At 31.3% G+C, this 57,671-nt stretch carries 51 protein-coding genes (2 of these 51 cut by a window edge); 9 read left to right on the top strand and 42 right to left on the bottom strand.

Annotated elements, in window-relative coordinates:
* Together GQR97_RS06295 and GQR97_RS06290 are read right to left on the bottom strand one after the other, a co-directional pair.
* On the bottom strand, positions 1-1,027 hold the 5' portion of the coding sequence (locus GQR97_RS06295) for a DUF5687 family protein (protein WP_158846569.1). The gene continues 446 nt to the left of window position 1, outside the view; the window shows 1,027 of its 1,473 coding nt (coding positions 1-1,027); the start codon lies at positions 1,025-1,027; the stop codon falls past the left edge of the window.
* Positions 1,028-1,035: 8 nt separating this feature from the next.
* Positions 1,036-1,443, bottom strand: coding sequence for a DUF2059 domain-containing protein (locus GQR97_RS06290; protein ID WP_158846567.1), 408 nt, complete (start codon positions 1,441-1,443; stop codon positions 1,036-1,038).
* A 138-nt stretch (positions 1,444-1,581) separates the two neighbouring features.
* Between GQR97_RS06290 and GQR97_RS06285 the strand changes: the two genes are divergently transcribed.
* Positions 1,582-2,640 carry a ferredoxin--NADP reductase gene (locus GQR97_RS06285; RefSeq protein ID WP_158846565.1) on the top strand — a complete coding sequence of 353 codons (1,059 nt, stop codon included), beginning with the start codon at positions 1,582-1,584 and terminating at the stop codon, positions 2,638-2,640.
* Between the two features lie 13 nt (positions 2,641-2,653).
* Positions 2,654-3,142 carry an AAA family ATPase gene (locus tag GQR97_RS06280; protein WP_158846563.1) on the top strand — a complete coding sequence of 163 codons (489 nt, stop codon included), beginning with the start codon at positions 2,654-2,656 and terminating at the stop codon, positions 3,140-3,142.
* Between the two features lie 41 nt (positions 3,143-3,183).
* Here the strand turns inward: GQR97_RS06280 and GQR97_RS06275 are convergent, their stop codons facing one another.
* Positions 3,184-4,203: a glycosyltransferase family 9 protein gene (locus GQR97_RS06275; protein WP_233267613.1), complete on the bottom strand. Its 1,020-nt coding sequence runs from the start codon at positions 4,201-4,203 to the stop codon at positions 3,184-3,186.
* Between the two features lie 68 nt (positions 4,204-4,271).
* Positions 4,272-4,877, bottom strand: coding sequence for a DUF4254 domain-containing protein (locus GQR97_RS06270; RefSeq protein WP_158846561.1), 606 nt, complete (start codon positions 4,875-4,877; stop codon positions 4,272-4,274).
* Positions 4,878-4,949: 72 nt separating this feature from the next.
* Between GQR97_RS06270 and upp the strand changes: the two genes are divergently transcribed.
* Positions 4,950-5,609 (top strand): uracil phosphoribosyltransferase, encoded by a 660-nt coding sequence (upp, locus tag GQR97_RS06265; protein WP_158846559.1) that lies wholly within the window; start codon positions 4,950-4,952, stop codon positions 5,607-5,609.
* Here the strand turns inward: upp and GQR97_RS06260 are convergent.
* Entirely contained in the window at positions 5,598-6,545 is a 948-nt protein-coding gene (locus GQR97_RS06260) for a DUF6427 family protein (RefSeq protein WP_158846557.1), read from the bottom strand. The genes upp and GQR97_RS06260 overlap by 12 nt on opposite strands.
* Before the next feature lie 46 nt (positions 6,546-6,591).
* Between GQR97_RS06260 and GQR97_RS06255 the strand changes: the two genes are divergently transcribed.
* Positions 6,592-6,819 (top strand): DUF6341 family protein, encoded by a 228-nt coding sequence (locus tag GQR97_RS06255; protein ID WP_158846555.1) that lies wholly within the window; start codon positions 6,592-6,594, stop codon positions 6,817-6,819.
* On the opposite strand, the gene purD is transcribed toward GQR97_RS06255, so the two are convergent.
* The gene (purD, locus tag GQR97_RS06250; RefSeq protein ID WP_158846553.1) at positions 6,814-8,085 is read right to left on the bottom strand and encodes a phosphoribosylamine--glycine ligase; all 1,272 of its coding nucleotides are present in this window, start codon (positions 8,083-8,085) and stop codon (positions 6,814-6,816) included. The genes GQR97_RS06255 and purD overlap by 6 nt on opposite strands.
* A gap of 154 nt (positions 8,086-8,239) precedes the next feature.
* On the opposite strand from purD, the gene GQR97_RS06245 reads away from it, so the two are divergent.
* Complete coding sequence (locus tag GQR97_RS06245; protein ID WP_158846551.1) at positions 8,240-9,550, top strand: phenylacetate--CoA ligase family protein; 1,311 nt, start codon at positions 8,240-8,242, stop codon at positions 9,548-9,550.
* On the opposite strand, the gene GQR97_RS06240 is transcribed toward GQR97_RS06245, so the two are convergent.
* The 25 genes from GQR97_RS06240 to GQR97_RS06125 form a co-directional block, all read right to left on the bottom strand.
* Positions 9,531-10,313, bottom strand: a complete 783-nt coding sequence (locus GQR97_RS06240; protein ID WP_233267612.1) for a glycosyltransferase family 2 protein — start codon at positions 10,311-10,313, stop codon at positions 9,531-9,533. The genes GQR97_RS06245 and GQR97_RS06240 overlap by 20 nt on opposite strands.
* A gap of 192 nt (positions 10,314-10,505) precedes the next feature.
* Positions 10,506-11,492, bottom strand: a complete 987-nt coding sequence (locus tag GQR97_RS06235; RefSeq protein WP_158846549.1) for a UDP-glucuronic acid decarboxylase family protein — start codon at positions 11,490-11,492, stop codon at positions 10,506-10,508.
* A gap of 138 nt (positions 11,493-11,630) precedes the next feature.
* The gene (locus GQR97_RS06230) at positions 11,631-12,983 is read right to left on the bottom strand and encodes an exopolysaccharide biosynthesis polyprenyl glycosylphosphotransferase (RefSeq protein ID WP_158846547.1); all 1,353 of its coding nucleotides are present in this window, start codon (positions 12,981-12,983) and stop codon (positions 11,631-11,633) included.
* 551 nt (positions 12,984-13,534) lie between these two features.
* A complete protein-coding gene (locus GQR97_RS06225; RefSeq protein WP_158846539.1) occupies positions 13,535-14,653 on the bottom strand; it encodes a glycosyltransferase in 1,119 nt (372 codons plus the stop codon).
* A complete protein-coding gene (locus tag GQR97_RS06220) occupies positions 14,653-15,408 on the bottom strand; it encodes an NAD-dependent epimerase/dehydratase family protein (RefSeq protein ID WP_158846537.1) in 756 nt (251 codons plus the stop codon). The genes GQR97_RS06225 and GQR97_RS06220 overlap by 1 nt, the downstream gene beginning before the upstream one ends.
* Before the next feature lie 123 nt (positions 15,409-15,531).
* Positions 15,532-16,710 carry an O-antigen ligase family protein gene (locus GQR97_RS06215; RefSeq protein WP_158846535.1) on the bottom strand — a complete coding sequence of 393 codons (1,179 nt, stop codon included), beginning with the start codon at positions 16,708-16,710 and terminating at the stop codon, positions 15,532-15,534.
* Positions 16,711-16,716: 6 nt separating this feature from the next.
* Positions 16,717-17,817 carry a glycosyltransferase family 4 protein gene (locus GQR97_RS06210; RefSeq protein ID WP_158846533.1) on the bottom strand — a complete coding sequence of 367 codons (1,101 nt, stop codon included), beginning with the start codon at positions 17,815-17,817 and terminating at the stop codon, positions 16,717-16,719.
* Positions 17,810-18,982: a hypothetical protein gene (locus GQR97_RS06205; RefSeq protein ID WP_158846531.1), complete on the bottom strand. Its 1,173-nt coding sequence runs from the start codon at positions 18,980-18,982 to the stop codon at positions 17,810-17,812. The genes GQR97_RS06210 and GQR97_RS06205 overlap by 8 nt, the downstream gene beginning before the upstream one ends.
* The gene (locus GQR97_RS06200; protein ID WP_158846529.1) at positions 18,969-20,012 is read right to left on the bottom strand and encodes a polysialyltransferase family glycosyltransferase; all 1,044 of its coding nucleotides are present in this window, start codon (positions 20,010-20,012) and stop codon (positions 18,969-18,971) included. Before GQR97_RS06200 ends, GQR97_RS06205 begins: the two co-directional genes overlap by 14 nt.
* The gene (locus GQR97_RS06195; RefSeq protein WP_158846527.1) at positions 20,009-21,271 is read right to left on the bottom strand and encodes a lipopolysaccharide biosynthesis protein; all 1,263 of its coding nucleotides are present in this window, start codon (positions 21,269-21,271) and stop codon (positions 20,009-20,011) included. The genes GQR97_RS06200 and GQR97_RS06195 overlap by 4 nt, the downstream gene beginning before the upstream one ends.
* A 153-nt stretch (positions 21,272-21,424) precedes the next feature.
* Positions 21,425-22,441 (bottom strand): pseudaminic acid synthase, encoded by a 1,017-nt coding sequence (pseI, locus tag GQR97_RS06190; protein ID WP_158846525.1) that lies wholly within the window; start codon positions 22,439-22,441, stop codon positions 21,425-21,427.
* Positions 22,428-23,903 carry a UDP-2,4-diacetamido-2,4,6-trideoxy-beta-L-altropyranose hydrolase gene (gene pseG / locus GQR97_RS06185; protein WP_158846523.1) on the bottom strand — a complete coding sequence of 492 codons (1,476 nt, stop codon included), beginning with the start codon at positions 23,901-23,903 and terminating at the stop codon, positions 22,428-22,430. Before pseG ends, pseI begins: the two co-directional genes overlap by 14 nt.
* Positions 23,904-23,930: 27 nt before the next feature.
* Entirely contained in the window at positions 23,931-24,584 is a 654-nt protein-coding gene (gene pseF, locus GQR97_RS06180; protein ID WP_233267611.1) for a pseudaminic acid cytidylyltransferase, read from the bottom strand.
* The gene (pseC, locus tag GQR97_RS06175) at positions 24,577-25,722 is read right to left on the bottom strand and encodes a UDP-4-amino-4,6-dideoxy-N-acetyl-beta-L-altrosamine transaminase (protein ID WP_158846520.1); all 1,146 of its coding nucleotides are present in this window, start codon (positions 25,720-25,722) and stop codon (positions 24,577-24,579) included. The genes pseF and pseC overlap by 8 nt, the downstream gene beginning before the upstream one ends.
* Positions 25,723-26,742 (bottom strand): UDP-N-acetylglucosamine 4,6-dehydratase (inverting), encoded by a 1,020-nt coding sequence (gene pseB, locus GQR97_RS06170; RefSeq protein WP_158846518.1) that lies wholly within the window; start codon positions 26,740-26,742, stop codon positions 25,723-25,725. It lies immediately after the preceding gene.
* A 438-nt stretch (positions 26,743-27,180) separates the two neighbouring features.
* Positions 27,181-27,279: a sugar nucleotide-binding protein gene (locus GQR97_RS19960; RefSeq protein ID WP_158846516.1), complete on the bottom strand. Its 99-nt coding sequence runs from the start codon at positions 27,277-27,279 to the stop codon at positions 27,181-27,183.
* A gap of 6 nt (positions 27,280-27,285) precedes the next feature.
* Positions 27,286-27,420 (bottom strand): hypothetical protein, encoded by a 135-nt coding sequence (locus tag GQR97_RS19860; protein WP_262885932.1) that lies wholly within the window; start codon positions 27,418-27,420, stop codon positions 27,286-27,288.
* A gap of 147 nt (positions 27,421-27,567) precedes the next feature.
* Entirely contained in the window at positions 27,568-28,113 is a 546-nt protein-coding gene (gene rfbC, locus GQR97_RS06160; RefSeq protein ID WP_158846514.1) for a dTDP-4-dehydrorhamnose 3,5-epimerase, read from the bottom strand.
* On the bottom strand, positions 28,113-28,979 hold the full coding sequence (gene rfbA / locus GQR97_RS06155) for a glucose-1-phosphate thymidylyltransferase RfbA (protein WP_158846512.1): 867 nt from the start codon (positions 28,977-28,979) through the stop codon (positions 28,113-28,115). The genes rfbC and rfbA overlap by 1 nt, the downstream gene beginning before the upstream one ends.
* A gap of 12 nt (positions 28,980-28,991) precedes the next feature.
* A complete protein-coding gene (gene rfbB / locus GQR97_RS06150) occupies positions 28,992-30,035 on the bottom strand; it encodes a dTDP-glucose 4,6-dehydratase (RefSeq protein WP_158846510.1) in 1,044 nt (347 codons plus the stop codon).
* A 10-nt stretch (positions 30,036-30,045) separates the two neighbouring features.
* A complete protein-coding gene (locus GQR97_RS06145) occupies positions 30,046-31,113 on the bottom strand; it encodes a hypothetical protein (RefSeq protein ID WP_158846508.1) in 1,068 nt (355 codons plus the stop codon).
* 4 nt (positions 31,114-31,117) lie between these two features.
* Complete coding sequence (locus GQR97_RS06140) at positions 31,118-32,809, bottom strand: DUF6909 family protein (protein WP_158846506.1); 1,692 nt, start codon at positions 32,807-32,809, stop codon at positions 31,118-31,120.
* A gap of 46 nt (positions 32,810-32,855) precedes the next feature.
* Positions 32,856-34,340 (bottom strand): GH3 auxin-responsive promoter family protein, encoded by a 1,485-nt coding sequence (locus GQR97_RS06135; protein ID WP_158846504.1) that lies wholly within the window; start codon positions 34,338-34,340, stop codon positions 32,856-32,858.
* Positions 34,341-34,342: 2 nt separating this feature from the next.
* On the bottom strand, positions 34,343-35,188 hold the full coding sequence (locus GQR97_RS06130) for an alpha/beta hydrolase family protein (protein ID WP_158846502.1): 846 nt from the start codon (positions 35,186-35,188) through the stop codon (positions 34,343-34,345).
* 52 nt (positions 35,189-35,240) lie between these two features.
* Complete coding sequence (locus tag GQR97_RS06125) at positions 35,241-36,110, bottom strand: M23 family metallopeptidase (RefSeq protein ID WP_158846500.1); 870 nt, start codon at positions 36,108-36,110, stop codon at positions 35,241-35,243.
* A gap of 141 nt (positions 36,111-36,251) precedes the next feature.
* Here GQR97_RS06125 and GQR97_RS06120 point away from each other — a divergent pair, with 141 nt between their 5' ends.
* On the top strand, positions 36,252-36,440 hold the full coding sequence (locus GQR97_RS06120) for a twin-arginine translocase TatA/TatE family subunit (RefSeq protein WP_158846498.1): 189 nt from the start codon (positions 36,252-36,254) through the stop codon (positions 36,438-36,440).
* Between the two features lie 72 nt (positions 36,441-36,512).
* Here GQR97_RS06120 and GQR97_RS06115 read toward each other — a convergent pair whose 3' ends face one another.
* The 3 genes from GQR97_RS06115 to GQR97_RS06105 form a co-directional block, all read right to left on the bottom strand.
* Positions 36,513-37,520 (bottom strand): DUF4837 family protein, encoded by a 1,008-nt coding sequence (locus GQR97_RS06115; protein ID WP_158846496.1) that lies wholly within the window; start codon positions 37,518-37,520, stop codon positions 36,513-36,515.
* Between the two features lie 25 nt (positions 37,521-37,545).
* On the bottom strand, positions 37,546-39,132 hold the full coding sequence (locus tag GQR97_RS06110) for a lytic transglycosylase domain-containing protein (protein ID WP_158846494.1): 1,587 nt from the start codon (positions 39,130-39,132) through the stop codon (positions 37,546-37,548).
* Positions 39,133-39,211: 79 nt separating this feature from the next.
* A complete protein-coding gene (locus tag GQR97_RS06105; RefSeq protein ID WP_158846492.1) occupies positions 39,212-40,399 on the bottom strand; it encodes a phosphoglycerate kinase in 1,188 nt (395 codons plus the stop codon).
* Positions 40,400-40,604: 205 nt separating this feature from the next.
* Here GQR97_RS06105 and GQR97_RS06100 point away from each other — a divergent pair, with 205 nt between their 5' ends.
* A complete protein-coding gene (locus GQR97_RS06100) occupies positions 40,605-41,759 on the top strand; it encodes an ATP-binding protein (RefSeq protein ID WP_158846490.1) in 1,155 nt (384 codons plus the stop codon).
* A gap of 87 nt (positions 41,760-41,846) precedes the next feature.
* Here GQR97_RS06100 and GQR97_RS06095 read toward each other — a convergent pair whose 3' ends face one another.
* From GQR97_RS06095 to GQR97_RS06075, 5 genes are all read right to left on the bottom strand, one after another.
* On the bottom strand, positions 41,847-42,377 hold the full coding sequence (locus tag GQR97_RS06095) for an OmpH family outer membrane protein (RefSeq protein ID WP_158846488.1): 531 nt from the start codon (positions 42,375-42,377) through the stop codon (positions 41,847-41,849).
* A 356-nt stretch (positions 42,378-42,733) separates the two neighbouring features.
* On the bottom strand, positions 42,734-43,594 hold the full coding sequence (locus GQR97_RS06090; RefSeq protein ID WP_158846486.1) for a class I SAM-dependent methyltransferase: 861 nt from the start codon (positions 43,592-43,594) through the stop codon (positions 42,734-42,736).
* Between the two features lie 946 nt (positions 43,595-44,540).
* Positions 44,541-46,412 (bottom strand): tRNA uridine-5-carboxymethylaminomethyl(34) synthesis enzyme MnmG, encoded by a 1,872-nt coding sequence (gene mnmG, locus GQR97_RS06085; RefSeq protein ID WP_158846484.1) that lies wholly within the window; start codon positions 46,410-46,412, stop codon positions 44,541-44,543.
* A gap of 86 nt (positions 46,413-46,498) precedes the next feature.
* On the bottom strand, positions 46,499-46,909 hold the full coding sequence (ybeY, locus tag GQR97_RS06080) for an rRNA maturation RNase YbeY (protein WP_158846482.1): 411 nt from the start codon (positions 46,907-46,909) through the stop codon (positions 46,499-46,501).
* Positions 46,902-50,330 (bottom strand): DUF4175 family protein, encoded by a 3,429-nt coding sequence (locus GQR97_RS06075; protein WP_158846480.1) that lies wholly within the window; start codon positions 50,328-50,330, stop codon positions 46,902-46,904. Before GQR97_RS06075 ends, ybeY begins: the two co-directional genes overlap by 8 nt.
* Positions 50,331-50,521: 191 nt before the next feature.
* Here GQR97_RS06075 and gltX point away from each other — a divergent pair, with 191 nt between their 5' ends.
* The gene (gene gltX, locus GQR97_RS06070) at positions 50,522-52,033 is read left to right on the top strand and encodes a glutamate--tRNA ligase (protein WP_158846478.1); all 1,512 of its coding nucleotides are present in this window, start codon (positions 50,522-50,524) and stop codon (positions 52,031-52,033) included.
* Between the two features lie 144 nt (positions 52,034-52,177).
* Here gltX and GQR97_RS06065 read toward each other — a convergent pair whose 3' ends face one another.
* Positions 52,178-55,294: a BspA family leucine-rich repeat surface protein gene (locus GQR97_RS06065; RefSeq protein ID WP_158846476.1), complete on the bottom strand. Its 3,117-nt coding sequence runs from the start codon at positions 55,292-55,294 to the stop codon at positions 52,178-52,180.
* A 481-nt stretch (positions 55,295-55,775) separates the two neighbouring features.
* Positions 55,776-56,285, bottom strand: coding sequence for a hypothetical protein (locus GQR97_RS06060; protein WP_158846474.1), 510 nt, complete (start codon positions 56,283-56,285; stop codon positions 55,776-55,778).
* A 542-nt stretch (positions 56,286-56,827) separates the two neighbouring features.
* Between GQR97_RS06060 and GQR97_RS06055 the strand changes: the two genes are divergently transcribed.
* Positions 56,828-57,466 (top strand): class I SAM-dependent methyltransferase, encoded by a 639-nt coding sequence (locus GQR97_RS06055; RefSeq protein WP_158846472.1) that lies wholly within the window; start codon positions 56,828-56,830, stop codon positions 57,464-57,466.
* Positions 57,467-57,520: 54 nt separating this feature from the next.
* Here GQR97_RS06055 and GQR97_RS06050 read toward each other — a convergent pair whose 3' ends face one another.
* A protein-coding gene (locus tag GQR97_RS06050) for a glycoside hydrolase family protein (RefSeq protein WP_158846470.1) crosses the window boundary here: on the bottom strand, positions 57,521-57,671 show its final stretch. It continues 965 nt past the right edge of the window; 151 of the gene's 1,116 nt are visible here — the last part of the coding sequence; its start codon lies beyond the right edge, outside the window; the stop codon is at positions 57,521-57,523.

The raw sequence follows: 57,671 nt of genomic DNA, 5'->3' as shown, positions 1-57,671 counted from the left end.
CTTTGTATCTAATATTCTGACTCATAATTAACGGGTAATATGCACTATCCCAACTTGGAACAAACTGTCCGAAATTGAACAAAAAGCCACCAGAAACAAAAATACCAGCAAAAATTTTCCAAAAAGGACCATTGTAAGCTTCTATTGAATTTGTAAAAAATAGAAGTCCGTAAAAAATAAATAAACCACTCATTAATAAAGTCGTTCTAGAACGTTTATTTCTTTTTAATAACCGAATATCATTCTTTAAAAAAGTTGATAGACTTCCAAAACGATTCAACCATGCAAAATCTTCAGTTTTTACAATTTTCACCTTTTTCGCTAAACCAGCATCGAGATATAAATTTCTTCTAAAATAACTAAACGCTGTTTTATATAATATACCTAAACCCAAAATTGGAATTAAAGCAAAATAAGGAGCGTTATAAAATGCTTGAAATATCGGTTCTGTAAAACTCGCTATATCAAATACATTAAAATATTTTAGTCCACCAAGAATAACAAAAAGACTAAGAATAGAATAAAAAACAGAATCTTTACTATTTACAAAAACATTAATAAAATTATTGCAATAAATTAATGCTAAAATTGCCACATGCCACCCTAAAACATTGATAAATGGATGTCCTTCAATAACCAAGATCACGGAAAACGGGACAAAAAAGAAGGCGTGTAAAATATTAAAAAAAGATAGAATAGTTTTGTTCAAAGCAAAACCTACAACTTTACTCTTTTTAATAGGTAAATAAAGCAATGGCCTGATATTAACGATTGGCATTTTTTGGAGAAAATAGCGAAATACTAAATCGAAAACTAAATAAAAAAGCAACAGATTATTAATGGTTGTTAATGGATCTAAATGCAATTGTTTTTCAATTAAATAATAAGCGCCAACACCTAAACCAAGAAAAGTAACGAGCATCCATAGTGCACTAAATCCCAATAGGATTTTAAAAACCAGATTCATTTTAAATGAAGCCGACCTAAAAAATGCTTTCCATTCTAAACTTAAAAATAGTTTAATCATGGTGCGTCTTAATTATATTTTGCTGCGATTCCCTGTACTTCTATCCCCCAAGATTGTCCAAAAGCCATGGCGCGTTGTGTTAGTTTTAATTGCTTAGTCGCTAACTTTTTACCTAAATCGGTGTGGTAAAATTTAACCAATTCCTGAATTTCACCTTGCGTGAATTCACTCATATATAAATCAGCCATTTTATCGTATAGACCAACTAAAGTTCCGTTTGCTTCTGTAGTGTAAGCTTCCTTATTTTCATCAGAAACCATCATACCTAATTGCGCGATAGCATTCTCGAAGGCGCTAGCGGCCCCAGTAATTTTAATAAACTCAACAGTTTCATTTTTAAATTCTGAAGAATCTTGTGCGTTAGATTTTGTAGCGAAAGCCACCATAAATAGACAAACGAGTAGTACTTTTTTCATTTTAATCGAAATTTAATAGGTTATACTTAATTGAATTATGATTGTTAGTAAGAAATTTAAGTGATTTGTTACAAAGTAAGTTAAAAAATTTTCGGCAAAAACTTAAAGCTTCACTATTTTTGTTAAAAATTAATACACATGTCATCATTCCATAAACTATCTGTTAAGACCATAACTAGAGAAACCGAAAAATCTATTAGCATTGCTTTTAATTTACCGGACAATTTAAAAGAAACTTTTTCTTTTTCGGCGGGACAATATATTACCCTAAAAACCGAAATTAATGGTAACGAAATACGTCGTGATTATTCACTATGCGTTTCGCCAAAAAGCGGTGAACTTAAAGTTGCCGTAAAAGAAGTGAAAGATGGCACCTTTTCGGCTTATGCCAACAATACTTTAAAAGTTGGAGATACTCTAGATGTTGCACCACCAAAAGGTCGTTTTACTTTTACACCCAACGATAGCAAAACCAAAAATATTGCCGCTTTTGTTGCTGGTAGTGGTATTACACCTGTTTTAAGTATTATAAAATGTGCTTTAGAAGAAGAAACACATAGTAATGTTATTTTAGTTTATGGTAACAAAACTAAAGAAGACACTATGTTTTTTGATGAAATTTTAGAACTTCAACATGCTCATAAAGATCGTTTTTCTGTACAATTTGTTTTTAGTCAGCAAGATCAAGACGATGCCATTTTTGGTAGAATCGAAAAAAGCACGGTTAATTATGTTATAAAAAACAAACATAAACATATTGAAGTAGATGCCTTTTACCTTTGTGGCCCAGAGGCTATGATACATATGGTGAAAGATGTTTTAACAGGACATGATATTGATGAAAACCGCATTCATTTTGAACTTTTTAAAGCATCAAAACCTGCTGAAATTAACGAAGACAGTGCTACTCCTAACGGAAAAACTAAAATTACAGTTACCGTTGACGATGAAAGCACAACTTTTGAAATGTCGCAAAAACAAACTATTCTTGAAGCTGCTTTAGATGAAGATTTAGATGCGCCTTACTCCTGCCAAGGCGGTATTTGCAGTAGTTGTTTAGCCCGTATTACTGAAGGAGAAGCCACTATGCGCCAAAACAATATTTTAACCGAAAGTGAAGTTGCCGAAGGTTTAATTTTAACCTGCCAGGCACACCCAACAACAGAAACTATTACGGTAGATTTTGATGATGTTTAAAAAATAAGTTTTAATGATTCACTTAATTGTTGGGAATACGGGTTCTGGGAAAACAACCTATGCAAATAGTTTAAAAGAAAAATCTAAAGCTGTTCTTTTTTCTATTGATACATGGAATAAAAATTTGTTTCTTCCGGATAAAAAACCAACAGATAGTTTAGACTGGTTTCTTGAGCGTATTGAACGCTCTGAAACCATAATTTTGGATTTAATCCATCAACTAGAAAAAGCTGCAACTGATTCTATTTTAGATTTAGGACTATCAAAATTTAAACATCGCGAAAAATTCAGAACGTTTTCTTCTGAAAACGGCTATAAACTCACTACACATTTTCTAGATATCTCTAAAGAAATACGCTACGAAAGAGTTTTAAAAAGAAATATTGAAAAAGGTGATACTTTTGAATTTGAAGTTAGTAAAACCGATTTTGATTTTATGGAAACTTGGTTTGAAAAACCTGGTGATATTGAAATGACTAACGGAATTATAATTAAAAAATAAAACCTCAACATTAGAGGCGTTGTCTTGAAACAAAAAATGGTTTAAATACTACCTTTTACTTTTGAAATAATAGTTTCCGGACTAATACTTCCTGCTGCATCTTTATAGTTTTCGGGATATTTATTACCAAAAATAGAAGTTGGAATTTCAGGGAATAGATCTCTATTGGCAACCAAAGCGTAATCTTTAGGTTGATTAAATGGTGCGAAACCAGCAAACGGATGCGTTACACCCCAAATAGTTATTGTTTTTACGCCCATCATAGCTGCCATGTGCGCATTTCCCGAATCCATGGCTAACATACCATCCAAATTAGAAATAAGGTCCAATTCCTCGTTTAAACTAAGTTTTCCTGCGGCACTCACAACGTTTTCAAATGTATTTTCTATATCATTTAAAGCCTCCACTTCCTTTTTTCCACCACCAAATAATACAATTTGATAATCTTTTGAAAGTGCATCAATAACTTTTTTCATTAAAGTTAAAGGATACATTTTACCTTCGTGAGCTGCAAAAGGTGCAATACCAATAATTTTTTTAAAACTGTGCCCAATAAGCGTTTGAAGCTTAGAACTTAAAACTACTCTTTCTGGAAATGTGGGGTTAGAAATATCAATTGGAAAACCTAACTTACCAAAAACATCAGCATAACGTTGATGTGTAGTTTTTAATTGCTGAAATTTTTTACCAGAAACCAATGCTTTCTTTTCTGCTCGCCCCTTATCAATTTGAACTGTTCGTTTTCCGAAGAAAAATAATTTCAAAATATTACTTCGCAATACATTGTGTAAATCGGCAATAACATCAATTTTAAAGACCTTTAATTCTTTTGAAAGTTTCCAAAGACCAAAAACGCCTTTATGCCTACCTTTTAGATCGGCAGGAAAAACGGTTACTTGAGGTAAATCTCTAAAAAATGGAGTAAAAAATTCTCTGGTTAGCACTGTGATTTTTACATCTGGATACTTACCAACTAAACCACGTATAACGGACACCACCATAGCTACGTCTCCCATTGCTGATAAACGGATAACTAAAATATGTTGTTTTGGTTTAGGCATTAAATTTCAACACTAAAAAAAACGGATTGAACCAAAAAAAAGCACAATCCGTTTTATAATTCTATAAATTATTTTTGCCCTCTTAAAACAGGGTTCAATTCATCATCATTATACATTTTCATCTGCTTGTACACTTTCATGTATTTATCACCTTTTTCAATATCGGTTAAAAGCGTATCGATAGCAGTAGATAAGTCTACACGTTGTTCTAACAAAATATCAAGCTTTGTTTGGCAAGCTGTTCTATGAGTATCGGAAGCATCTGTACGCGTTGCTTCTTCATTCATATGGTATACTTTTAGCGCCAAAATTGATAAACGATCTACACCCCAAGCTGGGCTCTCTGTATTAATTGTAGCACCATCTTTAACCTTAACATCTTTATATTTTTCAAGAAAATAGCTGTCGATATATTCTACCATATCTGTTCTATCTTGGTTAGATGCATCAATCTTACGTTTTAAAGTTAACGCTGCAACCGGGTCTATTTGTGGATCACGAATAATATCTTCATAATGCCATTGCACGGTATCAATCCAACATTTTCTATATAATAAATGTTCTAGTAAATCACTTTCCGCGTAAGCGTTTGTAAAAGGTTGATCGACTGTATTAATAATGTGGTATTTGGCAATAACGTCCTGAAAAATTTTATTAGCTTTAGTTGTAAACATATTGTATAAATTTTAAAGTACAAATATACTTGATATTTACTTAACTTTACTGATAGAAATTCGAACAACATTATGCATATTCATCATTTATCTGAACAAAACTCTGTGTTAAACACGTTTCTCGCTGAAATGAGAGATATTGAAATTCAAAAAGACAGCATGCGCTTCCGTAGAAATATAGAACGTATCGGTGAAATTTTGGGTTATGAAATGAGTAAAAACTTCAACTTTAAATCTTCCACAATTAAAACACCCTTAGGAGATTGTGTTATTAATGAGTTGGATAACAATATAGTTTTATGCTCTATTTTGCGAGCTGGTGTGCCTTTGCATAATGGCTTACTAAACTATTTTGATACTGCAGAAAATGCTTTTATTTCTGCATACCGTCACCATAAACATGAGCCTGAAAGTTTTGAGATTATAGTTGAATATTTAGCTTGTCCGGATTTAGAAAATAAAACACTAATTCTAGCAGATCCCATGTTAGCCACGGGACAATCTATGCTTGCAACTTTTGAAGCCTTAAAACCTTTTGGGACGCCAAAAGAAGTTCATTTAGCTTGCATAATTGGAGCACAAGAAGGTGTAGATTTTATTGAAAAACATTTTGATAAAAATACAAATTTGTGGATCGCTGCTATTGATAAAAAACTGAATGATAAAGGTTATATTATTCCCGGACTTGGTGATGCTGGAGATTTAGCTTTTGGCCAAAAACTACAACAATAACAGTGCAAAAGGGAGAATAAATAATATAGCAAGAAAGGTTTCTTTAAACCAATTCTCTTCAATAATCTCAATATAATTGGCTATAACTATTGCCAAAGGTGCAAATACAAATAAAAACTCACTACCATCTTTTATTGGCGATAACACTACTATGGCAGAGCCTATTATCGCAGAAAGCAAAATAGACTTAAATGATACTCGAAATGCTTTTTTCTTCTCTTTAATACTCTTTATATAATAAAAGGAAGACCAAATACCGAAGGATAAAAGGATGGTTATTGCAATAATATAGGAGGCGGAATTGTAACTGTTAAAGTTAAAACTAACTTCTGGAAGGCTTTTAAATGTATCAAAAAAACTATCATAATAAACAATAGAAACAGCCGAAGTGATAACAAATACGGCACCAACTCCTGTAAAAGGAATAAACCAATGGTTTACTTTTATATCGTTATATAGGGCCAACGACACTAAAATTAGTATGAAAAACAAAATGGCCCAAAAGTAAAAAAGTGCCGCAATAGCAAACCAAAATGCTGCATCAAACAACTTTTTATTCATCTGGATTTGAGAACGTAAACTTATAACACGCCGTAAGCCCAACAATACAAAAAAGTTAGAAAATAAAATATTTATATTGCTCGTAGTTTGCGTTAAGCTGAATAAAAACAGACTAAATAACAAGATTTCGTAGTTACTTTTTCCGCTTAAACTATTTTTACTAACTATAAAATTAACAAGTAAAATAGAGGCATAACAAACGCAAAATAGCCCGAATTCTTCCAATACCAAAAGCGTTGTAACCTCTTCGGTTGGCAAACCTATCCGCCCCACAATAAATGCCAATAGCGTAATAAAAAATACGATAATGAAATTTATTGGCTTAGATTTACTAAAAATACTTGTAATCATTAACTGTTTTTGTATTTTTGCCATGTAAATATACTAACAATCTAACCAAGTTAGAAATAATATACCACACATGAAAGATTTCTTTTACGCAATACAAGATTTATTTGTTAATGTTCTTTTAACTCCTATGGATGCTTTAAGAGCTTTAGAACTTGAAAATTGGTTTGCAGCAAGTACTATTTCTTGGATTTTTGTAATCATTGGCTTTGCAGCAATGGTTTACTGGATGTTACAATTAAAAAGTTTCAACGATAATAACGAAGAAAACAAAAGCATTTCTGCTCATTCTTACTTATAAATCGAATCCAATATCTTTACGATAATTCATCTTATCAAAATTTAGTTTATCTATGTTTTGGTAAGATTTTTTTATGGCCTCTTGGTACGTATTTCCATAAGATGTTATTGCCATAACTCGGCCTCCAGAGGTTACAATTTTTCCATCTTGTAGTTGTGCACCTGCATGAAAAGCTATAGAATCTTCAATAGTATCTACTCCTGTAATTTCTTTACCTTTCTCATAAGCTTCTGGATACCCACCAGATACTAACATTATGGTTGTTGCAGCGCGTTCGTCGATTTCAATATTAATTTTATCTAAAGTACCGTTTGCCATAGCTTGAAGAATTTCAACAAAATCATTTTTCAATCTTGGTAAAACCACTTCGGTTTCTGGATCTCCCATGCGCACGTTATACTCAATAACTTTTGGGTCGTCTCCAACTTTAATTAAACCGATAAACACAAAGCCTACATAAGGTAAATTATCTTTCTTAAAACCACTAATTGTTGGTTTTACAATACGTTCTTCAATTTTGCTTAAAAATTCATCTGTCGCAAAAGGCACTGGAGAAACAGCTCCCATACCACCTGTATTTAAACCGGTATCACCTTCGCCAATACGTTTGTAATCTTTTGCTGTTGGTAAAATTTTATAATTTTCTCCATCGGTTAAAACAAAACAGCTTAATTCTATGCCGTCAAGGAATTCTTCAATAACCACTTTGTTACTAGCTTCTCCAAATTTAGCATCAACCAACATACTTTTTAGTTCAGCTTTAGCTTCATCTAAATCATTAAGAATAACAACACCTTTACCAGCTGCTAACCCATCGGCTTTTAATACGTAAGGCGCGTTTAAAGTTTCTAAAAAAGCATAACCTTTTTCTACAGTTTCTTTTGTAAAACTCTCATAAGCTGCGGTTGGAATATTGTGACGGTATAAAAATTCTTTTGCAAATTCTTTACTGCCTTCTAACTCAGCTGCCACTTTTTGCGGCCCAATAACAGAGACATGCTTGATAGTATCATCATTCAAGAAAAAATCGTGAACACCTTGCACTAAAGGATCTTCTGGACCAACAACAACCATATCGATTTGTTTGTCTAACACCAATTCTTTAATAGCATCAAAATCGGTAACACCAATATTTACATTGGTTGCCACGTTTGCAGTTCCCGAATTTCCAGGAGCAACAAAAAGCTGATTACATAAAGGACTTTGAGCAATTTTCCAAGCAAATGTATGTTCTCTTCCGCCTGAACCAAGAATTAAAATATTCATTATTTTTCGATGTTTTTATACTTCCGTTTACACGGAAATAACAAATTGTTGATTATTATTTTTCGTAATTACGAAAGACAAAAATAAAACTAATGCCACGAAAACACGAATATTTTTTATTTACTTTACAAAAACTATTATACTCTATTTTATTTTGAAATTATTCAACTTGTCTTTAAAATTAAAAGGCTTCCCGATAAAGGAAGCTAAGGCCTTTTTGAAAACAATCCAAAGTAAACAAAAATTAGATTTTGAAAGTTATATTGAAACCTCAAAACGTGATATTCTAGCTCATCATTTAAAACATAATCCGTTTTATAAACAGTTTGTAAAAAACGTAGATTTAAGCGATTGGAATAGCATTCCTGTAATGACAAAACGTGATTTACAGCAACCTCTAGAACAAAGACTTTCTGAAGGATTTACTGCCAAAACTGTTTTTATTAATAAAACTTCTGGATCATCGGGTACACCCTTTATTTTTGCGAAAGATAAATTTTGCCATGCCTTAATTTGGGCAAATTTTATGGATAGATACAGTTGCTTTAATTTAGATTTGAATCACTCTAAACAAGCCCGTTTCTATGGAATTCCTTTAGGTAAAAAAGACTATTATAAAGAACGTTTTAAAGATGCATTAAGTAATCGGTTTCGCTTTTCCGTTTTCGATTTAAGTGATTCTCAATTAGAAAAAAATATTGAGAAATTCAGCAAAACTAAGTTCGATTATATTAACGGTTACACAAGTTCTATTGTTCAATTTGCAAAATATTTAGAACAACATAATATTGTTTTAAAAACGATTTGTCCATCCTTAAAAGCTTGTATTACAACTTCAGAAATGCTTTTTCGCGAAGATAAAAACCTTTTAGAAGCACAACTAGGTATCCCTGTTATTAATGAATATGGAGCTGCCGAATTAGGCTTAATTGCTTTCCAAAACAAAACTGACCAATGGGTAGTTAATACTGAAGATTTATTTGTTGAAATTTTAGATAAAAATAATAACGTATTACCTTACGGCGAAGAAGGGTGTATTGTTATTACGTCGCTTTACAATAAAGCGCATCCCCTTATCCGATACGATTTAGGCGATATTGGAACTCTATCTAAAAAAAGCACGTTACAAAAACCTATTCTAGAAAAATTAGTAGGACGAACTAGTGATTTGGTGATGCTACCCAGCGGAAAAAAAGCGGCCGGATTAACTTTTTATTACGTTACAAAAACCATTATAGAGAATGATGGCAATGTAAAAGAGTTTATTATTGAGCAACTAAAGTTGGACACCTTCAAGATTAGCTATGTTAGTAATAAGCTTTTAACTGAGGAAAATTTAGAACACATAAAAAAAGCGATTTCAAAATATCTAGAACCTCATTTAATTGTTGTGTTTGAACGTAAAGAAAAACTTGAGCGCTCTAAAAGTGGTAAACTAAAGCAATTTAAGTCTTATTTACCTTAATGGTTTGCTTCGACTTTACAAAAAAGTGCTCATTTAAAAATACAAACATCGAAAAAATTGACTTTACCGTAGAAAACCTCAATCCTTTTTTATAAACCCAATAATTATGCTTTACCAAACTTAACTTATTTGAAGACATTGAATTTTCGTGAATACGATAGTAAGCCAATGATTCTTGAATGCCTCTGGCGGGTTTTCCTGACTTTTTAATTGCAGCTAACCATATGAGCCAATCTTGCCGTTTTCTTAGATTAGACGTTGTTATTTCACCTAAAACACGAGCATTATACATACCCGTTAAATTACCAATGTAATTACTCTTTAAAAGTTTGGTGTAGCTAAGTATTTCTAAAGCTTTAACTCGTTTGTTTAATTTGTCTCCTTTTTCGTTTATTAAATCATAGCTACAAAAACACACATCACAATTTTCTTTTTCGATAAAAGTAATTTGAGTTTTAAGTTTTTCTGGCCTCCAAAGGTCGTCAGCATCTAAAAAAGTAATATAATCACCCTTTGCAGCTTGAATACCTTTGTTTCTAGAAATCGCGGCGCCAGAATTAACTTGGTTTTTAATAAGTTTTATATTGGAATGCGCTTGCAAGAAAGGTTGAATTATTTTTAAAGTATTGTCGTTAGAACAATCATCAATTAATAACAACTCCCAATTTTTATAAGTTTGATTTATAACACTGCCTATAGTTTCTGAAATAAAGACTTCAGAATTAAACATGGGTGTTATTATGGAGACTGAAGGGGTTATCATTGAATTGTTTTAACACACATTATTATCTCTTATTAATATAATTTTAATCGTCATAATAATGATCAATTCTAAACATAAAAAACATCATCTTTTATAAGATTGATATCAGGTTCCACTTAGATTCGACCCTAATGATTATAAACAATAAATGCTTATCGTTATAAATATTTAAGAAGAAAAAATATAAATTTACTATTTATTTATATAGCCAGTAAAATCTTTATGCTCACTTTTATATAGCTCCTCTTCTGTTAAGCTTTTAAAATAATCAAAAGTTATTTTCATTCCTTCGGCTCTTTGTACCTTAGGCTCCCAACCCAAAAGCTTTTTCGCTAATGAAATATCTGGTTGTCTTTGCATTGGGTCATTAACAGGTAAATCTTTATAAATTACTTTTTGCATTGTTCCTGTTAATTTAATAATTTCTTCTGCGAAATCCTTTATCGTTATTTCGAATGGGTTACCAATATTTACGGGTTCTACATAATCACTTAACAATAACCTGTAAATACCTTCAATTTGGTCGTCTACATAACAGAATGATCTTGTTTGCGATCCATCACCAAAAACAGTTAAATCTTCACCTCTTAAAGCTTGCCCCATAAAAGCCGGAATTACTCTTCCGTCGTTAAGTCTCATTCTAGGTCCATAAGTATTAAATATTCTTACTATTCTAGTCTCTACACCATGGAACCTATGGTATGCCATGGTAATCGATTCTTGAAAACGTTTGGCTTCATCATAAACACCACGAGGCCCTATTGTATTAACGTTCCCATAATAATCCTCTGTTTGAGGGTGAACTAACGGATCTCCATAAACTTCGGAAGTAGACGCTATAAGCATTCTCGCATTTTTAGCTTTCGCTACACCTAACAAGTTATGTGTACCTAACGAACCTACTTTTAAAGTCTGAATTGGGATCTTTAAATAGTCTATTGGGCTTGCTGGCGAAGCGAAATGAAGAATATAATCTAACTCACCCTCTATTTCGATGTACTCTGTAACATCGTGGTTAATAAATTCAAAATTGGAATTGTCAGATAAATGATTAATGTTTTTGGAATCTCCCGTAATGAAATTATCCATACCATAAACTTTAAAATTCTCTTTAAGAAAACGATCGCACAAATGAGAACCTAAAAACCCTGCTGCTCCGGTTATTAATATTGTATTCATGTTTATATAGTTAAAAAACTTTTAATTTTCTCAATACTCAGAAATTTCAGTGTTAATAATATACTATCAAAAACACCTAATTTGGTTACTTGCTTTATGTGAATTGAAATAACTTAATCAATTTTCATTTAAATTGTTTTAATAAGCTTTATCTTCTCCTTGAAAAACATTCACAATCGTTTGTAAAATAATATTAATATCTAATAAAAACGACCAGTTTTCAATATAAAAAATATCATATTTTGTTCTGTTAATAATATCGAAATCGGTTTCTACTTCGCCTCTACAACCACTTACTTGAGCTAAACCAGTAATACCTGGTTTAACATTATGCCGGACCATATATTTATTCGCCTTTTTCGAATAAACTTCAGATAAAGATGTCATGTGAGGTCTAGGTCCTACTACAGACATATGCCCTAAAAGCACATTATAAAACTGTGGTAATTCATCTATACTTGTCTTTCTAATAAATCTGCCAATCTTAGTTACACGCATATCGTTTTTTTTAACATGTAAATCATCTGTTATTTTATTAACAGCCATAGACCTAAACTTTAGACATCCAAATTCATGACCATCTAAGCCATGTCTTTTTTGTTTAAAAAATATTGGTCCTTTAGACTCTAACCTTATTAATAAAGCAATTAAAGGTGTTAACCATGATAATAAAAAAACTGTAGCAATTGATGAAACAATTACATCTAAAGCTCGCTTAACAAAAGCATTTAATGGTTCGTGGACTGCAATTTTTCTTAAAGATAAAATTGGAGTAAAATCGTAATATTCATATTGCAATCTTTTTGAAAAAATATCTTTATTATCAGGTATAAACTTCAACGTTCTTAAATTGTTATCTGCAAAGTTTATAAGTAAATTCATTTCCTTATTACTTAATTCTGAAACCGAAACAAATATTTCGTCAATATTGTTTTCTACAACATATTTAAAACATTTTTTTAACGAAAAATCTTTATCATTAGAACAAAATTGAGCTCTAAATCTTAGACCAAAATCTGGTTGATTTTTAAAGGTTTGTATAAGTTGTCTTATTTTGGTGTTTTCTCCAATAACAATAACATCTCTTTGATTTCCTTGTAAAACAGAACGGAATTTTTTAAAAAAATAAAAAGTTATAAACTTAAACAAGAAAATTAAAATTATTGTAAATAAAAGGTATTTAGCTAAAGCAACTCTGCCTATGTGCGGTTGTTTAAAAAACCCCATGTAAGCATACAAAATAAATGTAAAAAAAACAAGTTGATTAACTAGTAATCTAGTAACCTGAATAATTCGTGTATGCCTATATACTTCATAAAAATTATTCCTTACAGCTATAATTACCCATGAAACGGATATATAGCAAACAAATAAATAATGATTGCTTAAATTAATTGGAAACAAAAAAACCGCACCATTTAGAATTATTAAATCAATCAATCTAATAACTGGTTTTATTAATTTAGAATAACGTCCTTGTTTATAACTCATTTAATTTTCTTTATTAAGAATGAAATCTTTCTAATGTCCAAATATTCTAAAATAAAAATGAAATACCAAAAAATTAGTTAACATTAAAAAACTTTCAAAAACGTTCTTTTTTAAAAACAACCTAAAAAAGTTAAAATTCTCCTTGATTAGCAAGAATTTATTCTTACCTAAAGAGCTGTTTGATGTTCTATAAAAAGCCAAGGGTTATTTAATACCTGTAGCCTTTTCTGTTTTATCTAAAATATTAAACCAAAATCTCCAATCTTGTCTTTTTATATACATTTGACATATAGATTTCACCAATCATAATTTTAAATGATTTATATAAATCATTGTCTACTTTTATTAGGTTTCTATTGTCCTCGAGTAAACATGTGTTTAAATAATCAAGATTCTAAAATTTGAGATTCATAAACCAAGTTTAAAGCGCTTTCGTTTAAATCGTTATCGGTCACTTTTTATTTGGACATTGGCTTAGTGACTGCCCACATATTAGGGCCAAAAGCATAACATATATTTTTGATATTCATAATATGAATTATTTAAAACTGCTATTTATTTTTCAGAAAAAAATCTATTTGAAACTGCATTTTTTCTAAAAAAATCTTTTCAGAAAATCTTTTAGCATGATTTCTTATCCAAACTGAATTAAATCCATTCTCAAGTTTTTCAAAACGCCCAATAGCCCCTTCTAACGAATTAACTTCTTGATTCTCAAAAAACACCCCAGAAGACTCCTCTACCTTCAATAAATTTTCAACAACTGTTTCTAACGCCCCCCCTTTATTATAAGCTATTACAGGAATACCATAGGACATAATTTCTAGTGGTATCATTCCAAAATCTTCTTCTCCTGGAAATAATAAAGCTTTAGACCTAGAAAGAATACCTTCTATCTCCTCCCATGGTAATTCACCTTTAAATTCTATATTGCTTTTTGCTCTCTTTTTTTGTTTTTCCATTTCAGACCCTCTTCCAATAACTATAAGTTTTTTTCCATTTATATTAAAAGTGTCTACTAATAAATCTATTCTTTTATAAGGTGTAATAGCTCCAAAGCTTAAATAAACATCCCTATTTTCATTAATAACTAATGGTTTATCAAAGAGATTGTCTGCAATAGGAGGATATACAACTTCTGCTTCACGATTATAAAAATGGTTTACACGTTTAGCCACGTTTTCAGAATTTGCTATGTACAAATCAACTCCATCAATAGTTGTTTTATCCCATTCTCTTAGTCTATTAAAAAAAAATGATAATATAGGCCTTAGCATTTTATTTACAGATAGTAAATACTTGTCGGTAAAGCCCCAACAATACCTCATAGGAGAATGAATATAACAAATATGAGGTATTCCATTTTTATTTAAAATTCCCTTAGCTGGTCCAGATTCTGAAGAAATAATCAAATCGTAATCATCCTTTAATTTCAAGGATTTAATACCAATAGGATATAATGGGAAAATTTTTTGGTATCTTTTTTTTAGAAACGGGATGTTTAAATTTGAAGTGTACACTTTATGGTTTTTAAGATAATCTCCATAAATTTCTTTATCGTAAAAAAGCGTATAAATATCTGCACCTGGAAATAAACTTAAAATAGATTCGATAACTTTCTCACCACCTCTTCTAGTTATAAACCAATAATGTATAATAGCTACTTTCATTATTTAAAAACATCTAGTGGAATAGAATTCCAATTCTCTAAAGCTCTTTTAAAACCAAAACCTTCATCTATTAAATATTGCAGTTTAGTATTAGTAGGAAAACCTGCTTTTCTAACCCTCACAAGATGGATATCTGAGGTTTTACCTATTAATTTGAACAAAATTTGAACAAAAAATGTAATTACAGCCAATATGGAAACTGGTAATTTTAATGTTGGTTTTTTAATATTCAAATATTCTTTAGCAATAAGTACCATTTTGCTCAGGGGTTCTACTGGATTTTCCGCATAATTATACAATATAAACCTCTCCAATTTATTAATAGTAACTAACATGCTTTCCACTAAACCATAAACGCATCTACAACCTTTAATTACATTACCACCATTAGGAAGAATAAATGTTCCTTTTTTAAGGGCTTTAATCATTCTATAAACACTACCAAGGTCTTTGGGTCCAAAGATAACACTTGGTCTTACTATAACCAATCGTCTTGTTGTATTCTCAGCCATCAATTCTTTATGGATTTTTTCGGCAAACCCTTTCGATATGCCATAAGCGGTTTCGGGGTATAATGTTGATGATCCTGTTCTTTGCTTTAAAGACCAACTGTAAGGCGCAATACTACTTGTGAAAAATATGTTTTTAATATTAAAATCTCTAGCAAATTTATTTGTATTTTCTGCCAGTAATTTTTTTAAAAGATGAATTCCGATATATCCGGCTCCTCCAAAAATCATTACTGTTTTATTCATGGTTATTTTTAATTTCAACAAAGTTATGATATTGTTTTATTAATTTAAGAACAATTACCACATAAACGAAAAAGATCTTATATTATGTTAATTTTTAGATACTTATCTTCAAAAAAAAAAACGTTAAACATTATTTCGATATGAGTATACCTTTTTTTCTGTAAGATTACTATAAAACAGCAAACTAGTGATAAATGCAAATAGCATTATTCCCCTTTGCCTATAAAGCAATGCTTCTGTTAATTCTGCTAGGCTAAAAAAGATAATAAAAATCAATAGCGTCCTTGGGCGCTGTACAATCGCTTTTTTTAAAATTTCAAACTTCAAATATAAATAAGTAACTAAACCGAATAAACCAGTGGACACAAAAAACTCTAAATACTGGTTGTGTGTATTGGCTATTACTCCATTTGGTAAAAACTTAGATAACTCAACTTGATAGTTTACTAAGCCTAACCCTAAAATGATATTTTCTTTTACAGCAATAAAAGCGGCTTCCAAATAATAATATCTTTGATATACTCCAAAACCTTTTTCAAAAACACGCATTGTTTTCTCATTTAACATTGGAAAATTATAACAAGCGTATCCTATAAAAAAAACAATACACGTTAACAAGATAACAGCTTTTTTTGTTGACTTAAAAAACGATTTTAAGAGTAGCACAAACAATAGCAGAGCCAAAAAAAGAGATGTTCTTCCGGTAAAATAAAGCATAAACACTAATAATAAACAAAACATATAAATGTATTTTTTTTGCCTAAATGCCTTATGGTAACAAATAATACAACCTGTTAATAAATAAAAACTAAGATAAGGTGTATGAAACTCAAAAACCCTTGATATATATACCTGACCTACTAGAATAGTTTTCTCTAAAGTTAATAAATGTTCGCGGGTTTCCGTTAACCAATAATTAATAGAAACATAACCTATTGAAAACACACAAAACATGATAAGTGAGCCTAGGAAAAAATCTAAGATCCTATTTAACTCTTTTGAGTTTAACTGTACATTAAAAAAAAGAATTGGAAAAAAAAGAATTGGAACTATTCTAAGTAGTTTTTCTAATACTTTACTATCAAAACCAAAATATAACATGTTAGCAATAAACATCATAATTAAGCTTGAAAAAACCAAATGACTTTTTTCAAATTTAATTTCTTTCAACATAAAGCTTTCTGTTAAAAAGGCTGTTATACTAATTGCTAAAGCTATGCTTGCAAAAATATACGGCATAAACAAGCACACCACAAATAAAAGTAATGACTGCTTTGTTATATAATATTTTTCGTTGTTCAATTTAATTTAATTTAAAATCATAGATTTAATAAGTAATATGTGCTCATCAACCGCTTTTTCCCAAGAAAAATCATCTAACCTTTTATATCCTTTTTCTATGAGTTTCTCTGATTCTATCTCTGAATCTAGCAGATAAATAATTTTATTTACTAAATCACCTGAATCACTAGGGTCGAAATAAATAGAAGCATCTGATGCGACTTCTTTAAAAGGAGGAATATTTGAAACAATAGTAGGTACGTTATTCGAATAAGCTTCCAAAATAGGCAAGCCAAACCCTTCATAAAGAGATGGAAACACAAATATTGATGATGTTTGATAGTGGCTCTCTAGTTCTTCATTTGAGACATAACCCGTAAGTTCAATGTTTTTATTTGCTTTAATTTTATCTATGATATTATTGGATACTGGATTAATAAATCCAGTAATTTTTCCAATAATAACTAATTTTAACTTTCTTTTCAAACTTAAAGCTTCAAAAGCATCTAACAATACACCTAAGTTTTTATGTGGTTTTAGATTACCAACAAAAAGTATTTTCGGAGCGTCTTGTGTTTCTTTTTTATATTTTGATATTGAAGATTTTTTAAAGCCATTATAAACAATTTCAACTTTTTTCGATACGTTTTCACCTAAATAAACTTCAATTTCATCCTTAGAAAATTTTGAGACAGTAATTATCTTTTCTGATAAAAATCCTGCCATTGTATATAGAAATTTAAGATACCTATATTTAAAAAAACTAAAATATGATGGGTTTGCTAGATGAAAGACGTCATGTATTGTTGTTAACCTCTTTTCTGCTCGTGTCGGCAATATTGTTGTGTTAAAATGAGGTGTCCAATAAATTATTGACTTAGGTATTTTTAAAGCCAATTCAAGGTTCTCTAGAGGGTTGTAAACTTTGTGTTTTAGCACTATATAATGTAAGTTACTATGCTTTGGACCAAAAAAATTTAAATAGTCATCAAAAACCATCAACAATATTTTAAAATCACTAGAAATAGTTATTCCTTTCACAGTATGTTCAATATATTCACCTATCCCTGAAGCCCCTAACATTCTAGCGTCAATTACCAGGTCATATTTTATGATTTTATCATTCAATTGATTTTGCTTTTTTATAAGAAATCGCTTTAATTATTAAAACGGTTAACAGCACTAATATAGGAGTAACAATTAGAGCAATCATGATGCCTTGATAAAACAAATATACGCGCCAAAACTCTGCAAATATATACATTATAGTAGTATAAACTAAAATCAAAACATTACTTTTAAACTTAATAAATATTCCAGCCATAAAGGCATAAGTAAAAAGAAAAAACGAAGCGACCAGAAAACACATCCAACCATGAGCTCTAAAATAGTATAAAAAAGAAGAATTTGTTGTAAGACTGAGTGGTATTCCAGAATATTTATACCAGTTCAGTGGTTCTGCTCTTATCATTTGAGTATTTTCTCCAACCGAAACAGCCCCTTGAAAAGGAGTACCTAGATACACTATCATATCTGCTGCGCCAGCTTCAAAAAAATTCATGTTTCCAAATTTTTTATAAAAGCCATAATTTCTTGTGTAATTAAAAGTGCTTATAAGAAGATAAAATAGAACGCCACCAATTAAAACTCGCCGCGGTTTAAGTTTAATTTTATTGTATAAAACAAGAATTAACACAGTTTGAACAATGGTAACAATGATTGATAATCTACTCGAAATTATAGCGCACATTAATAATGTAGCAAGAGCTGTTAAATCTAATTTTAGTGATTTCTTTTTAAAAACGATTCTCCTAATCAAAGCTAACGTAACAGCGTGTATAGATACATAACGCAAACTTTTTAAACCTATTGAATATTCTCTATACAAGCTTCTTTTTAATTCATTGGCTTGGTTGTTTTGAATTAAAGATATCATCCCGTCTAAACCTCCAATATCAAGATAAATAGCATACATAGAGTAAAAAGAGCCGATAACAGCTAGTACAATAAATATTTTAAAAACTAAATCTGAATCAAGGCTGACATATTTATTTAATAAATTACTTTTTATCTTAATTGACTTCCCCATTCGAAAACCCAAAAAAGCATTACATATTGCGAAAAAATACCAAACGAATGCTAAAACTACTCCTAACGAAAATACTGAAAATGGTTTTTTTAAAGTATAATACATGTTTTCAGTCAAAACTAGCCATCCTATAAAACTCAATAAAGAAGATAAAAAAACAATTACAGCTGGAGATTTTAAACTTTGTAAGTTAAATAGTTTCATGAATTTTTATATTGTAGAGTTTAAATAAATTATTGACAACATCATTGGTATGAATTTTTATATCGATGGGCTGGTAGGAGTGTAGTCTTATTCGATCTTGAAACATATCTCTTATTGTTATAAGAGCTGTTGAATTAAATGAAATTACATGTTTTGGTAATAGGTTGTTGATAAGTAATTCAATAGGTTTTTTATCTTCTACAAGGATAATTTGACTAGAATCGGAAAATTTCAAATTCAACATTTTAATAAGTAATAAATTAGATGATTTTTCAGCTCGTGGGTGCGGTTTGTAATATACTTTAATAGCTGTTTGACTCTTAACTGATTGCATTAATATTTCCACCATTTCACATACCAATTCACGATACTTTTTCATCGATAACATTCCCATTGCTATTGGTTCTTGTCCTAAAACTAGAAGTACATTTTCTTTACATTGCTTATTAGAAGATATACTTTTTAATGAGACTAGCTTTGATTTTTCTGGAAACACAGAGTATTCTGGTTTTGTTACATATTGGGATGTTACAGAATTGAGAAAAACACCCGTTAAATGCGTATTATCTTTTAACGCTTTATAGGAAAGCCCGTAGATTGAGTAATACATATGTTTTAACCAAACGTGTTTTAAAACTGTACGATCATCATTATAATAATTTAAAATACCATCTTCTATAACATAAGCCCTTCTGAAAAAACCTTTTGAAAAAATATGGTTTGATAACACATGATAAAGATCTACATAGAAAAAATTATAATTTTGATTGTTAATTATTTTTTTAATTCTTTGATAAAATACTGAAGAGTCTTTTAAATAATTAGCATTAATAACTGTTTTTTTTAAAAGATTCGTAGAATTTATTCTTTTCATATTAGCTATATAAACCTTGCCCCATAAGTTATCATTATATTCTAAACCATGTGGATTTAACAAAATATTATCTGCTTTTGCCAATCCTTGCTGCTCTATTATTAATTCAGACAAAAGCATCGAATAACTGGTGATAGGTAAAAAAACATTTATCATGATGCTTTATTTAAGTTTAATAATGATTGATTTGTATAATATTTTCTCAAGATAAAAAATATAATTCCTGAAAAAAATTGTGCTACTGCGGCTCCATAAACACTAAATAATGGAATTAAAATAACGTTTAAAATAATATTAATTAATAAAACGCCTATTGCTACATAGAATATCATTTTAACTTTTCCAAAACCCATTAAAATAATGTTATAATAATGACTAATATTAAGAAAATAACTGCCCACAACCAATATCAATACCGCCCAACGACTTTCCTTGAGTTCTTCTTTACCTAAAAATTCATATAAATAGTTATTAAAAAATAAATACCCTATAATAATACAACAAGAAATTAATGTTGCTCCAATGTAAACTTCTCGCTTTATAGCCGTTAATTTTTCCATATTACGTTCTTGAGAATGTAGCAAAATCTTAGGATAAACAAACGCTAATATAATTGTGGATATTATAATTGTGGACACATTAGAGATTTGAAAATAAACGGAATATATACCTACCTCTCTTTCCGATTCAAATATTGCTAAAATATATTTATCAGAATATTCAATCAACCGAATACAAATGGTTGACAAAAAAATAAAAGTAGAAAAAATAATTCCTTCCTTAATGAATTTTTTATCAATTTTCTCATTAAATATATTTCTTATTCCTGGAAAAAAAACAAAACCCAAAATAATTGATAAAAAACTACAAAAAATCCAGAAAATAAAAATCTGCTCTATTTCTATCGTTTTTTTTAAAATCAATACTACAACTGCCATTAACGCCCATAATCCCGTTCTAAGAAAAAGTAATACATTTGCAAAGGTAATTTTCTCTAATGCAATATATATCCTTATTAACTCCTGTCCTAAGTGTTCAAAAGCAAATAAAACTAATATAATTAACATCAAATTTAAGTCAATTCCTAAAACAAACATAGATATTAACACAAAGACAATTGAAACAATCAAACCCGTATAAAGGTATAAATAAATAGCATTTTTAAAATAAAACACACATTTATCTATGTTTTTAACCATTTTTTTCGTATAGAAAGTGTAAAAATCAAGTCCTACAAAATAAATCATTAAAGTAATAGATTGGTTTATTAATGTAAATGAACCTTGAAACTCTAAACTTTTATATTTCGTAATTAAAAAAAGTAATATAAACTTAGCTCCAATTCCAGAAAACCGAAGGAGTAAAGAAGATATTTTATCAAACTTAAAGAATGAACTAATTATTTTAATAAACAAAATTTTTGTTTTTTATATTAATAAAAATATGCAAAATAACTTCCAATTACATTCTTTAACATTTCAGGTTTAAACAATCAAAAAACTTTAGAAGTATTAAGACAAAGTTTATTACTAACTATGGAAATTACATACAAGTATGAGGAATGACAGTTATAAAATAACATCCCATGATAAAGGTGTTCCTTTTTTATATGGCTCTTTAAAATTTTTTCCGAGTATTTCATTATAATACTTAGGGTGTAAACCATAACTTGGCCTTACAGATCTTATATTATCCTCTGAAATAACATCACCAACCTTCACATCTTCAGTAATAAACAAAGAGCGCGAAAATTCTCTACTTTTTTTCTTTTTATCGGTCATTTCATAATCAACGTATCCGATTAACCTTTCAGTTAAACGTACAGCATCCACCATTTGTTTGAATTCGTTTTCATCCATTGAAAAATGCGCATCTGCCCCTCCAATAGATTTATCTAAAATAAAATGTTTCTCTATTACTGTGGCCCCTAAAGCAACCGCAACCATTGGTGCTTCTGCTCCCATAGTATGATCAGACAATCCAGATTTAACACCAAACCGTTTTACTATATCGGGAATGGTTAATAAGTTGGCATCTTCAGGTGCTGCTGGGTATGCTGATGTACATTTTAATATAGTAATATCTGTATTACCTGCTTCCTTACATGTCGCTATTGCTAACTCAATATCTTCAATGGTTGCAATTCCTGTAGATATAATTATAGGCTTTTGTTTTGACGCGATGTACTTAATTAATGGAATATCTGTAATCTCAAAAGAAGCAACTTTATAAATTGGCGTATTTAATACTTCTAAAAAATCTACTGCTGATTTATCAAAAGGGGATGAAAAACAAACCAAACCTTCTTCTTTTGCTACATCATATAATGGTTTGTGCCATTCCCATGGTAAGGATGCATTTTTGTATAAATCATGTAAATATTGTCCATCCCAAGCAGTGCCTTGTGTGATTTTAAAAAGGTCCGTTTTAACATCCAAAGTAATGGTATCTGCTGTATAGGTTTGCAATTTTATGGCATCAGCACCAGCTCGTTTTGCTGCTCTAACTGTTTCTTTAGCAATCTCTAAAGATCCGCCATGATTTGCAGAAAGTTCTGCTATTATAAAACATTTATTTGATAACATCTGATTTCTCTAATTTATATACAAAACTAAGACTTCCTTTTATTATTTCGTCTTTAAAATACGTATATCTTGCATTTTCAAACGATTTTACCGAAGCTGTATTTTCTTTTTTAATATATGCTAAGATTGGAATGCTGTTGTTTTTAAAATATAGTTTTGCTGAATTTATTAAAATTTGACTTGCTAATTTTTGCCCTCTATAATCCTTTGATACTAAAACACCAACAATAGCGTGTGTTTCTGTAATATCATATCTTACTACACCAGCTGGTTTATTATTTATTAATGGTAATAAGAATAATGTATTACTGTCTTTTATTTTATTTAAATACCATTTTTTATGATTCTTTAATTCTATAGGCTTCGAATCATATGAATTTTTTCGAACAAATGCATCATTAGACCAACTGTAAACCTGCATTAAATCTTCTTGTTTTGCCTTTCTAAAAGAAATATTTAGCTTATTCATTATTCCTAAAAATCGCACTTTACTTTTGCCATCAAAAAGTTTTTTTTGATTTTTCAAATAGGTATCTATTTTATGATTTTTTATGATTTTATTAATTTTTTCTTCAAAATCTAGTACAGAATAGTCTTTAAGGTTGCCTCCTTTAAAAATCACTTCTTGTTTTGCTAATTCTTTATAAATACCTTTTTGATTATCTACAAAATGACCACTAAGAATTGGCATTTTTACAGAGCAAATTTCATACAAAATAGTACTAGAAGGAGCAATAGATATATTACAGGATTGCATTAAATTACATAAATCTTCCTCGTTTAGGTTTTTGTGTAAATGCAGTTTTTTGGTCTGGTTTTCTAAATCAAAAATTTCTCTGTGCTTGTAAGCGGCTCCTAAAACTACATGAATACTAATTATTGTAGGTACTTTTAATAAGGCTTGAACAGCTTTTAATGATAAATTAAACAAATCTGCTCCACCAAAACAAACAAAGGCAGTATCTATTTTGTTAATTGTTTTATCTTGTTTTGCTTCTTTTAAAAAAAGAGGTCTAAGCAATGCAAATTTAGTCCCTAAAGCTAATTTAGTATAATCTTCTTTAATAAAATCCCTTTCTAAAGCATGTGGTGAGTGATTTATTACAATATCAGCGAACATATGCTCTTTTATTAAATCATCAACATATATTAAAGAAAACCCACCCTTTTTTATTTTTTTTTGATAACTACTAACAAACTGATAACCATCTGCAATAATAATATGATCCTTTGGAGCAAAATGAGAACCAATCCATTCTGGTTCGTTACTAATATCTATACTGTTAGGGATTATATTAACTATATATTGCTTTGGAATTACACCTAAAACAGAATTTTCTTTAGTTAAAAACAAAAAATCATAATGACTTTTATACATTTCAACTAAAGCAAACAAACGATACAAATGCCCTAATCCCATTGTAGAATTACCATCTGCTCTAAATATTATTTTCTTTGTCATTTAACATGATTTTATACTTCCCTTCTGCTAATTTCCAGTCGGTTCTGTATCTATATCTTGGGCTTGAAGTTCTGAAATAATTATTGCTCCAGAATTAGTTGTAAGTATCTTTTGTTCGTTTAAAAATGCCTTTGTATTTGTCCAATAAAACTGCCCAGAATCATGATATCTTGGTTCTAAATCTTGTGAGCGTGTATTTAAATGCTCGTTCCAAACCATAGATACTTTATTATTTTCAATTTTTAAAGACCGCTGTATTGGAAATGAAAACTCTAATACAGGAAAAACGCAATTAAAATTACCTTCTACTAATTTCTTGAATGCTTCCGTAATTTTACTTGATGTAACAAAAGGAGCTGTTGGTAGTATACAACAAATGTTATCAAAATTGTTGTTTTTCTTTTTATAATTTCCGACAACCTCTTGAACCACATCTGCTAAAACGGCAAAATCGTTCGCATTATCTTTACTTCTTAAAAAAGGAACTTTAGCGCCATATTCTCTTGCTATTTTTGCAATTTCCTCGTCATCCGTAGAAACCATAACCTCATCGAACAAATTACTTTTTAAAGCAGCCTCAATTGAATAAGCAATAATTGGCTTACCTAAAAAGGGTTTAATATTCTTTCTTGGAATACGTTTACTACCTCCTCTGGCAGGAATAATCGCTATATTACCCATTTAAATAAGTTAATACTTTTTCTATAACGAAACCTTGCTCTTCATTTGTTAGGCTAGGGTACATCGGCAAACTAATACATTTAGAATAATAATTTTCTGCGTTCTTTAAACTTGCGCTTCCGTAACCTATTTCTTTATAGTAGGGCAATGTATGCACAGGAATATAATGTATTTGCGTAAAGATATTATGAGTTCTTAAAAAATCGTACAACCCTTTTCTATCTTCCACTTCAATTACAAACAAATGGTGCGCATTTAAAACACCATCAGGCAAGTTTTGAAATTTGATTATTACTTTAAAGGCTTCTTTATATGCATTGGCTATTTCGTTTCTTCTGACTACTCCTGCTTCGTTCTTAGCAAGTTGTGTAATCCCTAAAGCAGATTGAATATCTGTTAATCTATAATTATAGCCTAATTCTTGCATTTCATAAAACCAACCTCCATGATCTTCTGCCATGTTTTCTTTGGTAATACCATGCGTTCTTAAGGAAGCAAGTTTTTTGTATAATTTTTCGGAATTGGTCGTTATCATTCCACCTTCGCCACATGCTATATGTTTTACTGGGTGAAATGAAAATATGCCTATATCGGCATAATTACCATTTCCACACATTTGTTTTACGCCGTTAGAATCTTTGAAAGAACCACCAGGTGCATGGCAAGCATCTTCAATTATCCATAAACCGTGCTCGTTGGCTAAATTTCTAAACGCTTCTAAATCCACTGGAAGTCCAGCAAAATCTACTGGAATAATACCTTTGAAAAAACCTTTTGGTTTACTTTCAATAAGTTTTCTAGTGCTTTCTAAAGATAATACATAAGATTCTGGATCGATGTCCGCAAACCAAACTTCTCCACCAGCATATCGCACACAATTTGCTGATGCTGCAAAGGTAATTGGGGTAGTAATTACACGTTCTCCCTCTTTTAAATCTAAGGCCAAAACGGCTAAATGTAATCCTGAAGTAGCATTATTAACTGCCACTGCATATTTAGCACCCACATATGCCGCAAACTTATCCTCAAACTCTTTAACTTTTGGTCCTTGAGTTAAAAAATCAGCCTTCAATGTTGATACTACTGCATCAATATCATCTTGCTCGATGTTTTGTCTTCCGTAAGGTATTGCTTTCATCTATACAGTGAAATTAGAATCTACGTGTTCCTTTATTAATGTTCTTAAGCTCTCTACAGTTTCCCAATCATCATTTTCACCTGAGTTGTAGCTAAACCCTAATGGTGCTTTTTTAGCATTAAAAGTTTTAACAAAATCCTCTATTTTCCATTGATGAGTTGCTGGTAGTATGGTATAATATTTACCAAGGTCATAGGTGTAAAAAGAATCTGAAGGTGTAATCATTTCTTCATGTACTTTTTCACCTGGACGAATTCCAACTACTGGTTTTTCACAATTTGGACCGATAGCTTCAGCTACATCCATAATTTTATAAGAAGGTATTTTAGGAACAAATAACTCTCCTCCCCAAGCATGTTCTAAAGCATGCATAACCATATCTACGCCACCCTGAAGAGAAATATTAAAACGGGTCATATTAGGGTCTGTAATAGGTAAAGTGTTATTTTCTTTCTTTTTATTAATAAAAAAAGGAATTACGGATCCATTAGATCCCATAACATTACCATATCTTACTACTGAAAAATGAATTTCGTTATCACCTTTAATATTATTAGCGGCAATAAATAATTTGTCTGAGGTTAATTTAGTTGCTCCATATAAATTTATTGGTGCACATGCTTTATCTGTAGAAAGAGCAACAACGCGTTCTACTTTTGTTTTTAGACAAGCATCAACTACATTTTCTGCCCCTCCAATATTAGTTTTAATGCACTCGTCTGGGTTATATTCTGCTATATGAACATGTTTCATTGCAGCTGCATGAATAACATAATCAACACCTTGAAAAGCTCTAACTAATCGTTCCTTATCTCTAACATCCCCAATAAAATAACGTATTTGTGGATAATCCTTTGAAGAATATTCCTGAGCCATTTGAAATTGTTTTTGTTCATCTCTTGAGTAAATAATTAATCTTCTCGTTTCTGGATATTTATTTAGTATATGAGACGTAAGTGCCTTCCCAAGAGAACCCGTTCCTCCTGTTATTAAAATAGATTTCCCCGTTAAATCAAACATTTCTTTTGTTAATTAAAATTTTGTTAATATTTTAAAACTACTTAATTATTGAGAATAGAATACTTCTCAAAAAAAACTAATTTCACTTATACGCTTAAATCACCAAAACTAATTTTTTTGGTCGTAAAGCAAAAGTACGATATTTGTTGGTTTTTACAAGAGTTATGCTTTCATAGATATTATTCTCTAATAATATTTTCTTCGTAAAGCTATATCAAGTCATTACCTGTTTATCTTTAAACTGATATATGACAAAACCACCTTCTTTTATCTTTCAATAAACTTAAACTAATTGTATCTGTAGGAAAATCTATTTGAGAATCTGTTAGGCATAGCTTTTGTTCTGTTTTGTTTTTTACTATACAGTCAAGAGGTTCTTATAATAAAATAGCGTTCTAAAATATCTTGAATATATTTTTCTCCTTGCAGTTTTGACTTTCAATATTCATTGATTGAATTAGGTAAGTCTTTGGGTGTATAGCCCATTTCTTTGTCTCCATCAAATACATAATCTGTTGAAATACGAATTAAAACCACACAAAATTATTTACAGACTTTATAAAGCCTCTTAACACCTTCTCCATTTACCTCAAAAGCTGTTTTTGGTGTTATTTCAGCTTGCTCAACATTAAGTATATGCCGCACAACTAATGCAGCAATCAAATTGTTCTGTTTCAAATATATTTTGTATTGAGTTAATATCTGCAATATCCAATTTCGATTTAGAGGAGAATATAAATTCAATACCTTAATTGTTGTTTAGATACAATTCTTCTATCGTTTCACCTAATTGTCCTGTAGATCCCGTGACAAATACTTGCATAATTATTTAAATAAATCGTTAAAGGTTCGTAAAATCAAATCTTTTTCAGAAACAATAAACTCTTCCTTTGACATTACCCAATCAATATTCAATGTTGGATCGTTAAAAAGAATTCCTCCTTCTGACTCTTTATTATAAAAATTATCGCATTTATATGAAAAAATTGCAGTATCACTCAAAACAACAAAGCCATGTGCAAAACCACGAGGAATAAATAATTGTTTTTTATTTTCTTCTGTTAACTCAATTGAAAAATATTGACCGAATGTTACAGACTCTTTTCTTAAATCTACAGCTACGTCTAAAACACTTCCTTTAACAACACGAACCAGTTTAGCTTGCGCATACTCTCCTGTTTGATAATGCAAACCTCTTAATACCCCTTTAGATGAAAACGATTCGTTGTCTTGTACAAAATTAACATTTTCTCCTATCAATTGATTAAACATTGCTTCGTTAAAACTCTCAAAAAAACAACCTCGTTTATCTTTAAATATTTTGGGTTCTAAAATATAACACCCTTGTAATTTTGTTTCTGTAACCTTCATTATTTATTATTCAATAACCCTAACAAGTTTTTACCATATCCACTTTTTAATAATGGTAATGCTAACGCTTTAAACTCTTCTTTATTAATATATCCCATTTCAAATGCAGCACCTTCAATGGCACCTATTTTTAGTCCTTGTCGTTCCTCAATCACTTCAACAAACTGTGAAGCCTGCATAAGTGATTGAAAGGTCCCTGTATCTAACCAAGCTGTTCCCCTATCTAGTATACTAACATTTAATTTTCCTTGCTCTAAATACGCTCTATTAATATCTGTGATTTCTAATTCTCCTCTATGGCTAGGTTTTATGTTTTTTGCAATTTCTACAACGGAATTGTCGTAAAAATAAATACCAGGCACAGCATAATTTGATTTAGGGTGTTCTGGCTTTTCTTCTATTGAAATTGCATGTCCATTTTTATCAAACTCAACAACACCATAGCGTTCAGGATCATGAACTCTATACGCATAAATAATTCCTCCTTCAGGATCATTATTTGCCTGCAATAGTTCTGTTAATCCTGTTCCGTAAAAAATATTATCACCAAGAATTAATGCAACTTTATCGCTACCTATAAATTCTTCTCCTATAATAAAAGCCTCAGCTAAACCATTGGGGGCATCCTGAACAGCATATTCAAACTTACACCCATACTTTTTGCCATCACCCAATAAATCCTTGAATAAAGATAAATCTTTAGGTGTTGAAATAATTAAAACTTCATTTATGCCGGCAAGCATTAAAGTTGAAAGAGGATAATAAATCATAGGCTTATCGTAAATAGGCATAAGTTGTTTACTTACCGATAACGTTAAGGGGTGTAACCTAGTTCCTGAACCACCTGCTAATATAATTCCTTTCATAACTATGTATTATTAATTATACTGCTTTTCGTAATAAGATTGGTATTGTCCACTTGTTACATTATTTAACCAATCTTCATTACTTAAATACCATGTAATTGTTCTTTCTAAACCTTGTTCAAAAGTAACTGAAGGCTCCCAGCCTAACTCTTCTCTTATTTTTGAGGCATCAATGGCGTATCTTAAATCATGTCCTGGGCGATCTTTTACATATGTAATTAACTTCTCCGACATACCCTCTTCTCTATTCAATTGAACATCCATTTGTTTGCATAACAGCTTCACTAAATCAATATTCTTCCACTCATTAAAACCTCCTATATTATATGTTTCCCTATTTACCCCTTTGTGAAACACTAAATCTATAGCTATGGCATGATCTACAACATACAACCAATCTCTAGTGTAATTACCATCTCCATAAACGGGTAATGGTTTGTTTTTAATTATATTATTAATGAATAAAGGAATTAACTTTTCTGGAAACTGATTTTGACCATAGTTATTTGAACAATTTGTGATAACATAAGGCATATCATAAGTTTCCCCATACGCTCTAACAAAATGATCTGAACTTGCTTTTGATGCCGAATAAGGCGAATTTGGATTATAAGAAGTTGATTCTGTAAACAAACCTGTTTCTCCTAATGTTCCATAAACCTCATCTGTACTTACGTGATAAAAAAGTTTATTACTAAAATCGGCTTTCCAACATAATTTAAAAGCATTCAAAAGATTCATGGTTCCAATAACATTTGTTCTAACAAAAGCCAAAGGATCTTTAATAGAACGGTCTACATGTGATTCGGCAGCCAAATGAATAACTTTATCAAATTTATACTTAGTAAAAAGATCATTAATAAATCGCTCGTTAGTAATATCCGCTTTTATAAATGTATAATTATTACTAGACTCAATATCTTTAAGGTTTTCTAAATTACCAGCATATGTTAATGCATCTAAATTAAAAATATGATAATCTGGATACTTTTTTACAAATAACCTGACTACATGAGACCCAATAAAACCCGCTCCGCCAGTAATTAAAATAGTCATTTAATTAGTTTTACTTGTTACTTTCCTTATCTAAATACTTACCTAACCCAATAATCATAAAAACAGAAAATGTTAATAAAAACATCACTAATGGTATTAAAATTTTCATTTTATTGTACCAGTTTCTTATATCGTAACCTGTAGCTGGGAAATTAGCTAGGACGTTAATAATATTCTTTTGTTCGACCCTATTAGTATTAATCGCTCTTCGTTGTGCTTCCAAATCAAGGCGTTTTTCAATAACTTTAGACTCATCCACAATTAAACTAGCAGATTCAGCATCGCCCATGTATAAGTTAGTTCCAGAACTCGAAACACCTTCCTTATTAGATTCGTTTATTCTTATATTCAAATATTCTTTTACTAATGAGTCTGTTTTTTCTATCTGTATTAAAAGAGCATCATCTTGTTTATCTAAGTTATCAACATTAACCTTAAGAACTTCTTCTAAATAACTGTTGCTAGAAATTTCTTTTATAAAAGCTTTTTCAATTTTTTTATAAATTCTTTTATCCGTTGCCGCTACACCTATTTGATGTGTTTTAAAGTTATATGGCGTTAAAGATTCTTTATACCGATCATAAGTCATTTCTAATCTAGAAATAGAATCTAATTTTTTATAATAATTCGAGTATTCCTCTGCAATAATATTTTCATCAATATCAGGTTCAATATAAAAACCTTTTAAGGCAGAAGCCTCTTCTTCGGTAATATTTAACCTTTTAGAAAGCTCTACTACATCTTTATCTTTACCCGCTAATTGATTAAACTGCTTAATATTCTCATAAACTTGTCTCGCCGAATTAAAATTAGTTTCAATAAACAGACTAGCTCCATAAGATTTATCAGATGTTGAATCTATACCAAAACCAATAACAAGACCTAAAATCACTGCTGACGCATACCAAATTTTTCTTTTATAAAAATGAGAAAGCATATTTATAAACAATTTAAATATCCCAATAAAAAACCCTCCAATAAACTTAAATAATCTATCGAAAGCTTTGCCTATAAGTTTAAATAACTGACCTAAATCTACCTCTTCAGACTCTTGTGGTTGTGGTAACTCTTTACTCATAATTTTAATTTAATATTTGTTCTAATATAGTTCTTGTAATTAAATATGTAGGTCTTACTCCAGAGGCTCCTAAACCTCCCGATGCTAATGTACCTCCTGTTTCTAAAGGGTTATCACTCGCGTAATATGCATAACGCACTTTTACATCTCGGCTTATACTTCCTCTTACTTTCGATGCGGCTTGTATTGCTTTTTGGTAATGTGCACCTTCCATTTCTAAACCTATTACATTCCATGTAGAATTGTAAAAAAACTTTAAAATATCTTTATTTTGAAGCGATGTTCCTAAAACCGTAATCATAGCTCCGTCGTAAACATTTACACCTTTACCTTCTAAATCTTCTCTTTTCAATTCGTTATCAAAAGGATAATTATCTGCAGTTCCTTCAAAAATATGTGCAGATGGTATCATAATATCACCTTTACCACCTTCTAGAATACCTGCCTTTCCCATAATCGATAAAGACTCTATATTTAAATGTACCTTTTCTTTTCCTTTTGGTTTATAAGGCTTTAATAATTCGTCTATAGTTTCATAAGCTTGCTCTCCAAAAGCATAGTCCATAACTATAATAACTGGTTTTTTATCTTGTAAAACAGCTTCAGATACCTGAATATCCAGTTTTGAAGTATCAATTTTACTCGTATCAAATATTTGGACATCAATATTAGCACCCGATGTATCTTTGATGTAAAACATCCCTTTTTGCAACGCTTCTTTAGAAATTTTATTGCGCAAGCTTTCGTTTTCTTTATGACTTAAAGATTCGTAAACATCGAATATATCTTTTTTAGCTACAATAGATTTTAAAGCATTTGGTGTAAAAAGCGTATTCATAACACTGTGCATATTTGCACTAATAACATGGATCGGTCTTTCTAATAAATTATTTCTATGTAAGGTTTCTTTAATTGTATTCGACCATATTTCACCATGGATATGGTGACCTATACGCTCTCTTAAAACGGGACTAAAAGTAATAGTACGCTTATCGTTACCAATTAACTCTTCTATAGCTAATTTCCCTAACCAATATACAATATGTAACAATCGTTCAGGCTGTAAAGTTGTTGCAAAAGCATTATAAACAGATGTAATCTCTTTAAAGGTTCGCCCTAAAATATTTGCCGTATGCGATATAGCAACCTCACGCTCTTCTTTACTAAGTTTCTTTTTAGATAAAACAGTGTTTTCAAGTTTTACCCAATCGCGAGTGGTTTCACCCTCTTCATTGGTTAGTACTCGCCTACTAATTTTATGAGACTCAACAAAAAGAAAAGTAAGGTGCGTTAAAATATCATAAATTTCCGAGCGTCCACGTGTAATTTCAATATTCATTTGCTCGTCATCGATTCGATAACAGTTACGACGTCTTTTTGGTGGAATTATAGATTCAAAATGCGAATCTCCATAACCCTCATCACTTGTTAAATTGATAAACATGCACTCTTCAATACCAATTGGTAATCTATCAATTACATAAAGTAAACCCTCTAATTCAGCTTTTTCGTCGCCAATAGAACCATAAATTTCAGGTCGCAACAACAACAAAGAACTCCTTAGCGTTTCACCAGAAATACCCATTGGTTTATAGAAACCTCGGTTAAATAAGTGTCGCATAGTAATGTATAGCCTTTCAATGGCGTTCGAGCTCTCTTGTGCTCTCGTTCTTTCGTGATGTTTTTTATTACTCATATTTTAATTTAGTGCGTCAAAGGTACTACTATTTTAATTAATTTTCTTACTGTAATAGGTCTACAATTTTTCTGTCATTTGAAAGCCTCGGAATTTTATTTTGCCCACCTAATTTCCCAATAGATTTCATATAATTTTGGAAACCATCTTTTTCAACCTTTGTAATCTTTAATGGCTGCAACACTTTGCCTTCAATTAAATCGAAATAATAGCTGTTTTGTTTCTGTAATGACTCATCTAATTTTTTCGCTAAAGCGGAAAGGTCTTCAGGGTTATTTTCAAATTCTACAAACCATTCATGATACGGCAATCCTTCCGAAGGACTAATTTGAGGCGCTACAGTAAATTCTGAAACTCTAATATCAGAATTAGCAGTAGCTTCCTGCATAGCTTGCTCTACCTCTTTCCCAATAACATGCTCGCCAAAGGCAGAAATAAAATGTTTTATACGCCCAGAAACAATAACACGATATGGTTTCGTTGATGTAAACTCAATAGTATCGCCAATATTATAAGCCCAAAGTCCTGCGTTAGATGAAATTATCATCACATAATTAACGCCAATTTCAACATCTTTTATGCTAATTCGTAATGGACTTTCATCAAAAAATTCGTCAGCTTTTATAAATTCGTAAAAAATACCCGAATTTAATTGAAGTAACATCCCTTTTTCATTCTGCTTATCTTGAAAGGCGAAAAAGCCCTCACTTGCCGGATACAGTTCAATACTATCTACTTTTCTTCCGATAAGGTTCTCAAATTTTGCGCGGTAAGGTTCGTAATTAACGCCTCCGAATATAAATAAATTAAAATTTTTAAAAATATCACCGACTTTCTTTCCTGTTTTCTCCTGAAGTTTCTCGAAATACATTTGTACCCAAGATGGAATTCCAGAAATGATAGTCATGTCCTCAGGCAGTGTTTCTTCAACTATAGCATCCACCTTAGTTTCCCAATCGTCAATACAATTGGTCTTCAATGATGGTAAACGGTTTTTCTGAAGATATTTAGGTACATAATGCGCAACAATTCCTGAAAGCCGGCCTAATTGCACTCCATTTTGCTCCGTTAAAATAGGACTTCCTTGTAAAAAAATCATTTTACCATCTACAAACTTAGCATTACCTGTTTCGTGAATGTACATTAAAATAGCATTTCTAGCAGCTTCCACATGGCTAGGCATACTTTCTTTTGTAATAGGAATGTATTTTGATCCTGAAGTAGTTCCAGATGTTTTGGCAAAATAAAGAGGCTTGCCTACCCAAAGAATATCTTTTTCTCCAGCAACAACTTTTTCAACATACGGTTTTAAAGCTTCATAATCACGAACAGGCACACGCTTAATAAAATCAGCATAAGAGTTTATACTAATAAAATCATGATCTTTTCCAAATTCGGTTCCTGCTGCTTTTGCAATTAAATCTTGAAATACTTTTTCCTGAGTTTCCACAGGATTATTACTCCATTTTTGAATGGATTTAAAAACACGCTTTGCAAATGGTTTTGCTAATGCAGATTTTAATGAAAACATATTTATTTTGAATGCGTTTTAAACCAATTAATAATTAAACTATCACGTTCGTCAGCGAAATTTGATAACGTATGATTACCGCCTTCAAACAATTTATAGCTAAAATCTGTTTTACCAGAAATTTTAAGCGAATCTATAAGTTGTTTTGCTTCTTCAACCGCCACTCTATTATCATCTGTTCCATGCAAAATAAGTATTGGTTCATTTATTTCTTTATGCCAATATACGGCAGAACGCTTAAAATAAGCTTCTTTGTTTGTAATTGTATCTCCAAAAAGCGGCTTATAAACTTGATGATACATGCTTTCGCGGAATTTAATAGATTCAAATTTATTAGTAGGAGCTCCAACCACAGCAATACTGTTTATATTATCGGTTAATTTAGAAATTTGATAGGTATTCATACCTCCTCTTGAATAACCTAAAATATGAATATTTTTTTCATCAACAAAATCTAATTCCTTTGCAATTTCTATTAATTTTAAAATATCATTCAAATCTTTTCCGCCAAATTCATCAACACCTTCACTAGCCATGTTTCCACGTAATTGCGATCCCAAAACTACATAACCTTCTGCACTCAAATTCCCCATCATTCTTAACTGATAGCCATTTAACATCCCAAAACTTTGGTTACCTCCACGACAAAATATTATCGCTGGTAATTTTTCTGTTTTATTTTGGTTTGGCTTAACTATAAATCCTTCTATATTTAAGGTGTCTACCAAATATTTTATTTTATAAAAATCGACAAAATCATTATTAAAAAAGTCAGTATTATTTAATAAATTTTGATAACTGATGGCTTCGTGAAATGATTCGTTTTTTGACCGTTTTACACAAGACATGACAATCAACGCTAAAACTAAAGAGTAAAACACTTGCCTAAAACCAAACATTCTATTTAAAATCTATAAAGTTTGTTGGGTCTATTGGATAACCATCATTCCAAAGCTCAAAATGCAAATGTGGGCCCGTAGATAATTCTCCTGTATTTCCTGCAGTAGCAATTACCTCCCCAGCCTTAACCAGATCGCCTTGCGCTTTTGTTAAACTCGCGTTGTGTTTATAAACAGAAATTAAACCATAACTATGCTCAATGATAATAACGTAACCTGTACTGGCTGTCCATTCGGCAAAAATAACAATACCATCGGCCGTGGCTTTAATAGGTGTATCTTTCGCAACAACAATATCAACAGCATAATGCTTTTCTTTTACATTGTAAGGATCACTAATGGTACCGTTTACCGGTGGAAATAATATAAAACTGGTAGCCGATGTTGCCGACTCGAATAAATTATACTTATCCTCTTTGTCTACCTTTTCACGAAGTAATGAATCGGCCGACGACGGATTTAAATCTACCTCACCTACCTCCAACTTAACCGCCGATATTATTGAATCTTTATTAAAGTCCGTCGGGCTCAAATCACCTTTTAGAACCTTTTTTATAGATGCATAATACAATTCGTTAACAGAAATAGCCCTTTGCAATGAATCGGTTTTGTAGTTTAATTCGGTAGCTTTCTTTTTTAATGCTGTTGAAGAATAGCCAGGAATATACTCTCTAAGAGGTGTAAATGCTATTAAAGTATACGTTACAGCCACTAAAAATATAGCAGATAGCGATATTAAAACAAACACATTTAAACGTGTTAACTTAAGGGATAAGCGCTCTTCGAACGTGTTTTCGTTAAGTATAACCAATTTATACTTATCGAGTAATTTACTTTTTATTTTTTTGGGTTCTTTCTTTTTCTCTATCATGTTAAAACAAAAATAAATAGAATTTATTAAGTAATTACAAATTCAACTATTTAAATACACCTTTAACAATATGCTAAAGTTATGTTTAAAACGATGTTATTTAAGTTTAATTATTAACTTTGCAAAACAAAATTAACAGTTATGATATTATCAAACATATTTTTAGGAATGATTGGACCAATGCAAATAGCATTAATTGTAGTCATTGTTTTACTTTTATTTGGAGGTAAAAAAATACCTGAATTGATGCGAGGACTTGGTAGCGGAATTAAAGAGTTCAAGGATGCCAGCAAAGAAGAAGAAGATCCAGCAAGCGACAAAAAGAAATAAAACTAATTTTAGTTAAAAAAAAGACCAACATTTTATAAATGTTGGTCTTTTTTTATGTCAATTTTTTATCAACTATTTTATTTTAACAGATCTAATTATAGCTTCAAGTTCTAACATATAATTACGCTTTTCTACCGATGGTGCAAAAGCAAAACCTTCAACAACTACCCAGCGTTTATTAATTTCATCTTCAATAACGTAACTTATAAATGGACCTCCCATAAAATCACCTTTTAAGTCCCATAAACCTTTAGTTTCTAAGGCTGGTTTATTATCTACAATAGTTTCACCGTAAAATGGCGTATACGCGTTCTCCGTAACCATATAAGACTCTATTTTATCTCCACTTGCGGTTAGATCACCATCTTGACGTCCTCGAATGTATAACTTACCAACAGAATCTCTTACTTTAATAATTTGATTAACCACACTATCGTTTCTTTTAATAGCATCATAGGGCAAACTATAAATCATTAAATTATTGGTTCCTGTTGTAATCTCCTTTCTAACCCAGAAAAAATTATCGCTTTCTTTTGCTATTATATAAACAGAAGGAAAATCGATAGTTAAACCTAACTTTTCTTCAATAGCAGTATACGTGTGATGCGATTTACTCATTTGGCGCATGCGTTCACTTAACTCAGTATTACGAAAAGTTTCAATGATTTTATCTGCATTTTCGTTTAGTGTACTAATAATTTCTTCCCTTGTTTTTCCCGAAACAGTAATCACCTTTTGAGGCTTAGCATACACATTATCAGTAATTTCAATTCCAGCTTCTTTATTTGGTGCTATTTTTAAAATAGTTCTGTTTTTTGTAACAAAACCTGAAAAAACAGAAGCAGGAATCTGACTAACAGAAAACATAGGTTCGTCTTGCGGAAGCCCGTAAATAGGTGTACCCAATATGTTTCTAATGGTCTCGCCTACACTACCATCCCATAAATCGTTACCGAGAACTACAGAGACATGACTCATATTCCCAGAAGAATCTGGTAACAAAGATTGATCATTTTTTTTCTCATTACCGCAAGACACTAATAGAATTAAAGCCATTGCAGAAAAAATAATTTGTCGCATAATATTGTTATTTAGTTTTTAAAATTTAGCTTTTAGCTATTTTAAGTTTCATTCCTATTTTCAGTTTAGTACCACTAATACCGTTCCAATCTTTAATATTTTGAACAGAAACTCCAGTAAATTTTTGAGAAATAGTCCAAAGTGAATCACCATCGGCTACCGTATAGTAGAAAAATGGCCCCGAAATAGGTTTAGGTTTAATTGTTTTTACCGGTTTCGAAGTCCCAGAAACATTAGGGTTTTTATTATAAATAGTTAATCGTTGGCCAATTTTCAAACTGTTACTTCGTAAACCATTCCAACGTTTTAATTCACTTACACGAACACCGTGCATTCTAGAAATTTTACCTAAATAATCACCAGATTTTACACGATATGTCGTTTTATTATCGGCCTTAAAAAATTGAGGTAATGGTTTTTCGCGTTTTGCAAATTCCGCTTTAGCGAACTCATAAATTTTATCTTCGTTATTAACAAATTTACCAATCACTTCATTCGGTAATCTTAAACTATAATTTTTACCCTCTACAAAAGGAACAACATCTAATTTATATGAAGGGTTTAAGAACTGTAATTTCTCGATAGGCACATCAGTCACTTCAGATATTTGATCTAAAGTAATCATACGTTTTACACGAATAGTATCAGTTTCAAAATATGCAACTTCCGGTTTGTAACGTTTAAAACCGTGTTCTTCAGCATATTCAAAAATATACATATTAGCTAAAAAAGCAGGTAAATACCCAGCAGTTTCCCGAGGTAAATTATGCCTAATATTCCAGTAGTTTCTATACCCACCAGAGCGCCTAATAGCCTTAGAGACATTTCCTGGACCAGAATTATAAGCAGCCAACGCCAAATCCCAATCGCCAAAAATACCATATAATTTTGATAAGTATTTAGATGCTGCAACAGTAGATTTTATAGGGTCACTACGCTCATCAACATAGCTACTCACATCTAAACCGTACTCTTTACCTGTAGCAAACATAAATTGCCATAAACCGGTTGCTCCAACTCGAGATTTTGCGCGTGGTTTTAAAGCCGACTCTACAATAGCTAAATATTTTATTTCTAAAGGAATGTTTTGATTATCTAATTCACGCTCAAACATTGGAAAATAGAACGAACTAAGCGTTATTAGCTTCTGTAAATGATTGCGCCTGTGTTTTAAATAAGATTTTATAACACTCTCTAGCGACTCGTTATACTCTACGTTAAAAGGCGTTCTAGCGTCTAATTCTTTTAAACGCGCTTTTAAGGTTTCTGTAGATAGCTCTGGATAATCAACCGGCTCGTAAGTTAACTCGGTAACCGATTCGTAGATAGAATCGAAAAGCGTATTACTATATAGTTCTTCATGCCATTTCTCATCAATTTTGGCTGCATAAACGTCGTCTAACAGATTTTTAAAAGCCATACTATCTTTCTCAAGATCAATCCCTGTTACTTTTTGGGATGTATTATCTATTAAAGAATCTTTAATAACTATTGTTTTCTGAACAAGCGAATCCTTAATTTGAAGGGGCTGCACCACTGTGGAATCGGCTTCTTGCGAAAAACAAAAGCTAACATTAATAAATAATAAGATTGTAAAAAATCGAAAAGCCATAAAATCTATTCAGTTAATTGTTGAATGATATTATGGCTAAATTCGTCTTTTTTATGAGAATCTGAAAACTTAATTCAAATTATTCTAAAATAGCAGCAATTCCAGGTAATGTTTTACCTTCTAAACTTTCTAACATTGCTCCGCCTCCAGTACTTACGTAACTTACTTTATCTTCAAAACCAAATTGTTTTACAGCTGCAACAGAGTCTCCTCCACCAACAAGAGAAAAAGCACCTTTTTTAGTAGCTTCTGCAATAGAATTTCCTAATTCTATAGTTCCTCCAGCAAATTTTTCCATTTCAAAAACACCTAATGGTCCATTCCAAAGTATGGTTTTACATTGCATAACAACATCGTGAAATTGTTTTCTCGATTTTGGTCCAGCATCTACACCTTCCCAACCATCAGGAATTTCATTAATATCAACAATTTGAGTGTTAGCATCATTGCTAAAATCATCTGCAGCAATAGTATCTACAGGAATATGGATTTGTACATTTTTTTCTTTGGCTTGCTTTAATATATCTAAAGCTAACGGCATTTTATCATCTTCACAAATAGAATTTCCTATTTTTCCACCTTGAGCTTTAACAAAGGTAAACGCCATTCCACCACCTATAATTAAGTGATCTACTTTATCTAAAATGTTTTCGATAATTGTAATTTTAGACGATACTTTTGCACCACCAAGAATAGCTAAAACAGGTTTTTCACCAGTTTTCATAACCTTATCAATACTTTCAATTTCTTGAGCTAATAATTTTCCGAAGCATTTTTTACCTTCAAAAAATTGAGCTACTATAGTTGTAGATGCATGCGCACGGTGTGCTGTTCCAAATGCATCATTCACATAAATATCTCCTAATTTAGAAAGTTTTTCAGCGAAATCTTTATCTCCTGCAGTTTCTTCTTTATAAAAACGTAAGTTTTCTAATAATAAAATTTGTCCTGGTTGTAAATTTGCCGCTAATGCTTCAACATCTGCACCAATACAATCCGGTGCCATTATAACTTCAACACCCAAAATATCTTCAACTTTATTTACAATATGTTTTAATGAAAACTCATCTTGAAAACCCTTAGGACGACCTAAATGAGACATTAAAATACAGCTTCCACCATCTTCTAAAATTTTGATAATTGTTGGTTTTGCAGATACAATTCGCGTATCATCCGTAACTTCAAATTTATCATTTAAAGGCACATTAAAATCTACACGAATTAATGCTTTTTTATTCTCGAAATTAAAATCGTTAACCGTTTTCATTTTATTTATATGTTTTAATTTTTAACTATTTGATTCACAAATGTAACTAAATAAACAGCCATTTAAAACGTGTTTTTTCACGAAAACGATATAGACAAGCAATAATTTTTAAAAATTAGAATTGTTGCACTCAGATACATGGATTTTTCGGAGAGATTCACCGATAAATAATAAAAAATATCGAAATTTTATGTAGGTTTGTTTCATGCTTTTTAAAGATGTTTTAGGTCAAGACCATATAAAAAACCATTTAACCACTAGTGTTGATAATGGACGAATTGCCCACGCGCAATTATTTGTAGGCAACGAAGGTTCGGGTACACTACCCATGGCCATTGCTTATGCTCAATATATATTATGCTCAAATTCTGGTGGTGAAAACAGTACAGGAAATGAGTCTTGTAACCTAAAATTTAACAACCTTTCGCATCCCGATTTACATTTTGCCTTTCCGGTAACCACAAGCGATAAGGTAAAAAGCAAACCTGTTTCTAGTTTCTATTTAGAAGAATGGAGAAAACTTGTAAAAGAACAGCCTTATGGCAATTTATTCGATTGGTATAAACTCCTTGGCGTAGATAATAAACAAGGGCAAATTGGTGTAGAAGAAGCTCTAAATATTGTAAAATCGCTTACGCTGAAATCTTACGAAGGCGGCTACAAAGTGATGCTAATTTGGATGGCCGAAAAAATGAACACCGCATGTGCAAACAAGCTTTTAAAGCTTATAGAAGAGCCACCAAACAAAACGGTTTTTATTTTAATTACTGAAGAAGAAGAACAAATTATAAACACCATTCGTTCGCGCTGCCAAATTTTACATTTCCCGCCGCTAGCCGAAGATGTTATAGTTGAAGCTTTGGTAAAACAATTTAATATTGATAGAAATGTTGCTACAAAAATAGCACACCAAAGCAACGGAAATTATAATAAAGCAAGCGATTTAGTATATCAAGATACCGAAGATAACCAGTTTGAAACTTGGTTTATTCTATGGATACGTAGTGCATTTAAAGCCAAAGGAAACAAGGCAGCAATTATAGATTTAATTTCTTGGAGTGAAGACATTGCCAAAACAGGACGAGAAACTCAAAAGCAATTTTTAAATTTTTGTTTAGACTTTTTTCGCCAAGCTTTATTACTTAATTATAACGCCGACGATCTCGTTTTTTTTGAACCAAAAACAGAGAAATTTAAGCTAGAAAACTTTGCTCCTTACGTGCATGGCAATAACATTATGGACATTAGTAACGAACTTCAAGACGCCATTTATCATATTGAACGTAACGGAAATTCCAAAATTATCCTAACAGATTTATCTATTAAACTAACCAGATTACTTCATAAAAAAGCAGATTAAATCTGTGTCTATTTAAATAACAGTACATAAAAAAAGGTCTATTAAATGAGAATTTAATAGACCTTTTTTAGTTTTTATAATCTAAGCTTATTCTGCCTTCTTATAATCAGCATTTAAAGCATCAACAATAGTTTTAGTTAAATCGCTTTCTTCTGCTCCGTACATTACTGTAGCAGCAGCTTCGCTAGTTCCTAAAATATAGTTGTAACCATTAGTTTTTCCGTAAGCTCCAACAAAGTCTTTAACTCTTACAATAACAGAATCGATATCCGATTGAAAAGCCAACGTTAATTGTTGTTGCTCTACTTGCATTTGCTGTTGTAATTGTTGTTGTTTTTGTTGTAAGCCAGCCATTAATTCTTCAGCCTTTTTTCTATTACTTCTAGCTATTCTTTGAGCTTCAGCTTGAGTTTTTTGAGCTTCCGTTTGAAAAGCTAATCCAATACTGTCTGCTCTTTTTCTAAAAGCTTCTTCTTTCGTTTTGTATTTTGCTTCTAAATCGATTTTTTCTTGAAAATCGTTAATAACGGTTCCGTTATCTACAAAACCAATTTTGTTTGGTTTTTCACAAGATGCTAAAACAAGCATCGCGATGGCAACATAAAGTATGTTCTTCATTTTATTCGTTGATTAGTTTTTGGTTATTTTTTTTAATCCAAACAAATGTAATAAAGTAAGATTAAAACTAAAGACGAATTATTCTGATTTTAACATAAATCACTTCTAAATTAAAAACTATTCGATTAAACGACTTTATCGCTAATTTTTTTAGAATAGAAGCCAAAATTAAAATCTATAGAAAATCTTATCCAAAAACAATACATATAGATAAAATCTATTCATAATTTATATAAAATAGTAAATTATTATTAAAAACAAGATGTTTTAAAGGTGTTTAAGGCGTTTTTAAAAAATCGTTATATATTTAGATGTTATCAAATAATACAATCAAAATAGACGTGTTAAATTAACTTTTATCTATTTTTTATGACATAAATTAACGAAGAAGCCTCTTTTGTTCTCAAAGATTTAATATTTGAGCGCAAACCAAACCAAAATCCTCTTACTGGATTCATCTTCCCGGTTTTATACTTTTCCGAAAGCATGCTCACATAAAACGCGTCAAATAACATCGGTTTTGTTTCAACAACTTTCATGTTTTGTTTAGCAACTAAATTAGAAATTGAGTTTTTGTTAAAATGCCAAAGATGTCTTGGCACATCATAAGCGGCCCAAAACTCTTTATAATATTGTGCATCGAAACTGTTATAATTAGGTACTGCGATAACTAAAGTTCCGTCCTCTTTTAATAGGCTCTTAAAAATTTGAACCTGCTCTTCTAAGTTTGGCAAATGTTCCAATACATGCCAAAGCGTAATAACATCGAAACTGTTTGATTCAAACTCTTGAAGCTTTTCTGTCCCAAAAACAGAATCATTTGTTTTATTATTAGCAATAGTTCGCGCTTCATTGTTTGGTTCAATACCAGAAACACTCCACTTATTTTGTTGTGCTGTTTGTAAAAAATCACCTGTTCCGCAACCTACATCTAGTAGTATTTTTGTTTGAGATGAAAACGAATTAATAAGCTTTAACTTCTTTTTAAGCGAAATACTTCTTACTAAATGATACACCTTTTCAAATAAATTTCGCTTAGAATCTGTATGAGAAATATAGTCTTCGCTTTGATAATATCCTGGTAATTTATCTGAAGTTGGCTGAGGAATTGTTTCTAAAAAACCATATACTTTGTTTTCTATTAACTGAAACTCTTCACCGGAAACGGAAAAATCTTTAACTTTTAACGGACTTTTTGATGATTGATAATTGGACACTGAATAAATAGTTTACTTTATTATTGAACTAAAAACGATTAGTTTTTTGATTTAACCCGATTTACTTTGAACTTTTAAATACTAATTACAACTGTTTTTAATCAACTTATTAGTTATAGTTTATGTTTCTTCAAACATAATATAATAGCAAATTTTTGAATTATAATTAAATTAATCTTAGCTTCTTGTTCTTTTTACTCTTCGTTTTTTTTCTTGAAAACTCAAAAAAACAGACTTAATCTATCAAAAAAAGAAGAAGCAAACGTGATTTATAAAACCCAATTTAATTCAATATTTTCATTCTGTAAGATCACATTTTAAAATCATAAAGATAAATTAACGTGTTTTTAAACAATTGGCGTTCATTTTAAAAACAATGTTTCCATAAAAATATTTCTAAAAACTATATAAACCTCTCTCTATTCCTAAAAAAATTAAGTGTTTTCATTTTCTAAAAACTAAAAAATAACGCATTAAAAGTTTAAACACCTTTACTAAAAAAGGTTTTCAAAAACATGTTTTAGATTTTGGTTTTCTATAAAATCAAAAACAAACAAATCACTATTCTTTCATGATTTAATTCTTTTTGTTTCAAAAAACAGTATTTAAAAACACGTTAATAATAACAAAAAACTGATTTAAATTGAATTAAAAAAACAAAAACAAACAGCTGTTTATATAAAAGTATTAGTCTAAATGTTTCATTTTAATATTGAATTACATGTTGAATGTGGTATATAAATTTTTAAAAAACAGATCGAAAACACATCAAAAAGTCTTTCAAAAATCACATTATAACAAAGCTATTTCAGCGTTGAAACATCTATTTATCTTTAATAATTCATACTAAAAAACAAAACTTACACTACACATGTTCCACGTGGAACGTTATAAAACTAGCCAAATAATCTAATAGCAAAACAACTTATACTGTCCAAAAGTTAATTTATCTACCCATATAAACAAGCAAAACAGATACATCATTTGGAGATACCCCACTAATTCTTGACGCTTGAGAAACTGTTGCCGGTTGGATCTTTTTAAGCTTTTCACGCGCCTCTAAACTCATAGATTTTATCTGAGAGTAATCAAAATTTTCAGGAATTTTCACATACTCTAAACGCGATAATTTATCAGCATTAACTTTTTCCTTAGCAATATACCCAGAATATTTAACCTGAATTTCGGTCTGTTCTATCACCTCTCTATCCAGATTATGCTCTTGGATATAAGCCTCAACACTTTCAACTTTACGTATATCTTCCATGTCAACATTAGGTCGAGCAAACACTTTAAAAAGCTTACCAGATTGATTTACAACAGCCGATTTTTTAGATTCTAATATTGGGTTTATCTCTTCTGGCTTTACACTTTGTGTCTCAAAAAAGCTTACAAATTTCTCCGCAGCTTCATGCTTTTCCTCCATGCGTTTTAACCGTTTTTCAGAAGCTAAACCTAAATCAAAACCTTTTGGCGTTAACCTAATATCTGCATTATCTTGGCGTAATAACGTTCTATATTCAGCACGAGAAGTAAACATTCTATATGGCTCTTCTGTACCTTTTGTAATTAAATCATCAACTAAAACACCTATATATGCTTCATCTCTTTTTAATGTAAAAGCATCACGTTCTTGGGTTTTTAAAGCTGCATTTATACCGGCCATTAATCCTTGAGAAGCAGCTTCTTCATAACCCGTAGTTCCATTAATCTGGCCAGCGAAATACAAACCTTCAACTAACTTAGTTTCTAAGGTATGCTTCAATTGTGTTGGCGGGAAATAATCGTATTCTATAGCGTAACCCGGTCTAAAAAATTTCACGTTTTCAAAACCAACTACAGACCGCAAAGCTTTAAATTGAACATCCTCTGGCAAGGATGTAGAAAAACCATTTACATAAACCTCACAAGTATTCCAACCCTCCGGCTCGATGAATAATTGATGACGATCCTTATCTGCAAAACGATTAATTTTATCTTCAATAGATGGGCAATAACGCGGTCCTAAACTTTTAATTCTACCATTAAACATTGGTGACCTATCAAACCCTTCCCGAAGCAAATCATGCACTTCAAGACTTGTATAAGTCATGTAACAAGAACGTTGTTTTTCCAATGGTTTTGTAATATCTAAATAAGAGAATTTTTCAGGGTTTTTATCACCAGGTTGTTCTGCCATTTTAGAATAATCTAAACTACGACCATCAACTCTTGGAGGTGTACCTGTTTTCATTCTACCAGATTCAAAACCTAATTCTACAAGTTGTTCTGTAATTCCAGTTGCTGCTCTTTCTCCTGCTCTACCACCACCAAAATTTTTATCACCTATATGGATAAGCCCATTTAAAAAGGTGCCATTTGTAAGCACGACAGACTTCGCTTTTATTTCAATTCCAAGCGATGTTTTAACACCAACTACTTTATGGTTTTCCACTATTAATCCAGAAACCATATCCTGATAAAAATCTAAATTTGGAGTTCCTTCTAACATCATTCTCCAATCTTCAGCAAAACGCATTCTATCACTCTGAACTCTTGGACTCCACATAGCAGGCCCTTTAGATTTGTTCAACATTTTAAATTGAATAGCCGACGTATCAGAAACAATTCCACTGTATCCTCCAAGCGCATCTATCTCCCGAACAATTTGTCCTTTAGCTATCCCTCCCATAGCAGGGTTACAAGACATCTGAGCGATGTTTTGTAGATTCATGGTAACCAACAGTGTTTTACTACCCATATTAGCAGCCGCGGCCGCGGCTTCGCTTCCTGCGTGCCCAGCCCCAACAACTATAACATCATAAACATCATTAAACATGCTTTTTCTTTTTTTTAAAACCTATAGTGTTCCACGTGGAACATAAATATTTTTTTTGTTGAAATTTTATTTAGAAATCGTAATTACTACTTAATCAAATTTAAATAGTACTCTTCTTTTTCACGCATCAAACTAGCGTCCGATTCCGTCTTGTCTTTATACCCACAGTAATGTAAAACACCATGAACAATAACTCGTTTTAATTCTGAAAGAAAATTGACTTCAAAATCCTTTGCGTTATCAATAACTCTCTCAATGGAAATAAAAATATCCCCTTGTATAATTTTGCCAACACAATAATCAAAACTTATTACATCTGTTAAAGTATCATGATTAAGAAATTCCACATTCAATTTATGAAGATACTCATCATCACAAAACACATAGTTTATTTCTTCCAACTTAAAACCTTCGTTAGAGATTGCTTCCATAATCCATTTAGAAATCACTTCCTCTTCCTCTAATATAAAAACTGTTTCGTAATTAAAATTAATCATTGCTTTGCTTAAAATATTCTTGAACTTTCTGTTTGTAAATTTGCTGCAAAGGTAAGCTTTGTCTGTTCAATATTTCAGTTGTATTAAAATATTGTTTAGCTGTAGGTATTTGGTTGTTAGAACTATTATTAAAATCATTACTACTACTTTCAGATTGACGCTTACTGTCTTCACCTTGCTGAAAACTCGCTTTATCTAATTTTAATAACTGATGTTTTAATTGCATCATTTTCCGAAGCGTGCTATTATCAAAACCCTTATTCAGAAGGTCTAGTTCTATATCTTCCATTTGCCTTACAAGCTTATCTCCATTTCCACCTTTTCCAAATTTACCTTCTTTGCTTAATTGCTCTTCTAAGGCTTGACGTAATTCTTGTTGTTGTTGGTAAATTTTAAAAAGCTCACCATTTAAGTCTTCATTTAAACCTTCGCCATCCTCTCCAGACTGTTTTCCGTTTTCACCTTTTCCATTACCATCTCCATCAGAACCACTCTCTCCTTCTTTACCATCTTTTTCACCTTCACCCTCTTTCTTACCATCGCCATCTTTAGGTTTTCCATTTTCACCCTTTTTCATTCCTTCCTGCATCATTTTATTAAGTTGCTCCTGGCTCATAATCATATCTGGTAATTGCATATCACCATCTTTCCCTTGCCCCATAGACATACTCATACTTTCTTGCATATTATCGAGAATACCACTTAAAATGTTAGCTAAATTATTAGCGGCTGTAACAACAAATTGCTGACTAGACACACCTTGATATAATCTATTTTCGGCTAACAATTCCATTGCTTTATCCATGTGGTAATACGCCTCCGTAATTTCTTTATTTACAGTTTCGGATATTTTTGGTTGACGCAACGATAAAGCAAATAAGCTATCATCTACATGCTCAAAGTTTTCCTTTAAATCTTTTTGTTTCTTTAAAAATGAAGCAAACTTGTTATGGTTTACTTCTATAGATTTAAAACTATTCATAAGTGCTTCTTGATCGAAAGAAAACAACACTAAGTTATCTAAAACCTGACGAAGCATCTCTACATCTTCTTGCATCTTATCACCTTGCATAGAACTCATAGCCGCTCCCATTTGCTCACTCATTTCCATCATTTTCTTGGCAGCTTTCTTTTGGCTATCCTTTGCTTTTTTAGAATTTTCGTTTTTAGAATCTTTTGGCTCTCCTTCTGGTTTTTCTCCTGCTTGATCCTGTTCCTTTTTATCTAAAGCATCAGACGCTTTTTTTTGTTCGTCCTGTACTTCTTTTTCATCCAGCTTGTCACGCGGAATTTCCATTGGCTTTTTAAGGGATTTGCTTTCCTCTTCTAGATCGCCAATCTGTTTCTTAAAATCGTCAAACTCTTTATTTAATTCTTCTTGCTTTTCTTTTGTATTTTCTTGTTCAGGTTTGTTAGATAATTCTTCTTGATCTATAGCAAGCTTCATTAAATCCTCTTTAAGTTTTTCCAGTTTCTTTTCAACATAAAAACGTTTCGTTAATTCCAACAGCTGTTCTAAACTTTTCTTTTTGTTTTTATTTTGCTTAGCAAGTTCATCTAACTTTTGTACCAACTCATCTTTTCTAATTTTTTGTTGAAGATGTTTTATTTGCTCTAGTAACTTTTCATCTTCTTTTAATTTCTCTTCATTATCCTCTAGTCGCTTTTTTAAATCTTCCTTAAACTCATCTTCCTTGGTATTCTCCTTTTCAAATTCATCAAGATTATCTTTTAGCTTTTTATTGAAATTTTTCATCATTTCGTCCTGCTCCTTCTGGCGTTTAAAAAATGATTCTAACTTCTTCTTATCATTAAAATTTAAGTTCTCTTTTTCTTTTTGAGTTTTGGTTACATCCTTTAATTGCTTATCCTGTTTTTCAAAATTTTCTAGAGATTTATTTAAATCCTGAATATTTTCCTTCTGTTCTTGCAGTTGTTTTTGCTTTTCCTCGTCTTTAGTCCGTTTTCTATATGAAAAAATCTTGCTTTTAGTGTTTTTATAGCTATTAACAATGTCATTATCAAATACTTGAAAATAAAAACTATAAGAAACCCCTTCTTTAACCTTTAAATTATTAGGAAAAGCACTTATAAATTCTCCAATATTTGAATTACCGATCGGAATATTTTCAACTTGCTTATTTTTTTCATCTTCCGAAGGGTAATAAACTAACTGTAATTTACTAAAACCATAATCGTCGCTAACCTGTCCATAAAAATATAAACTTTGCAAATCCACAGAATCTGTTTCTACTTTTAGTTTTAATTCTGGAAATTCATCTTTAACCACATTTATATTAAAGGCGAGGTTTTCATAATTTTTTAAATCTGCGTTGCTCGTACTTAGCGTATATTCAAAATTTTTAAATATTTTTCGGTTTACGCCAAATATACCAGTATCAACTTTTTTGAAATTTATAGTGTCTCTAGAAAATAAACTCACAGAAGTAGTCGATTTTGTTTTTAGCTTCCAACTAATTTCTGTTCCTTCTGGCACAGTTGCATTACCCGTACTTTTTAAAGTTTGTTTTTTCTTTCTGATATAATTAGGGTAATTTAAAACCATTTCAAAATCTAAAAGTGAAGGCACCTCAACCACATTAATAGTATATGGTTTTGAATTCACTTTATTTGCCGATAACTGAAAATTAATTGACGTTTTAGGTTGAGAAAAAACGTACTCGAACTCACCTATTGCTTTCTGTTGTAAAAAGTAAGTTTCATCATTATAAGTTATTTGTGCGCTCTCTGGAATAACATCTCCCGTAGTTTTCACAATAAGTTTAAAATCTTTATTCTCTATCGCATTCAAACTTTCGTTAACCACAAAAAACTGAAATGGAGCAGGTGGCTCATAAGCCGTTTTATAATTCACAACACGCGTATAACTATCGCTAAACCAATTAAAATTTCCTGTAAAAAAAGTAAGTAATAAAATTAAAACCGGAATGGCTGCATATTTTAAATAACCTAAATTCTTTTTAAAATTTATAGCAAGCTTAAACGGAATAGGATTTAACTCTAAAGATTTTTGATCAATGCTTGCCAACAATAATTCTGATTTAGAATCGCTTTCATTAAGCTGAAGTACATTAAGTAATTTATCGTTCACTTCAGGAAAATGCTCTCCAATTAATTTTGAAGCTTCCTTATAATTTATTCCTTTTTGAAGTTTGAATAATTTAGCCAACGGAAAAATTACAAACTTAACTAGTAATGCTAATTCCACAGCAATAAATAACCAAAACAAAATACTTCGCGCCGTGGTATTTAACCATAGCACATACTCAATAAAAAGTGTAAATAAAAAATACAGCAAACCAATGGCAAAAAACAAAATAATGCCTTTAAGCAATTCATTGGTATAAAACCGCTTAATAAATGCTTCTAATTTACTCTGTATATTTTCAAAATTATTCATGCTTTTCTAAAAACTATTCGGGACAAAAGTATTAACCCACTAAACTACAATTTTATTTTTTACAAGGTTTATAATTAGTTGTTAATTGTATCTTTGTCGCAATTCTAGTAACAAAACTTAGTTTTTAGACTACAAAACCATTTCAATTAACACTTAAATGTAAAAATTTAAGCCTTATTATAAATTTCAAAATGACCAAAAATGTTCGCGTGCGTTTTGCACCAAGCCCAACAGGACCACTACATATTGGTGGTGTTCGTACTGCTCTATTCAATTATTTATTCGCAAAAAAACACAACGGAACTTTTATTTTAAGAATAGAAGATACCGACCAAAACCGTTATGTTGAAGGTGCCCAAAAATACATTATTGACGCCTTAAATTGGTGTAATATGCCTTTTGATGAAGGCCCGAACACCAACGAAAAATTTGGTCCATACCGCCAAAGTGAACGTAAACCGCTTTATAAAGCTTACGCTGAAGAATTAATTGCTTCAGGAAATGCTTATTATGCTTTTGATACTTCAGATGAATTAGATTTTCATAGAAAAGATCATGAAGCCAATAAAAAAACATTTATTTACAATTGGCACAACCGCTTAAAATTAAGTAATTCTTTATCGCTTACCGCAGAAGAAACTCAGGCTAAATTAGATGCTGGCGAAGATTACGTAATCCGTTTTAAAAGCCCGCAGGATGAAACACTTCATCTCAAAGATCTTATTCGTGGTGATATTAAAATTGATACTAACGTTTTAGACGATAAAGTTTTGTTTAAAAGTGACGGTATGCCTACCTACCATTTAGCAAATATTGTGGACGACCATTTAATGGAAATATCACATGTTATTCGTGGTGAAGAATGGTTACCAAGTTTGGCATTACACTACCAATTATACCAAGCTTTTGGATGGAATGCACCAGAATTTGCACACTTGCCACTTATACTAAAACCAACAGGTAAAGGAAAATTAAGCAAGCGTGATGGTGATAAATTAGGATTCCCTGTTTTTCCTTTATTATGGGAAGATCCAAAAACAAACGAAGTATCTAGAGGTTATAAAGAAGACGGTTATTTTGCCGACGCTATGGTAAATTTCTTAGCCTTTTTAGGTTGGAATCCGGGAACGGAGCAAGAAATTTTTAACATGGAGGAATTAATTGCTGCCTTCGACTTAAAAAAGGTAAACAAATCTGGTGCAAGGTTTGATCCAGACAAAATAAAATGGTTTAACCACCATTATATGCAAGAACAAAATAACGACGAGTTAGCAGATATCTTTAAAAATTCAAGACCAGAATTAGCCGATATTGATACAAGCTATATCGCCATGGCTGTTAATTTAATTAAAGAACGCGCTACTTTTGTTAGTGATTTTTGGGACTTAACAAGCTTCTTTTTTGTTACACCAACAGAATATGACGCTAAAGCCTCTAAAAAAGCTTTAAAAGAAGGTACAGCGGACTTAATGAATGAAGTAATAAGCCTTTTAAACGCGAATATGGACTTCACGGTAGAAACACTTCAAACCGAAATAAAAGGTTGGATTACAAGCAATGAAATTAGCTTTGGAAAAGTTATGATGCCACTTCGTTTAGCTCTTGTTGGTGCTTTACAAGGTCCTGATGTTTTCGATATTATTTACATGATTGGAAAAGATGAAACGGTTAAGCGTATTGAAAAAATTATAGCGATACTATAACAACACATTTATTAAAACGTAAAGACTTCTAAAAAGTTTAAATATTTTTTAGAAGTCTTTTTATTTAAGTCATTTTTAAATATCCCCATATATTCTGTTAATTCACCAGATAATAAAAGCAAAACTTTAGAAAAAAGTTTCGTTTTACCTAACTAAACTAAAATTACCTTTTTGGGTATTTCCATTATGATAGGTTATTACATACCAATAGTCATTGTTTGACAAAAGTTCACCTTCAAATGTACCGTCCCAACCTTCGTTTATATTCGTTATTTGTTTTAAAAGCTTTCCGTATCGGTCATAAATATAAACACTCAATACGTCATTTAAAGCGTTAGGAACCACCCAATAATCATTAATACCATCATTATTTGGTGTAAAAAAACGTGGCGGTAAACCTGAGATCTCTTTACTTGTAGTAAAAGTCTCCTCCAAACATCCAACTGCTTCTCCAGATGAATTATAAGGTTCTATAATTACATACATAGTTGTCCCTTTGGGTAAATCTACTGGTATGTCGTAATTCGTAATGTTTCCAACATCCAACTTGTTCAAAACATCGACATCCTCAGTAAATGTTTCCAAAGTTAACATATAACCTGTCGCGTTTTCAACCGGAGTCCACGATAAATTAGTATAAATAGGAACCTGCTTTGCACCAGGTAATGGCTCAATTAAACCCGTACACTCTGGAATCAAAATAGGCACGCCAGTGGTAAAACTTTCCTCAGTGCAAGCAGCAGCATCGCCATCGTCATTATAAGGTGTTATACTAACGTAAACCATGGTCTCTCCAAGTAAGTTTTCGGGTAAATTGTAGGTAGTAGCATTTCCAACATCAAATATATTTAAAATATCAACGCCTCCAGAACTAGTTCCAACCGATACTTTATATCCTATTGCTGTGTCAACGGGTTGCCATGATAAATCTGTGTCAACAGACACATCGGTGGAGCCTGCCAGCGGGAATACCAATGCTGTACAAATTGGAATGGAGGTGATAGTAAGCTCAAAACTTTCTTCAGAGACACAACCAAATTCATAGCTATCGTACATGTATATAGTAACTGGATACGACGGAAAATCACTAAAACTTATAATATCGCCTGCTTCATAAGCTGTTCCGGTACCATTGGGACCTGTATAAAACCTTTGGTTACCCGAAAGGTTGCCTCCTGTAATTGTTGGTAATGTAAACGTGAAAGACTTTTTACGATCTACTTTAGGATAAATAAAAGGGGTTGCTATGCTATTACCATCGGTAATGGTCCAATGGTCTTTAGTTATCATGTCGTTTCTTGCAGCTTCTCCAGCGCAATATTGGCTATTGCCACCACTAAACACCACATTGGGCTGTAAGGTTTGCGCACCCCAACCTATGAGTAAAGCATCATAGTTGTCTATGGATAACTTTACATTATCGAACATGCTCTCCATATTGGTAACATTGCTTACGTTCCAACCTCCAATATCTTGGTTAAACGAAGTGGCATTTCTAAACATAAACCCCATATCTGTTACACTACTAACATCCCAATTGCTTATATCTTGATTAAAAGGATTAACACCATTAACATACATACCATTAATAAAATAAACATTACCGTCAAACATCCTCCACATATCAGTAACACGACTTACATCCCAACCGCCAATATCTTGATTAAACAATTTTGCTCCATTAAACATATTTCTCATATGAGTTACACTACTAACATCCCAATCTCCAATATCTTGATTGAAGGATTCTGTAGCAGCAAACATCTCGCTCATATAAGTAACACTACTAACATCCCAACCGCCAATATCTTGTTGAAATGATTTAGTATTAGAAAACATCCCGCTCATATCAGTAACACGACTTACATCCCAACCGCCAATATCTTGGTTGAAGGATTCTGCAAAACTAAACATACTAGTCATATTATTTACATGACTTACATCCCAACCGCCAATATCTTGGTTAAAGGTTTCTGCATAAGTAAACATAGTAACCATATCAGTTACATGACTAACATCCCAATTGCCTATATCTTGATTAAATACAAGAGCTCCAAAAAAAATAGACGACATATCTGTTACGTTCCCAACATCCCAAATACCTATATCTTGATTAAACAATTCTGTATGTTGAAACATCCCTCTCATATCTTCTACATTACTAACATTCCAAACACTTATATCTTGGTTAAAGACGAGAGTTCCAGAAAGTAGATAAGACATATCGGTTACATTGCTAACATCCCAAGCGCTTATATCTTGGTTAAACAATTTTGCTTCAAAAAACAGCCCATTCATATTTGTTACGTTGCTAACATCCCAAGCACTTATATCTTGGTTAAATACGGAAGCTCCAAAAAATAGATAAGACATATCGGTTACATTACTGACATCCCAAGCATCTATATTCTGGTTAAAATATTCTGCCTCTATAAACATACCACTCATGTTGGTTACACTACTAAAATCCCAACCCCCTATATCTTGATTAAAATGGGAAACGGACGCTTCCTGCCCATAAGAACCTATGCCATCCAGTCCTCCAAACATATTGCTCATATTGGTAACACTACTTACATCCCAATCCCCTATGTCTTGATTAAAATAGGAAACAGTATCTTCTCCTCCTGCAAACATATAACTCATATTGGTAACACTACTTACATCCCAATCCCCTATATCTTGATTAAAATAAGAAACAGATTCTTCTTCTACTGCAAACATATAACTCATATCGGTTACATTACTAACGCCCCAATCTCCTATATCATAATTAAAGGCCGAGGCGCCTGCAAACATGTAGCTCATATCGGTTACCTGCGATAAATCTGGTTTATCTGTAAAATTACCTTGTAAATTGGAACAGCCTTCAAAGGCATATGCCATACTAAGCCACTGGTTATTCCCCCATTGCTCAATCGTCAACAACTTTTGTTCGTCATGCTCAATAGTACCTCCAAAATAAATGCCTGGAAAGGCACCAGTAATGCTAATGGTATAAGTGCCTGTGCTGACATAGGTGTGAATGGCGTTTCCAGTTTCTACCGTAGGCGTTGTACCATCGCCCCAATCTACCGTGTAATTATAGGTATAGCCTGGATACGTGCGTATGTCTATTTGATTGTAGCCTGAGGCTCCTAAATTATCTGTTTTCCAAGTGGTAACAAAAGGTATGGTGGCTTGACCATAGCTTTTTAAAATGAAAAAAAAGGCTATGATAAAAAGTGCACCGCAATACTTGTTTGCAAACAATTTAGACATATAAATTTATGTGAACATTAAAGATACATTTTTTTGTATTGTATTTACTTTCTTTTCGTTGAAGTGTGTTTTGTAGTTGAACTTATACATAATCTAGACACGCTATAATACTACATAAACTAAAAAATTGACACACTTGTTTTTTGTGTTAAATGTTAAAAAAACAAATGCTTCAAAGCAAGTAACTTATTCCATGTGTTTTCATACAAAAAATTTCTTAAAACCAACTACCGCAGGGTAAGCCTCACCAATATACTTTGGCTGCACTTCGCACAGGTTTCCGCTGGTTTTATTTATTGTTTAATACCAGTTAATGTTTGTAATTACTATAAAGAAAATAGCCTGATCCGTTGAAGAACGGAATGATTTTTTTCCTTATGTATGATTTATAAAAAACGAAAAGCCTCATTGTTTTCACTTGGTTTTTCGTTGTAAACTATGTAATTACAATTAATTTCTTGTTAATATTTTTGAAGTTAAATTAATAATTACTCGTGTAGGAAATAGTAAATGTTGCCTCTGTAGATGCACCTAGCCATTCTGACAGTTCTAAACCTATTACTGAAATAGAACCATTGTTTACAGTAATTGTTTGATTAATAACCGTATCAGTATAATAATAATTATCAAAAGGGTCACCACAAGAACCACTTGAATAATTCCCTGCAGATACATCCTCACCATTTTCATTTAATAAGTAAGTCAATACCTCTGCTGTGTCTCCACAATCAGATATTGAAGTATTGTTTGTTAACTCTACTTCTATACTTACTGTTATTTCAATGCTTGTTGCTCCTGGTACATCTATTTCAATCGATTTCATTATTGCGGAGTCCTCAAAAAAGTTATCATCTGTAACGTTATAAGTAAATGTGCCAATTGTATTAGTTCCAGAGTCTGTAAATGTCTCAGGTATTAGGATACTAAACTGAGCAAAAGCATTAATACTTACAAAAAGAGATAATGTCAAAATTGAAATAAAATTCTTCATAATACTATAAGTTTTAAATTATTAAATTTGTTTTATAATATTACAAAACAATATGTATTAACAACTATAAATTATAGTCTAAAATATATAAATTATCACTTTTTTCGCGCAAAAAAAGAAGCCAAAATCCTGTTAATTGATAAGTCAGCTTGTTTTAACATAAAAACATCGATAAAATTATTATGTAATCTCGATTAATCAGCATTTTATGAAAAATTTTATAAAATTGGAGTACATTTAAAGACTGTTTAATTTTTTTGATTGAAGCGAAAAAGAGCGTTTTTTTTGAACCGCATAGCACGGAATTACAAAATAAAAACTTAATGCTTCAAAGGAATCACCATATTCCATGTTTTCAAATTTCCGTGCTTCTGCTCTACTTCGAACTGCTGCAAATAAATGCGTCGGTTTTCCATCCTCAACTAAAATGAAAAAACGTCTAAAATGATTTTATTGTGCTGTTGTGCCAACATAAAAAAATCTATTATCTTCGTTTAGTATTGAAAATATGTATTATGTATACGTTTAAATAATTACATAAAATGAAAGAAATGTGGGATAATAGATATTCAAATGAAGATTACGCTTATGGAATATTGCCAAATGATTTTTTTAAGTATGCAATTGATAAATACAAACTAACAGGTAAAATCCTTTTACCCGCAGAAGGAGAAGGACGAAATGCTGTATATGCGGCTAAAAAAGGCTTAAATGTAACAGCATTTGATATAAGTAACGAAGGCAAAAAGAAAGCCCTAAAATTAGCGGAAAAAGAAAATGTAAAAATCAACTATGAGATTGGTAATTTGTTTGATTTAGATCTCATTAATGAACAATTTGACAGTGCTATTTTTATTTACGCTCACTTACCGCCTTCCATCCTATCAAATTATCATAAGAAAATTGCAGAGCTAGTAAAACCTAATGGCTACATAATTCTTGAAGGTTTTAGTACTGGACATTTAGAACTAAGAAAACAAAACCCTCAAGTTGGTGGTCCAGATAAACTAGAAATGTTGTTTTCAAAAGATACTATTAAAAGGGATTTTCCAGATTTTGACATAATCGAACTAGAGGATGTTGAAACCGAATTAAATGAAGGTAAATTTCATATTGGAACTGCCAAGGTAATACGTTTTGTAGGTAAAAAACAGCATACCACACAACCTAAACTGCATTAAAACACAATCTAGTAAACACCAAATCAGCTCCAAAAACCTCAAAAACAAACTTCCCTAATGCTTCAACGGAATCACCATATTCCAAGTATTCTCAAATTTCCAAGCTTCTGGCCCATTACCAACTGCAGCAAATAAGTGTGTAGGTTTTCCATCTTCAACTAAAACAAAAGGACGTTCAAAATGATTTTGGTGAGATGTTGTTCCA

Origin of the sequence: Algibacter sp. L1A34 (assembly GCF_009796805.1) — a bacterium.
In the GTDB taxonomy this organism is placed as follows: domain Bacteria; phylum Bacteroidota; class Bacteroidia; order Flavobacteriales; family Flavobacteriaceae; genus Algibacter.
Note: the sequence above shows the minus strand (reverse complement) of the source record. Positions and strands in the feature narration are given on the sequence as shown.

Excerpts from the sequence above, each read along its gene's own strand:
- GQR97_RS06130 (WP_158846502.1), bottom strand. The coding sequence starts at position 35,188 with ATGTCTTGTGTAAAACGGTCAAAAAACGAATCATTTCACGAAGCCATC.
- GQR97_RS06145 (WP_158846508.1), bottom strand. The coding sequence starts at position 31,113 with ATGAGTAAAGAGTTACCACAACCACAAGAGTCTGAAGAGGTAGATTTA.
- pseI (WP_158846525.1), bottom strand. The coding sequence starts at position 22,441 with ATGTTATCAAATAAATGTTTTATAATAGCAGAACTTTCTGCAAATCAT.
- GQR97_RS06055 (WP_158846472.1), top strand. The coding sequence starts at position 56,828 with ATGAAAGAAATGTGGGATAATAGATATTCAAATGAAGATTACGCTTAT.
- GQR97_RS06235 (WP_158846549.1), bottom strand. The coding sequence starts at position 11,492 with ATGAATACAATATTAATAACCGGAGCAGCAGGGTTTTTAGGTTCTCAT.
- GQR97_RS06105 (WP_158846492.1), bottom strand. The coding sequence starts at position 40,399 with ATGAAAACGGTTAACGATTTTAATTTCGAGAATAAAAAAGCATTAATT.
- GQR97_RS06065 (WP_158846476.1), bottom strand. The coding sequence starts at position 55,294 with ATGTCTAAATTGTTTGCAAACAAGTATTGCGGTGCACTTTTTATCATA.
- GQR97_RS06125 (WP_158846500.1), bottom strand. The coding sequence starts at position 36,110 with ATGATAGAGAAAAAGAAAGAACCCAAAAAAATAAAAAGTAAATTACTC.
- GQR97_RS06285 (WP_158846565.1), top strand. The coding sequence starts at position 1,582 with ATGTCATCATTCCATAAACTATCTGTTAAGACCATAACTAGAGAAACC.
- purD (WP_158846553.1), bottom strand. The coding sequence starts at position 8,085 with ATGAATATTTTAATTCTTGGTTCAGGCGGAAGAGAACATACATTTGCT.
- pseB (WP_158846518.1), bottom strand. The coding sequence starts at position 26,742 with ATGTTTGATTTAACGGGGAAATCTATTTTAATAACAGGAGGAACGGGT.
- GQR97_RS06100 (WP_158846490.1), top strand. The coding sequence starts at position 40,605 with ATGCTTTTTAAAGATGTTTTAGGTCAAGACCATATAAAAAACCATTTA.
- GQR97_RS06095 (WP_158846488.1), bottom strand. The coding sequence starts at position 42,377 with ATGAAGAACATACTTTATGTTGCCATCGCGATGCTTGTTTTAGCATCT.
- pseG (WP_158846523.1), bottom strand. The coding sequence starts at position 23,903 with ATGACAAAGAAAATAATATTTAGAGCAGATGGTAATTCTACAATGGGA.
- GQR97_RS06275 (WP_233267613.1), bottom strand. The coding sequence starts at position 4,203 with ATGCCTAAACCAAAACAACATATTTTAGTTATCCGTTTATCAGCAATG.
- upp (WP_158846559.1), top strand. The coding sequence starts at position 4,950 with ATGCATATTCATCATTTATCTGAACAAAACTCTGTGTTAAACACGTTT.
- gltX (WP_158846478.1), top strand. The coding sequence starts at position 50,522 with ATGACCAAAAATGTTCGCGTGCGTTTTGCACCAAGCCCAACAGGACCA.
- rfbA (WP_158846512.1), bottom strand. The coding sequence starts at position 28,979 with ATGAAAGGAATTATATTAGCAGGTGGTTCAGGAACTAGGTTACACCCC.
- GQR97_RS06230 (WP_158846547.1), bottom strand. The coding sequence starts at position 12,983 with ATGAGTTATAAACAAGGACGTTATTCTAAATTAATAAAACCAGTTATT.
- GQR97_RS06220 (WP_158846537.1), bottom strand. The coding sequence starts at position 15,408 with ATGAATAAAACAGTAATGATTTTTGGAGGAGCCGGATATATCGGAATT.
- GQR97_RS06115 (WP_158846496.1), bottom strand. The coding sequence starts at position 37,520 with ATGCGACAAATTATTTTTTCTGCAATGGCTTTAATTCTATTAGTGTCT.
- pseF (WP_233267611.1), bottom strand. The coding sequence starts at position 24,584 with ATGGGTAATATAGCGATTATTCCTGCCAGAGGAGGTAGTAAACGTATT.
- GQR97_RS06280 (WP_158846563.1), top strand. The coding sequence starts at position 2,654 with ATGATTCACTTAATTGTTGGGAATACGGGTTCTGGGAAAACAACCTAT.
- GQR97_RS06075 (WP_158846480.1), bottom strand. The coding sequence starts at position 50,330 with ATGAATAATTTTGAAAATATACAGAGTAAATTAGAAGCATTTATTAAG.
- GQR97_RS06120 (WP_158846498.1), top strand. The coding sequence starts at position 36,252 with ATGATATTATCAAACATATTTTTAGGAATGATTGGACCAATGCAAATA.
- GQR97_RS06270 (WP_158846561.1), bottom strand. The coding sequence starts at position 4,877 with ATGTTTACAACTAAAGCTAATAAAATTTTTCAGGACGTTATTGCCAAA.
- mnmG (WP_158846484.1), bottom strand. The coding sequence starts at position 46,412 with ATGTTTAATGATGTTTATGATGTTATAGTTGTTGGGGCTGGGCACGCA.
- GQR97_RS06140 (WP_158846506.1), bottom strand. The coding sequence starts at position 32,809 with ATGAGTAATAAAAAACATCACGAAAGAACGAGAGCACAAGAGAGCTCG.
- GQR97_RS06225 (WP_158846539.1), bottom strand. The coding sequence starts at position 14,653 with ATGAAAGTAGCTATTATACATTATTGGTTTATAACTAGAAGAGGTGGT.
- GQR97_RS06205 (WP_158846531.1), bottom strand. The coding sequence starts at position 18,982 with ATGAAACTATTTAACTTACAAAGTTTAAAATCTCCAGCTGTAATTGTT.
- rfbC (WP_158846514.1), bottom strand. The coding sequence starts at position 28,113 with ATGAAGGTTACAGAAACAAAATTACAAGGGTGTTATATTTTAGAACCC.
- GQR97_RS06240 (WP_233267612.1), bottom strand. The coding sequence starts at position 10,313 with ATGATAACCCCTTCAGTCTCCATAATAACACCCATGTTTAATTCTGAA.
- GQR97_RS06135 (WP_158846504.1), bottom strand. The coding sequence starts at position 34,340 with ATGTTTTCATTAAAATCTGCATTAGCAAAACCATTTGCAAAGCGTGTT.
- GQR97_RS06060 (WP_158846474.1), bottom strand. The coding sequence starts at position 56,285 with ATGAAGAATTTTATTTCAATTTTGACATTATCTCTTTTTGTAAGTATT.
- GQR97_RS06290 (WP_158846567.1), bottom strand. The coding sequence starts at position 1,443 with ATGAAAAAAGTACTACTCGTTTGTCTATTTATGGTGGCTTTCGCTACA.
- pseC (WP_158846520.1), bottom strand. The coding sequence starts at position 25,722 with ATGAAAGCAATACCTTACGGAAGACAAAACATCGAGCAAGATGATATT.
- rfbB (WP_158846510.1), bottom strand. The coding sequence starts at position 30,035 with ATGACTATTTTAATTACTGGCGGAGCGGGTTTTATTGGGTCTCATGTA.
- GQR97_RS06255 (WP_158846555.1), top strand. The coding sequence starts at position 6,592 with ATGAAAGATTTCTTTTACGCAATACAAGATTTATTTGTTAATGTTCTT.
- GQR97_RS06110 (WP_158846494.1), bottom strand. The coding sequence starts at position 39,132 with ATGGCTTTTCGATTTTTTACAATCTTATTATTTATTAATGTTAGCTTT.
- GQR97_RS06260 (WP_158846557.1), bottom strand. The coding sequence starts at position 6,545 with ATGGCAAAAATACAAAAACAGTTAATGATTACAAGTATTTTTAGTAAA.
- GQR97_RS06200 (WP_158846529.1), bottom strand. The coding sequence starts at position 20,012 with ATGATAAATGTTTTTTTACCTATCACCAGTTATTCGATGCTTTTGTCT.
- ybeY (WP_158846482.1), bottom strand. The coding sequence starts at position 46,909 with ATGATTAATTTTAATTACGAAACAGTTTTTATATTAGAGGAAGAGGAA.